A 57,671-nucleotide genomic window follows, 5' to 3' on the forward strand; every position below is an offset into this window, starting at 1 on the left:
GATTATTGCTGTGTGAAAACCTAAGAGTTAATGAAAAGACCTCACAGTAAGCCTCGGCCGACTGTGAGGTCTGATCTAATATTCTAACGATCTAATTAATCGAACATTCTAGGAATCCAACAATCTGGTAAACCCTATACGTGTTTTCCTTTTTCCCAGCCGTGTTTGCCAAGATATTGCTCTCCAGATTCGATAGCACCTTCTTCTACAGTAGTTCCCATAGAATCATTCCATCGGTTTAAGTATCCAAATAAAGAAATTACACCTAGCATTTCTACGATCTCACCTTCGTCCCAATATTTATAAAGTTCCGTTTTGATAGCTTCATCTACATTATTAGGAACTAAAGATGCGGCAAGCGAAAAATCAAGTGCTGCTCGCTCAGCACCACTAAACGCAGGATGTGTTTTGTACTCCCAGATATTATCTAGTTGCTCTTGTTCTGCACCATATCTTTCTGCAGCACGTATTGCGTGTGCTTGACAATATCTACAACCCGTAGCATTACTACTTACCCAGGCAATCATTCTTTTTAATGCTGAGGTTACACGACCTTCATTGGCCATAACAGCTTTGTTTAGGTTAATAAAAGCTTTAGAGATGGCAGGCCTTCTCTGCATAGTTAGAACAGAATTAGGACAGAATCCCAAGGTCTCATTAAAGAATTCAGCCAATTCTTTGGTTTCTAAATCGTGATCAGCGGATAAAGGTGTTACTAATGGCATATGTATGTGTAATTTTTTGAGTTAATTTTAAAACTTTAGCGTAGCAAAATACAAAATATGTTTTTGGTTTTAGCGGGATTAAAAACTAATTTCTGACTGGGGAATTTGGATACAAGATTTGATGTTCTCTTGTGCTGTTTCAGAAAATAAATTCCTATCCAATACGATATGTGTAAGATGCTCTAATTTGTATAGTGAGGAAGGCAATGTTTGAAGTTGATTATAATTAATATCTAATTTTTCTAAAGATTCCAGAGAATCCATATTTTCTGGTAGTTCTTTTAGTTGATTGCCTCCTAGATGAAGTGTTTTTAGTTGATTAAATTTTTTGGAGACACGAAAACTTCTTAATTTATTATTGCTAAGATCTAAACGAGTGATATTTGATAATTGATAAAAACTGTCTGGTAATTCATTTAATCTGTTTTGAGATAGATTTAGAATCTTTAAACTTTTAAGATTTCCAAAAGAAGATGGAAGCTCTGAAATGTTACTATTTAAAAGATATAAGTATTTTAATTGCTTTAAACTGCCAATAGATTCAGGTATTGACGTTAGTTGATTCCACTCTATATTAAGTTCTTCTAGATTATAAAGATGTCCAATAGATATTGGTAAGGTTTCTAGGTTATTTTTACTTAAGTCTAATATTTTTAGTTGATTAAGTGAACTAATCTGTTTTGATATTTGGGTAATTTTGTTGTTTGATAAATCAAGTCGAGTTAGTTGTTTAAGATGATAAATAATTGCTGGAATTTCTTGTAATTGACCATTAGAAATTTTTAGCCATTGCAATTGTTTTAGATTTTTTAAAGAAGTCGGTAAAGAACTGCTTTTTTTACGAAAGATTAGAAGTTGCTGCAAATTGTGTAATTCACCAATCGATTCTTTCATTACCGCATTATTATCTAACACCAACCTATAAACATTATTTTTATTTTCAAGTGCGTTATCAATTGAATGATATGTAACAGTTTGTTCTGGAATAAATGATATGAAGCAGGTAGATATTATTTTTTTAGCTTCTTCTTTTTTGTCATTAGACAAGGGATTATTGTAAATAATCATTTCTTCAAGTGCAGACAGGTCTGAAAAGGATTCAGGAATACCTAAAAGCTTATTGTCAGAAACATCAAACAACTGTAGACGTTTTAATTTGCTTATTGCCTTAGGCAGTTTGGTTAATTTGTTTTTAGATAGATTAAGATTGGTTAAGGTACTCAGCGCCCCTATTTCATCTGGTAATAATTCTAATTGATTTTTTGATATATTTAATTCTTGTAAATCATAAAGTGTTTCTATAGATTTAGGGATAGATGTCAATTGGTTGTCTGATAGATCAATCGAATGTAATTTTTTTAAAGACCCTATTGATTCTGGAATGTTTCGTATGTTATTTCCAATAATGACAAGAGCTTTTAGTTCACTAAGAACACCTAAAAATTCAGGAATTTCCTCAAGTTCTTGATTTATAACACTAAGCATTTCCAGTTTTCTAAGTTTTGAAAGTGACTCAGGTAATTTTTTTAGTGTACCCTTTTGAAATCCCAGATGGTCTGAAGAAATTCTTAAGTTTCTAAGATTTTTTAATTCGCCAATAGATTCTGGCAATAAGCTTGCACCTTGAGCACTTATCTGTAAAAATTGTACATCTTCTTTATGAGCAAGTGCTTCTTCTAAAGAAGTGTAAATTTTAGGAGGTATATGTGGATTTGGAAAAAAATTATTTTCTTGTGCATTCATAATTGCTAGACCGATTATTAAAAATAATATAACAACGTTTTTTTTCATTTTACTTAATCCTTTTAGAGAATAGGATTGATCATCTTTTTCCAAAAATATAGAAATTCGTATTCATTAAATACCCTGATTGCAGTGAAAAGTATACAATTATTCTATAGAACTTTTATAAATAATCTAAACTCATCCTTACTTTTTGTACTTTGGATTTTTTAAATAATTTCGGAACTAGAATACCAATGAGATGGACCCTAAAACCAAAACTTGACACTACAATCATCAACAATTTAGCAAAAGCTCTAAATGTAGATACGATAATTGCTTCTTTATTGGTCCAAAGAGGAATTGAAACTTATGATCAAGCCAAAAAGTTTTTTAGACCTTCATTAGAAGATCTTCATGATCCTTTTTTAATGAAAGATATGGATAAAGCCGTTTCGAGGATTGATAAAGCTATATCTGATCATGAGAATATCATGGTATATGGAGATTATGATGTAGATGGAACTACCTCTGTAGCGTTAATGTCTTCATATTTAGAAACTATATCATCGCAGGTTACTACGTATATCCCAGATCGTTATGCAGAAGGGTATGGCGTTTCTTATCAAGGCATTGACTACGCTTCTGATAATGATATTTCGTTGATTATAGCATTAGATTGTGGAATCAAAGCTGTAGAAAAAGTGGCATATGCAAAATCCAAAGGGATTGATTTTATTATTTGTGATCATCACCGACCAGGGGATACAATCCCAGATGGAGCTGCAGTATTAGATCCCAAAAGAGAAGATTGTGAATACCCTTACAAAGAACTATGTGGTTGCGGAGTAGGTTTTAAGTTGATTCAAGCTATAGCCATTAAAAATGGTCAAACTATAGATGATTTACTACTATATTTAGACTTGGTAGCTACTGCTATTGGAGCTGATATTGTTCCGATCACGGGAGAAAATAGGGTGCTGGCATATTTTGGTTTACAAGTCATTAATCAAAGTCCAAGAACAGGTTTTAAGGCAATGCTTTCGCAAGTTAAAAAGGAAGTTTTAACGATTACGGACTTAGTTTTTATATTGGCTCCCAGAATTAATGCTGCTGGAAGAATGAAACACGGATTGCACGCTGTGAATCTCCTTAAGGAAGAAGATCCTGAAATTGCTTTGCGATATGCGGCAGAAATAGAAACGTATAATAGTGATCGGAAAGATGCAGATAGAACTATCACTGAAGAAGCTTTAGCACAAATAATCCAAAACTCAGAAGAAGATAGATGTACTACCGTAGTATATGATGAGAATTGGCATAAAGGTGTAATAGGAATTGTTGCGTCCAGACTTACGGAAACTTATTATCGTCCAACGTTGGTTTTTACTAAAAGCGGAGAGAAACTCGCAGCTTCTGCAAGATCTGTTAAAGGGTTTGATGTATACAATGCTTTGGATGCTTGCTCAGAATATATAGAACAGTTTGGAGGTCATAAATACGCCGCTGGATTAACACTTATAGAAGAACAATACGAAGGATTCAAACAAAAATTTGAGCAGGTGGTATCAACTACTATTGATAAAAAATTATTGACTCCTGAAATTCAGATAGACCATATGATGGAATTCGATCAGATTTCTCCGAAATTTTTTAGGATTCTAAAGCAATTCGCACCATTTGGTCCTGGAAATATGACACCAGTTTTTATGACTGAAAATGTAAAAGATACAGGATATGCTAAATGTGTCGGAGCTGATGAGAAACATTTAAAGTGCAAAGTACAGAAAAACGGATTAGCCATTGGAGCTATTGGTTTTAATCTTGGGCCCAAACAGGATCTAATAACTAGATCACAAAGCTTCAAGGTTGCTTATACAGTTGATGAGAATGAATGGAATGGAACTGTATCGTTACAATTGAAACTTAAAGATATAATTTAAATTATTTTTATTTAGATTAATTATAAATAATTTAATATTTTTGAATCAAACATGATTCAGGATGAATGCTATTGATAAAATTTACAGTAACAAAGTTGGTATTTCTTTTTTTTGGAAAAAACAACAGTCTACCAGTTCACCAAAAGTTCAATTGGTATTTAGGGATATTGGGTTTTTACTTACGCTAAATGAGTTAAAGGATTTTTCGGATGCCTGCAGAATTACAGAGCAATCACAGTGTTGCGATCAATGTATGAATCATCAGAACTGTAGGTCTTTATTACTTAGAACACCATCTGAAAAAATTGACTTAGCCGTAAGTAAAAATGAACTAGAACAAGTACATGAACTAATTAATGGCACTATTTTTAGAGTAGAATTACAACATTGGGTATCAAGCGCAGGTCTGAATTAAAATGTTTTATCTAAGAAAATCCAGAATTTTATAAGAGATTTCTTCAGCTTTTGTCTCTTGGATGAAATGTTTTTCATCGATAAAATGGATATCTGCTTCATCTATCTTGAGTGCATTCGCTACTTTAGTTTGTTGTGGAGTCCACTGAAGCATGGTGTCGTGAATTCCCCATATTACTGCCACAGGAATATCAATACTTTCAAATACTAAGGAGTAGTCAGGAAAATAATTACAGGTTCTAGTGAAGAAATAGTACATTCCGTCTGTTTTTCCTTCTAACAAGGGAGTTTTATACCCTTGTACATCTATTTCGTTTAATGTATTTTCCTTTAAACCTTCTTTAAATAATGATTTTAGCAATGTATTGGTCGTTACTCCGTTGCGATATGACCACATAGCAGCTTTGGCAGCCGGACCAGGACTAAATCGTATCGGAGGATAAAAACCTTCTTCGTATAAGAGCGTGTTTAATACAATTAATTCTTCGATTCTTTTTGGAGCTTGATTAAAAAGTTCCCAGGTCCATACACCACCTACATCGTGCATTACATGGGACCAATACTCAATGCCTAATCCATCCATAAGGGCAATAAGCCTTTTTGCGTGTTCTTTTTCACTATAGATTTTATATCCTTCAGGAGAATCGCTGGAGCCATACCCTAACATATCTGGAACAATAACGCGATATCCTCCTGCAACTAACGGATCAATCATTTTACGATATAACCATCCAGAAGTAGGAACTCCATGAAGTAATACAATCACAGGACCATTTCCTTTATCAATATATTTTATAATTCCATCTTTACTAGGAAAAGATCGCTGTTCCGCTCTAAATTCTTCATAGGTCATTTGACCTTTTCGGATTTTGGTATTTTGATATGGTTTGCATCCAAAAGCGATTACTACGATTAGAAGTAATAAAGAAAGTTTCTTCATTTAGAATGATAATTTGTGAGGCAGCAATTTACTTAAAATCATTTTTTTATACTATCACATTTAACAAATTTATACTACTTCTTTTTTAAGGATGAGTTAATTCCAGAAACATGATCCAGTTTTTTAAACGTCTTTTAAAATATATTTTCTATTGTTATCTCGTTCCCGTTGAAACTAAAATGGTCTCCAATTGTTTTTCCTAGTAACAATTTCCCAATAGGAGTGTTGGTAGCTATTGCAAAATAGGTATGATTATCAATAATGATTTTCCCTACAGAAATACTTAAATAATAATTTCCGGTAGAGGTTTCTATGATACTTCCTAGTCGTATGATCTCTGAAGAAGAGTGTACATCAATTTTAGCCAAAACTTCTTGTAATTTCTGCACTTGAGCTAATTGCGCACCTGCTTTTTCTCTTTCTAATTGGAGCATAGCTCTCCCGGTTTCATGTTTATCACCTGCTGTACTTTTTGTTTCGGAGGTCAGGGATTCTTGTATATTGGCAATCCTATCCTGAATTCGATCAAGACGCTCTTTTACAAATTGCTCACAATGATCGTAAAGTTTTTCTTTTGTTTTTTTCAAAAAAATGAATTTAAATTTCAATATAGAATAACCTCGATGATTGTACAAATATTATTGTAGTGTAGCATATTTAAAAAAAGAGAAGCAGCCATAATTAGACTGCTTCTCTACCGTATAAAAAATAATTCAAACTAAATTCTGGGCAAAAAAATTGGTACGTTAGCTTCCAGATGGCCTATATTATTAAATTTAAAATCTATGATTCTACAATTTTCGGCAACCAGCGCAATTTCATCAATTAGAATTCTGGGGTCATCTTTAAAATAAATTTGAGTTTCTAATGTTCTATATCCCTTTGCAGAAATTCTATAATGAAAATGCCTTGCTCTATATCCATAAACTCCAGGACGGATGGTTTTTATTTTATAAATTCCAGATTCATTTGCAGTAATACATCCTGATAATGTGGTTTGTGAAGGGAAATAAAAACTCCCTTCGTTATGATAAGCACCGGCATCATCTGCGTGCCAAATTTCAATTTTTGCATTTGGTACTGGTTCTTTGTCTTTAGTATATATTTTTCCTGAAATAAAAGTTGGAATTCCTGGTAGATTTTTAGTGTTTAGATTTATTACCTGAGCAGTATTGTAATAATTGGTTGTTTGTTTATCGATTTGATTTCCCAAATAATAAGGAATAATAAGGCTGTTTTTTATTCCATTAGATTGTTGTGTTAAGGTATTATTGTTCAAATCATTTTCCATAATAAAGAATTTTAGGGACTTTATTATAGAACAGATGATTAAGGTTTTACCCTACCTATTAAAAATAATCTTTTGAGATTACGCTATTTTGAAAAAGAAAGGGAGCCATAATTATGCATTTGTTGTATGATCCAATTTTTTCTTTTTTGAACATACTTTGACGGCGGGTCGGCTAAATATTTTCTAGGATTAGGAAGAATAGCAGCTATTGCAGCGGCTTCATCAGAGTTTAAATCTTTTGAAGATTTATTAAACCAGAATTTAGCTGCAGCTTCAGCACCGAATATTTCATCTCCCATTTCTATACTATTCAGATATATTTCTAAGATACGCTCTTTGCTCCAAAAGGTTTCGATTAAAAAAGTAAAATAACTTTCTAATCCTTTGCGGATCCAACTGCGTTGTGGCCACAAGAAAACATTTTTAGCAGTTTGTTGTGAGATGGTACTAGCACCTCGTAATCGTTTGCCTGCTTTATGAGCAGAAATTGCTTTTTGGATTGCTTCAGTATCAAAACCATTATGTTCTATAAATCGTTGATCTTCGCTACAGATAACAGCAAGTTGTAAGCTCTTAGAAATATCTTTTAATGAAACCCACTGATGTTTTATTGAAGTCTTGTTTTCGGACTGAAAATGTCGAATACTCATTAGTGGAGTTCCTGGAACATCAATCCATTTATATACAAGTACCCATAGTATACTAAGAATAAAGAATACTAAAAAACCTTTAAATATAAAACGAAAGATCTTTTTCATTGCTAATTAGTAAAGTAACCGTCTATAAAAGATCAGCTAATTCCGTGCCAACAAGACTTCCAATGGCTACACCCATTCCTCCAAGTCTTACTCCACAGAAGATATTATTAGAAATTTGGTTGACTATGGTTTTTTTTTGATTTCCGACACCCATAATTCCACTCCAACGATGTTCAATTTCGAAGTTTTTATCAGGTAAAATTATCGTTTGTAATAGCTCCTCTAATTTTTGTTGTATTAATGGGGTTTCTGCTAACTCTGTAGTTTCTTCTGTTTTAAAATCCAGATTCCTTCCTCCACCAAAGAGGATTCGATTATCAATATTTCTAAAGTAATAATATCCTCTATCCAGATGAAAAGTTCCTTTGATATGTAAATCCTGAATAGGTTTAGTGATCAGGACCTGTGCTCTAGCTGGTTTAACCTCTTTAAGACTTAATAATTGAGAGGCAAAACCATTTGTTGCTATTAATACCTTGTTTGATGATAACGTAAAATGATCCGTTTTTATTTCTACAGAATCATTGGTGTCGTTTACAGCTTCTACGCGGCAATTATTAAGTATTCTTATATCGTAAGTTTGGGCTTTGCGTAGTAAAGCATCCATCATCTTGCCAGTATTAATTTGTCCTTCGAACTTATTTACAATATACTGGGGTTGAATATTTTTAAAATTGAAAATATTATCTTTTGGTAAAAAGACATCATCATTAAAAATAGGTTTTAAGAATGAGTTGATATCTTCAATTTTCGAAAGGCAAGTTTCGTATAAATTATAATCACTTTTTGTAAAAAGTTCATAACCTCCATTATGGATATAATCAATAATGGAGTCTCCTAGATTTTTACGTAACAGCTGTAGTCCTTTGTATCTTTTTTGTACAAGTTGCAATACCTCTTCTTCAGAATGTGTATTAAGGTCATCAAGAATCTCTGATAAACTGCCGAAACAAGCAAAACCAGCATTTTTAGTGCTGGCACCATTTGGTAGAATTCCTCTTTCCAACACTAGGATTTTAGCTTTAGGAAATTTTTCTCTTAAGCGAATCGCGCTATTAAGTCCTACGATTCCACTACCTATGATTGTAAAATCAATATTAGATAACCAGGTTTTATGTTCCCAATAGCTGAAAGGCATATTTTAAATTCATAAAAAAAGCCTCATTGCTGAGGCTTAAATGTTGATTAGTCGTCTTTTGGTTCTTCCATTTCAAAATCCTCCATAAATTTGGTGGTATAGTTTCCGGAAACATAATCCGGATGATCCATCAATTGTCTATGGAATGGAACAGTAGTTTTTATTCCTTCTACTACAAATTCATCAAGAGCTCTTTTCATTTTATTAATTGCCTCCTCACGAGTCTGTGCGGTAGTAATTAATTTAGCAATCATAGAGTCATAATTAGGAGGAATCGTGTATCCACTGTATACATGAGTGTCAATACGAACTCCGTGACCTCCAGGAAGGTGTAAATTAGTTATTTTACCAGGAGAAGGACGGAAATCCTTATAGGGATCTTCTGCGTTTATTCTACACTCTATAGAGTGTAATTGCGGATAATAATTTTTACCAGAAATTGGCACTCCAGCTGCTACTAATATTTGTTCTCTGATTAAATCATAATCTACCACTTGTTCAGTTATGGGATGTTCTACCTGAATACGAGTATTCATCTCCATAAAGTAGAAATTACGATGTTTATCTACCAAGAATTCTACAGTTCCAGCTCCTTCATATTTAATATATTCTGCCGCTTTTACTGCTGCTTTTCCCATTTCATCTCTTAATTCATCAGTCATGAATGGAGAAGGAGTTTCTTCAGTAAGTTTTTGATGTCTTCGTTGTACGGAGCAATCTCTTTCTGATAAGTGACATGCTCTACCGTTGCTATCTCCTACAACTTGGATTTCGATATGACGAGGTTCTTCGATCAGTTTCTCCATGTACATATCATCATTACCAAAGGCTGCTTTACTTTCTTGTCTTGCAGATTCCCAGGCATTTTGTAGGTCTTCTTCTTTCCAAACAGCACGCATACCTTTACCACCACCACCTGCACTAGCCTTAAGCATTACAGGATAGCCAGTTTCTTTAGCTACTTTTATACAGGTTTTGAAATCAGGAATTACACCCTCACTTCCTGGTACACAAGGCACTCCGGCTTCGATCATAGTTGATTTAGCAGAAGCTTTGTCTCCCATTCTGTCAATCATCTCGGCACTAGCACCAATAAACTTTATTTCGTGCTCTTCACAAATTTTAGAGAATTTGGCGTTTTCTGATAAGAATCCATATCCTGGGTGAATGGCATCTGCATTTGTGATTTCTGCAGCTGCTATAATGTTAGACATTTTAAGGTATGATTCGCTACTAGGTGCTGGTCCGATACAAACAGCTTCATCAGCAAAACGAACATGTAAACTTTCTGCATCAGCAGTAGAATATACTGCTACAGATTTAATACCCATTTCTTTACAGGTTCTGATTACACGCATTGCAATCTCACCTCTATTGGCAATTAGAATTTTTTTAAACATAACGTTCTAAATTTAAAAATCTCAAATTCCATGTTCCAAATTCCACATATTATTGGATTTTGGGATTTGTCAATTGGAATTTTAAAATTGGGTTATGATGGGTCTACTAAAAATAATGGTTGATCAAATTCTACAGGAGAATTGTCATCCGCTAAAATTTTAACGATTTTACCGGAAACTTCACTTTCAATTTCATTGAAAAGCTTCATTGCTTCAATAATACAAAGTACGTCTCCTTCTTTTATAGTATCTCCTACTTCTACAAAAGTTGGTTTGTCTGGAGATGGTTTTCTATAAAGTGTTCCTATGATAGGAGATTTTATAGTAATGTATTTAGAATTGTCTTCTTCACTACTCGGAGTTGCAGCTTCAGTAGCTACTGGAGTAGGAGTTTGTACTTGTGCTACTGGTTGGGTAGGCGGCACCGCATTACCAACTGGTATTTGCTGTACAATTGTTGTTTCTTTGTTTTCTTCTGAAGTTGTTCTGATAGTAATTTTTACATCTTCCATCTCTAACTTCACTTCGCTAGCCCCAGATTTGGCAACGAATTTGATTAAATTCTGAATTTCTTTTAAATCCATAATGTTGGGTATTGTGTGTTTTAGTTGTTTAGGAATTGTAGGCCCATTTTAAGAAAATTGAACCCCAAGTAAAGCCTCCACCAAATGAGGCAAATACTATATTATCTCCTTTTTTGAGTTGTTTTTCGTAATCGCTTAATAATAATGGTAATGTTGCTGAGGTTGTATTACCATATCTATGAATATTCATAAGAACTTTGTCTTGATCCAGATTCATTCTGTTCGCAGTAGCATCAATAATACGTTTATTAGCTTGATGTGCAACAAGCCAATCTACATCTTCTCCGCTAATATTATTACGTTCCATGATTTTAGTACTTGCATCTGCCATATTAGAAACGGCATATTTAAATACTGATTTCCCATCCTGTTGAACAAAATGTTGTCTATTTGCTACGGTTTCTTCTGAAGGTGGTAAGATAGATCCACCTGCTTCAATTTTTAAGAATTCGCGTCCTACACCATCGGTACGTAAATATTCGTCTTGAAGTCCTAATCCTTCGTCATTAGGTTCGAAAAGTACTGCTCCACCACCATCACCAAAAATAATGCAGGTAGTACGATCAGTATAATCGATAATTGATGACATTTTATCTGCTCCAATCAGTAAGATCTTCTTATATCTTCCAGCTTCGATATAACTGGCTGCGGTAGACATTCCATATAAAAAACTAGAACAGGCTGCTTGTAAATCATAAGAAAATGCATTGACTGCTCCGATTTCTGAAGCGGCATATGCTGCGGTTGCAGCTACAGGAAGATCAGGTGTAGCAGTTGCAAATATTACCATATCAATCTCTTTGGGATCGAGATTCTTTTTAGCAATTAAATCTTCTGCTGCTTTTATACCTAAGAAAGAACTTCCTTTACCTTCTTCTTTTAGTAATCTACGTTCTTTAATACCTGTACGAGTGGTGATCCATTCATCGTTTGTATCGACCATGGTGGCTAATATATCATTAGATAACACATAGTCCGGCACATAAGCGCCTACAGCTGTGATAGCGGCTGTGATTTTACTCATATCTTGATTTTAGTTTCATCTGAATCTCTATTATATTCGTTTCAGATGGAATTCGCTAATAACTCCGCTGCGTGCCTGCATTACAGGAATTAGCATCAATAAATTACTTAGCTAATTTCAGAACTTTTTACATAATACTATGTAAAAAGTGGTCGAAAATACTAAATTACATGCAAATATGGCGCAAAATAACGGGATTTTGACACATATTCAACTAAAAACAAAAAAACTCTCACATTTGTGAGAGTTCTGTATAGAATTTTAACAGTATACTTATGCTACTTCTTCTTCAGTGTTGTCAATAATTACCTGACCACGGTAATATAATTTACCTTCGAACCAATGTGCTCTGTGGTATAAATGTGCTTCTCCTGTTGTAGGATCTGTAGCTATTTGTGGTACAGTAGCTTTATAATGTGTTCTTCTCTTATCTCTTCTTGTTTTGGAGATTTTTCTCTTAGGATGTGCCATTGTTAGCTATTATTTATCGTTTAATAAGTTTTTTAATTTATCCCAACGAGGATCAATTTCCTCGTTATTATTTTCTAATGTTTCCTCTTTCGGGCTCAATTCATCTAATTTTTCAAGTATATCAGATTCTAATGTTCCATCTTCGACACCAGGATGAACTCGTTTAGAAGGTACTCCCAAAACAATAAGTTCATATATGTATTGCTGAACGTTAATTTCATATTCTCCAAAAGGAATAATAAGAATTTCTTCGTTCTCATTGTTATACTCTTCTCCAAATTTAACTACTAAAAAGAATTCATTTTTAATAGGTAAATCAAAAGGTTCATTGGTGACATCACAATTGACATTTATCGTGCCATTAGCTACAAACCGAAGTTCTAACATGGTTGTTTTCTTGTTAAACTCCAGATCGACCTTTATTGCAGATGCATTAAATTCGTCATACTCAAAATGTTCGAAGAACGTATTGCCAATTTGATACTCAAACTTGTGTAATCCTTGCTTCAGTCCAACAAAAGGGATATTAAACTCTTTTAGTGGTTTCATTTCATCATCAGTTTCGAGTCTCTGCCAATTCGGCAAAGGCGGGTGCAAAGATAACAAAAAATCGTTATGAAAGCATTTTTGTAAATAAAATTATATCAGAAAGTTAGTATTTAGTTAGTGAGGCTTTCAGTAATTCAGTTAGTGAGGCTGCTTTTTTAGTTTTTCCTGAGGTTATTTTGAAATTCTTTTTTTTAACTTAATTCTTCTCTTTCTCCTTGTTTCCCTTAAATTGAGGTTTGCGAGGCTGTTTTTTTAATGGGTTTTTAGTAAGCTCATTATATTGCTGTCGATTTTTAAAAATCTTCAAAGCAGCAAATACTGCTTCTTTGAAAGATCCATTGTCTGCTTTGTTTTTTCCTGCAATTTCAAAAGCAGTTCCATGATCTGGAGATGTACGTACTTTGTTTAATCCTGCTGTATAATTAACTCCTTTTCCGAAGGATAATGTTTTAAAAGGAATCAGTCCTTGATCGTGATAGGAAGCTACAATTGCATCAAAAGCCTTATATCCATCAGAACCAAAAAAGCTATCCGCTGCATACGGTCCATATACTAATTTACCCGATTCATTTATTTTCTTGATAGTGGGTTTCAATACCTCTTCATCTTCCTTGCCAATCACACCATTGTCTCCACTATGAGGGTTGATACCTAAAACTGCTATTTTTGGCTTACTAATTCCAAAATCCTGCTTTAGTGCATTATAAATAGTATCTATTTTTTGTTCTATAAGTTCTGGAGTAATGGTATCTGCAATGTCTTTTACTGCCACATGATCTGTAAGTAACCCTACTTTTAATGTATCAGTAATCATAAACATCAAGCTATTTCCATCGAGTTCCTGATCTAAGTAATCTGTATGTCCTGGGAAATTAAAATCTTCGGATTGGATACTGTGTTTATTAATAGGTGCTGTTACCAGAACATCAATTTCTTCATTTTTTAACGCAATAGTAGCTGCTTTTAGTGATTTAATAGCATATGCCCCAATTGTTGAATCCTCTTGTCCGAAATTGATATCTACTCCTTCTTTCCATACATTCAGCACATTTATTTTACCATCCTGAATCTGAGAAGTTTTATCAATACCATGAAGATTTGTATTAATATTGTACTGTTTTTTAAGAAAAGAAAGAATCTTTACAGACGCAAAAATTACGGGAGTACAAAAATCCAACATGCGTGGATCTTCGAAAGTTTTAAGCGCTACTTCACTTCCGATACCATTTAGGTCTCCAATAGATATGCCTAATCTTATTTTTTCTTCTTTCTTCATTATAACCTACTTTATAAGTATTTTTGAAATCTAAAAATTGATCACAAATTTTAAGGTCACAAATTTAACTAAATAATTCGCATTTATGTTTACAGGAATCATCGAAGAATTGGGAATAGTAACTAATCTAAAAACAAATCGGGAAAATCTTGATATTACTGTTCGTGCGAATTTCACATCTGAGTTGAAAATTGATCAAAGTGTTGCACATAATGGAGTTTGTCTTACAGTGGTTTCAATTGAAGATAATACCTATACCGTTACCGCAATAAAAGAGACATTAGATAAAACAAATCTGAATAACCTAGAAGAAGGACAAGTTGTTAATTTAGAGCGAGGAATGAAATTGGGCGCTCGTTTGGATGGTCATATTGTACAGGGTCATGTAGATCAAACAGCTAGTTGTATCAGTATTAAAGAAGCGGATGGGAGTTGGTATTTTACATTTCAATATGATCCTTCTTTAAGTAATATTACTATAGAAAAAGGTTCTGTTACAGTTAATGGGGTAAGTCTAACAGTCGTGAATTCTAAAAAAAATGAATTCAGCGTAGCGATAATTCCTTTTACATATGAACACACCAATTTTAATACCTTCGAGGTAGGTACCACAGTAAATCTAGAGTTTGATGTTATTGGTAAATATGTAAAAAGAATTACAGAATTAGGATAGATTGCCCAAAACTACTTTCTTAACTAGCTAAAATTGTATCTATTTTTTCGACTTCATTAAATCGAAATAATGAAAAAGTTTCTTCGTCTATTTTTAAAATTACGCCACCTAAATCTTTAACATCTGCGCAAGACTTAAAATCTAATACTTTGCCAAAGTGTTGGCTTTTAGTATCAATTACTTTATACTGCATAATTACAAGTTTTGATTTGTATTCCCTTTATCATTACTGATGTTCTTTCCCCAAAAAACATACCAGAATGTAGTGATCTCAGAAAGTAAATTTAGTAGGAGAGATCCTATTTAAAAAATTATTTTATTAAGTTTTATTAACAATTTACACTTAACAATCTGGTTTTCAGTTATAATCTGTTTGTAAATGGTAGCTGTATATCAGGTTCAATCTGATTTAGATTAAGGAATTAGAATGTGTAATTATTCTTAATATTTCAAAAATTGTATAACATGTTCTTGTTTAATGACTTCTAAAAAAGGCAAGTGGTTTTTCTTCTTTTGGATTTATTGGTTGTCTATTAAAATAGGTGTAAAGTTTACCTTCAATATTATTATTTTTATTTGAAAGACTGAGGTATAATAAACCGTAGGATGTTGCTAACGTATAATCATCGTTACTTCCTAGATAAAAAACAGGGTTAGATTTTAAAAAACTTTCATCAGTTGTTTCTAATAATCCCCGAGTTTCATTAAACAAGAAGGTTCCTTTAAATTCTTTTGGACCTTCTTTCGAATTGAAAATCAACTCAATCTTTTGATTTTTTAGGTTCATAGGAGGCATATCTTTGTTATTTTTTCTAATAACCTGAGCAAATATATGTGCAGTTTCTTCAATTAGTACTTGACAACTGGTATTAACCATTAAAGCAATATTTAGATTTTCTTCGGGGAAATATACAATTACTGTTCTGGCACCTAACCAATTTCCTGCGTGTTCTATAACTTTATTTCCAAAAGGGTCTATAGATGAACGCCATGCGATCCCAACATTGGTCTTTTTGCCATTTGTTAAATGATGACTTTTAAACATTTCGGTAACTACAGACTGTGAAATAAAATTATTTGTGTAGGCATTCATCATTTTTACTAAATCTGTTGGTGTGCTTCTTAAGCTTGCACCGGGGATTTTATAACTTCCATTGGTAATTTTCTCATTACGTAGTTGATTATTTTTCACATAGTATAATTGCGCATCTTTTTTAGAAAGTACTCTTATGTCTTCAGCTTTGGTGTTAGACATTTCCAAAGCTTCAAATATATCTTCTTGCATATACTCTAAATAGCTTTTTCCTGATGCGCCTTCAATAACTGCTGCCAATAAATTAAAGGCATGTGTAGAATATTTATAATCTGTATCTGGTTTAAAAAGAAGGGGTGCGTTCATTAATTCGACAGTTTCTCGAATGGTAGCGTAGTGTTTCTTTTTATAGCGATTTCCTTTTGGGCGATGCTCTAATCCCGCAGTATGTCCAGCTAGCTGACGTGTGGTTAAATTGGCATATGGTTCCCTGATATACGGGACATACTTTTTTATGGGAACATCAAAATCTAACAATCCTTCAGAAGCCAAACGGCCAAGTGCCGTTGCTGTAATAACTTTAGCGACTGAGGCCGTTCGTATTCGTATGTCTGACTTCATTTCGATTTGCTCTTCTATATTAGCGTAGCCAAAACCATTTGAATATATAACGCTTCCATCTTTACTTATAGCGATTGAAAGTCCAGCAGTTTTGGTTTGTGCTAAAAAAGCTTTTGCTAAAGTTTCAATTTTAGAACTTACCGAATTTGAGAGCTTGCTACTGTTGTTTTGAGCTTGTGCTGTAAAAGTTAAAAATAGCAGTAGGAAAAAGGATATATGTTTTGTTTTCATTACTCTACAATTATTGATTTATCGTATTGCTCCTTTATTTAATAAATAATTGATGACTTCTTGATGGTTTCCTCTTCTAGCCATTTTTAAAGCACTTCTTTTTTCTGAAAGTAAGGAGTAACTGTCTCTTACGGATTTGTTTATATCTGCTCCATGATTTACTAAAAATTTCACGATTTCTAAATGTCCATTCCAGGCAGCTCCAATAAGAGGTGTTTCATCTCCAGAAACAAAAGCATTTACGTTAGCGCCTTTGCTTACTAAGAACTTCACTATTTCTAAATGCCCTCTTTTTGATGCGGCAATTAATGGATTGCCATCACCATCACTTTTTTTATTTACGTTAGCTCCAAGTCCAACAATAGCTTTTACCATTTCGAGATTCCCTCTGGATGCCGCTTGTATTAAAGCGGTTCCATCACCAATAGTTTCTCTATCAATATCACCATTGGAGGCAAGTAATAGTTTTAGGATTTCAATATTCCCAGAAGCTCCTGCTAATTGTATAGGATTACCATCTCCAGTGACTTCTAAGTTAGGTTTAGCGCCTTCTTTTAAAAAGAGTTTTACAATTTTTATATTGTTTCCTTTTACTGCAGAAATTAATGGAGTTCCATCTCCATCTACTTTTTGGTTTATATCAGCTCCTTTGGAAATCAAATATTTTGAGAATTCGAAATGACCGTTTTGGGCAGCAATCATTAATGCACTCGCATCATTTTTATATCTATACGAGATTTTAGCTCCAGATTGAAATAATAATTTTCCGATTGTTAGATTTCCGTTTAAAGATGCCATTCCCAGAGGAGTTCGAGGCTGAATCATTCCTTCATATATGCAATTAGGGCTTACTGTTTTTAAAAGCTGTTCGACCTTGCTTTCATCATTGTTTTGAACCGCTCGTAGTAAATCCTCGCAGGTTTGAGATTTTGCAGTTAAAAGATTAATAAATAAGACGATCAAAAATGTAAGTAAAGTTCTCATAAGTATTCGTTTTTTGAATTTGATTTATCTCAAAAGTATTGCTTAGATCCCTACATAAAATATTAAATAGACCAACGTAGGTTTTCTACAAATAGAAGCTTAATAAGATAGGATAGTCATATTCATCCTATCTTATTAAGCTTCTGTAGGTAGTTATCAGGTGTTAAGAGGTTTGTGGTTCATCGCATAGCATTAATATGTACTTTTATGTCTTATGAAAAACAACAATTCGTTTTTGGATAGTATTCTTCAGAATAGGGTCCTTTCACATGTTCTTTTTTGGTGTTCTTTTTTAGTGATATTTACGATATTAGGTGTTTTGGATTCGGGAACTTTTAAGCCTAATGCTTTAACGAATTTGGCAATGCTACCCTCTCAAATAGCAGCTGCCTATTTGCTGAATTATTACCAGTTACCAAAACTACTTTTAAGAAAGCGCTATTTTTTGTTTTTGATATCCCTGGTTTTAAGCGTATACTTTCTTTCGGCTTTTGCCAGATTTAATGTAGTTCATATTGTAGAGCCATTTTTTAGAGAAAATTTTGAACAAGAAACCATTAAAGAAATATTATTAGATTTTATCTATATATTTTCGGTATACTGTCCGGCGGTATATACGTATGCGCTTATTATGTTAGCGGTTAAAGCTATTAAAACACGATTTGAAGAGAAGCATCAGATAGAAATATTACAGAAAGAAAAAGCCACCAGTGAATTGAAATTTTTAAAGGCTCAGATTCAACCTCACTTTTTGTTTAATACACTGAATAATTTATATGCATTAACACTAGCAAAATCTGACTTAGCGCCAAAGGTTGTTTTGAAATTATCAGAATTGCTTGATTTTATTTTATATCAGAGTGACCAGGCATATATTCCAATAGAAAAAGAAATAGAATTGATACAGGGGTTTATAGATCTTGAATCCTTGCGTTATGGTAATGCATTGGATGTTACCTTTAAAAAGGAAGTGAAAAATTTGAACAGCCCAATAGCACCTTTAGTCTTATTACCACTTATAGAGAATGCATTTAAACATGGGGTAAGTAGTGATCCTAAGAATGCTAAAATATATATTGATTTATTGGTTTCAGATAATGCAATAAAGTTTAAAGTATTTAACACAAAACGAAATGATTCTGTAAAACAAGTAACAAATAAGAAATCAGGAATTGGCACTAGTAATCTTAAACGTCAATTAGAGATTAATTACCCTAATGCGTATAGATTAGAAATAGATGAGCAACGAGATAGCTATTTTGTTGAATTATTAATAGATTTGAGTTAGATCATGAAAATAAGATGTATAGCTATTGATGATGAACCTCTTGCTCTCGAAGTAATACAAGCGCATGTAAAGCAAATTCCAGATGCAGAACTTGTGGCAAGTTATACCGATCCTATTGAAGCCTTTGAGCAACTTAAAGATTCGATAGTTGACCTTGTTTTTCTTGATATCGAAATGCCTTTGCTATCTGGGTTAGATTTTGTAAAAACACTTAAAAATCCACCAAAAATTATTTTCACAACTGCTTATCGTAATTATGCGATCGAAAGTTATGAGCTGGATGTAGTAGATTATCTATTGAAGCCAATTTCTTTTACTCGTTTTTTTAAAGCTATTAATAAATATAAAACATTAGTAAATACGGTAGTTACGGTACAAGAAGTTAGGGAAACTACAATTACTAATGATCATCTATATGTAAATGCTAATAAGAAGTTTGTCAAAATTAATTTTGATGAAATACTTTATATAGAAAGTATTAAAGATTATGTTAGAATCCATTTGAAAAATACTTCTGTTATGACCAAAGATTCTATTACTAATTTTAAACTTAAATTACCTGATAGTTTTTTAAGAATACACCGTTCGTTTATTGTGAACACATCCAAAATAACAGCCTTTACAAAGGTTGATGTAGAAATTGATGATAAAGAAATTCCTATAGGAGCTAGTTATAAAGAAGATGTTATGAGTTTTCTTTCGAGTAACTAATAACTCTGTATTAAATAAAAAAAGCCTTAGTTTTCACTAAGGCTTTTCGGTGGTCCCACTTGGGCTCGAACCAAGGACCCCCTGATTATGAGTCAGGTGCTCTAACCAGCTGAGCTATGGGACCTAAAACGGAGGGCAAATTTAAGTAATTGCTTCAAACGTGCCAAACATTTTTAAGATTTAATTTATCTCCTGACAAAGCTCTACTAAAACACCATTAGTAGTTTTAGGATGTACAAAGGCAACTAGCTTATTATCAGCTCCTTTTTTTGGAGTTTTGTTGATCAATTGAAAACCTTCTTTTTCTAATCTTTTCAATTCTTGCTCAATATTATCTACATCAAAAGCAATATGATGGATGCCTTCGCCTTTTTTAGAAATAAATTTTCCTATAGGACCATCTTCTTTAGTGCTAGCAACAAGCTCGATTTTATTCTCTCCTACTTTAAAAAATGAAGTAATTACTGCTTCGCTTTCTACAATTTCCTGCTTGTATGGAGCAACACCTAGTAGTTGCTCATATAACGTATTAGCCTGATCAATATCTTTTACAGCAATTCCGATGTGTTCAATTTTATTAATATGATTCATCTGTTTATTTTATCTTTTTTATTGTCAGATGTAATTTGCCATTAATCCTTTAGGAAGGTATAAACCTAATGTTATGACTTATTTCATGAGATCTTATTGTTAGTAAGAGGTAAAAGTACAAAATAGGGATAAGTATAGGATTTTATAACAAAAGAAATTAATACATCGCATAATTACCTATTTTTGTACCCATGGAAACAAACAGACAGAAAAAAATAGGTGGAGTATTACAGCGGGATGTTGCTGATGTGATACAACACGCATTACGTGAAGCGGGAGTACAAGGGATTTTGGTTTCTGTAACAAAGGTAAGTGTGACAACAGATTTATCTATTGCGAAAGTATATATGAGTGTTTTTCCTCATAATGAAGGAGAAAAAGTGCTGACAGAAGTAAATGCGGTAAAGTCACAGATTAAACATCAGGTGGCTCAACGCACTAAAAACCAGCTTCGGCGTATGCCAGAATTATCTTATTTTATAGATGATTCTTTAGAATATATAGATAACATAGATAAGGCGATAAAAGGGAAAGAAAATCCATTAGAAAATCCTGATTTATTACCGCGTCGCAAGAAGAAGTAACTTTTTATAGTGTTTGAAAAATAATTAAGAGGTAATAATCCTTTATTCTTTTATCTTTATTCAAAAAAATTAAATTTATTTAGATTCGTATTTAACGATTTGAAATTTTCCTACTACATCGCTAAGCGTTATTTATTTTCTCCAGGTAGCAGTAATGCAATCAACATTATTACGGGTATTGCAGCAGCGGGAGTAGTAATTGGTGCGATGGCATTATTTCTTGTTTTATGTGGTTTTGCTGGGTTAAAGGATTTTAGTTTGCAGTTTTCTTCCTATTTTGATCCAGATCTTAAGATTTTTCCGGTAAGCGGAAAAACATTTACTTTAACAGATGATCAAAAAGAAAAACTAACTAATTTAGAAGGAGTTGTTAGCTTTTCTGAAATTATAGAAGAACGAGTATTCCTCGGGTTTAAAGACAAACAAAAAACAGGTTTTATAAAAGGAGTTGATGCTAATTATAAAAATGTAATTCAAACTGATAGCATTGTGTTTGCCGGAGAATGGTTGACAGGTAATGATGCACAAGTGGTTGCCGGATACGGTATTAGCAGAGAATTGGGGATGGGTGTAGAACAGATATATACCAATTTCTTAAACATATACGTTCCTAAACCTGGAAAAGGAATTCCTAAGGATCCATCTAAAGCTTTTAGAAAAAAAGCCGTTGTTAACACCGGAATTTATACCGTAAATGAAGACCTCGATAAAAAGTATGTTTTTTCTACTATAGGATTGGCTAGAGGTTTATTAAAATTACCTGATAATGCTATAACGAATATAGAACTTAAAGTATCTCCTGATGTGGGCGAAGGTGCTATTAAAGAGCAATTACAAATTCTTTTTGAGGATAAAGTGATTATAAAAAACAGAATACAGCTTAATGACACCCTATATAAAATGCTCAATACTGAAAATCTGGCATCATATCTGGTGATTACGTTGATCGCCATCATTGCATTATTTAATGTTGCCGGAGCAATTATTATGATGATCATTGATAAAAAGAATAATATCAAAACATTGTACAACTTAGGAGCTGCACTACCAAAAATTAGAAAAATATTTTTGTTTCAAGGATCGTTAATGACCATTTTAGGAGCGTTATTAGGACTTTTTTTAGGTTTTATACTAATTGTATGTCAACAGCAATTCGGGTTGCTTATGATCACACCTTCTTTACCTTATCCTACCAAGATTACTGTAGCCAGTTTTATCATAGTATTTTTAACAATTACGGTAATTGGAATTGTAGCATCATTACTGGCATCTAGTAGGATTAATCAAAAATTAGTTGGTTTTTAATCAAAGTAGGATTACACAAACTCAAATCCACTAAACTTTTCCTGAATCTCATCGAAAGCAGCAAATACATCTACAGAATGATCACTGGTAACCATTTTCATGCGGTATTCTTTAAAGTGTGGAATCCCTTTAAAGTAGTTGGTGTAATGTCTTCGGGTTTCAAAAACACCCAATTTTTCTCCTTTCCAATCAATCGCCATTTCCAGATGTCTGCGTGCAGCAATTACTCTTTCTTCTATGGTTGGAGGAGGTAGATGTTCTCCAGTTTCAAAAAAGTGTTTTACTTCTTTAAAAAACCATGGATATCCAATACTGGCACGGCCAATCATAGCACCATCCAGTCCATATTGATCACGCATTTCCATAGCGCGTTCAGGACTATCTACATCACCATTACCAAAAACAGGAATGTGCATTCTAGGATTGTTCTTAACCTCTGCAATAGGTTTCCAATCGGCATTTCCTTTATACATCTGTGCTCGTGTTCTACCGTGAATAGCAATAGCTTTTGCTCCCACATCTTGTATCCTTTCGGCAACTTCTACAATTTTTATGGAGTCGTGATCCCAACCTAATCTGGTTTTAACGGTTACTGGCAACTTCGTATGTTCTACCATAGCTTTGGTAAGAGAAACCATTAAACCTATATCCTTAAGAATACCCGCTCCAGCACCTTTGCTTACTACTTTTTTAACCGGACAACCAAAATTTATATCTATAATATCGGGTCCAGATGCTTCTACAATCTCTACAGATTTAAGCATAGAATCTAGGTTCGCTCCAAAAATCTGGATTCCTACCGGACGCTCCTTTTCATAAATATCTAACTTCATCACACTTTTTGCCGCATCCCGAATCAACCCTTCACTGGATATAAATTCTGTATATACAACATCAGCTCCTTGTTCTTTGCACAATGCACGAAAAGGTGGATCACTCACATCTTCCATAGGTGCTAATAGTAATGGAAATTCTCCTACATCTATGTCTCCAATCTTTGCCACAATCTCTCTCTTTGTTAGATTATTTATTATTTAAATATGAAGCAAAAGTACGAATTATAAGGAATCTTCACGTTCTAAAGCTAGATAGGTCTAAAAATGATTAGATAGATGATATAAACCTTTTAAAATCGATTATATTTGCAAGTCATTACAGTAGTGGAAACTGCGTGAGGGATTGTAGAGGAAATCCCGCAGCCTGACGAAGGAAGTGCGAAGAATTGAAACGAAAAGCCCGACCCGCCTAAGGTGGGTCACGCCCCAAAAACTAATTGAAGAGATAGCATGAAAAATATAAGAAACTTTTGCATTATTGCGCATATTGATCACGGTAAGAGTACATTGGCGGATAGGCTTTTGGATTTCACAGGATCTGTTACAGCTCGTGAAGCTCAGGCACAATTATTAGATAGTATGGATCTGGAGCGGGAGCGTGGGATTACCATTAAGAGTCACGCAATCCAGATGGAGTATACGTATAAAGGCGAAGAATATATCCTTAATCTTATTGATACGCCAGGACACGTAGATTTCTCTTATGAAGTTTCTCGTTCTATTGCTGCTTGCGAAGGTGCTTTGCTGATCGTTGATGCTGCTCAAAGTATTCAGGCGCAGACAATCTCTAACTTATATTTAGCTTTAGAAAATGATCTGGAGATTATTCCGGTATTAAATAAAGTGGATTTGCCAAGTGCAAATCCCGAAGAAGTAACTGACGATATTGTAGATTTGTTAGGGTGTGATCCTGAAGAGGTAATTCCTGCCAGTGCCAAAACAGGTATTGGGATTGAAGAAATTCTTGCTGCTATTATAGAGAGAATTCCTCCTCCAGAAGGGAATCCGGATGAACCATTACAAGCTCTAATTTTTGATTCGGTTTATAATTCTTTTAGAGGTGTAGAAACCTATTTTAAAGTTGTGAATGGTGAAATCAAAAAAGGTCAGCAGATTAAGTTTGTGGCAACTGGAAAAGACTATTCTGCCGATGAGGTAGGAACATTAAAATTGAATCAAGTTGTTAAAAAATCTATCAAAACGGGAGATGTTGGGTATTTAATTACAGGTATTAAAGATGCTCGTGAAGTAAAAGTAGGAGATACTATTACGGATGCAAAAACACCTACCCAAAATGCTATTGCAGGTTTTGAAGATGTAAAACCTATGGTTTTTGCGGGGATTTATCCAGTAGATACTGAGGATTATGAAGAACTTAGAGCTTCTATGGAAAAACTACAACTTAATGATGCTTCATTGGTATTCGTACCAGAGAGTTCCGCGGCTCTAGGATTTGGTTTTCGATGTGGTTTCTTGGGAATGTTACATATGGAAATCATCCAGGAACGACTGGAGCGTGAGTTTAATATGACAGTGATTACTACAGTACCTAATGTATCATATCATGCATTTACCAACAAAAATCCAGATGATATTATCATTGTTAATAATCCAACTGATTTACCAGACCCTTCTTCTATGAATCGTGTAGAAGAACCTTATATAAAAGCTTCAATAATAACAAAATCAGATTTTGTAGGATCTGTAATGTCGCTGTGTATTGAGAAACGTGGTGAGATTACCAATCAGACTTACTTGACAACTGAACGTGTAGAACTTACCTTTGATATGCCACTGGCAGAGATTGTTTTTGATTTTTATGATCGACTTAAAACAGTGTCCAAAGGATATGCTTCATTTGATTATGTACCTATTGGGATGCGTGAATCAAAACTGGTAAAAGTAGATATGTTGCTTAATGGTAATATAGTAGATGCATTATCTGCACTGTTACATAAGGATAACGCTTATGGTATTGGTAAAAAAATCTGTGAAAAATTAAAAGAGTTAATTCCACGTCAGCAATTCGATATTCCGATCCAGGCTGCCATTGGAGCAAAGTTTATCGCTCGAGAAACTGTAAAAGCATTACGTAAGGATGTTACTGCCAAATGTTATGGTGGTGATATTTCACGTAAGCGTAAATTACTGGAAAAGCAGAAAAAGGGTAAAAAACGAATGCGTCAGGTTGGTAATGTAGAAATCCCTCAGGAAGCTTTTATGGCAGTACTAAAGCTGAATGATTAATCCAAGACTCTACAATCGTTAAGACGTAGTTAAGTTTTTGGTTAAGTGTTAGTTAGTTTCTTATATTTAGGTAATTATATATCAGTTAAATTCCCTAACTATGAGAAAACTCATTATCTTACTTTTATTAGTACCTTTTCTATCAATTTCTCAAAATATTAAGGGAGTTGTATTAGATACACAAAATGGAAAAGCTTTAGGCGGTGTAAACGTCTATGTGAAAAATCAGAAAAGAGGTACGGTCACTAATGTTAAAGGTAAGTTTACTTTACCATTTACCGATGTGAATAAGGATACTATTTATTTTTCTTATCTAGGTTATAAAACAAAAGAAGTTCCATACTCTGATATCAATAAAAAGAGATTAACGGTTTATCTTACACCAAACCCTGAAGAGCTTAGCAAGGTTGAAATTTATGCAGATAGGAAGTTAAAACCAGTGGTGAAGTTTGAAGCTCTTTCTGATATGAAAGAAACTCTTTATGCATTTGGTTCTGTCTTGGTTGATAATAAAATTTATGTTCAAGGAGGTGATTTTTCTTCAAATGTAAAGTCTCAAATCCAAGCAATAGATGTTGATCCTAGTTTGACACATCCAACTACTCCTTTTTCAGAGTTTTTAAGAAAATCTTTTTTCCGAAGTAGAAACTGGCAAGGTTATAAGGGAGACCTTATGATTTATGATATCGATTCTGATACTTGGAATACATCTCGCATAGATTTTAGAAAAAGGGCGTATCATAATATTCATTTTTATAACAATAAAATATATGCATTAGGAGGAAAGCAATTATCAGTTGGCAGAAAGTATGAATATCTTGATTCTAAAATTGAAGTTTTTGATCTTAATGATAACAAAGTTTCTGTAGATCATACCAATCCCCATGAAGCAGCTGATTTCGCTTCTTTTTTATATGATAGTCGTCTAATTGTTATGGGAGGGTCTGTTAAAATTAAGAGAAATGGGAAGAAGATATATTCGGATAAAATTCATACTTATAATTTGAATACTGGACTCTGGTATGAATTAGGTAATATTCCTTTCTTAAATGAAATACGTGGAGCACTGGTAAATGATAAAATATTTACGATTGAAATTTCTGATGATAATATGCCCGCGAAGTTACACACGTTCAATCTGACTAATGGTAAATGGAAAAATATAGGAATTTTATCAAAGAATATTAAGAACCCTGCTATTGCAAGTATGGATCACATGATTTACTTTTTTGAAGATGGTAAGCTCTATACGTTAGATACTAATACTAATACTTTTAATGAGTATTTAATTAACTTGTATTTACAAGGTTCTGAGATGTATTGTTATAAAGATAAACTTTTAATATTAGGAGGGTATGAAGAAAGCAGAATCTCTAAAATGCCTTCTTCTGGATTGTTTAGTATTGATTTAAATCAAATTGATAAAACAAGAATCAATTTGTATAGTCAACTATAATTTTTTTAAGAAAAAACCTACAAAACAAAATAAAAAACAAGTTAAAATACATTTTTTAAAGACAAAACGTATCTGTTAGCTATATTTTTTTATATTTGCACCATAAAGAAACAACTATAACATCATTAGCTATGCAGAATTTTTTTACAAAGCAACCGATATACGTTTACTTTTTTATTATTTCTATTGTATTGGCCTGCATTTCATAATAATTACAGATTCAATTCTGTAAATAGCTGCTTCATAGTACAAAACTTCTGAATTAAATAAGGTTTGTTTTTTTTGCTTCGATCATCTTAGCTAACATATATTCTACACCATTTTCATCATTACTTTTAGTACTATAATTTGCTGCTGCTTTGACATTAGGATGGGCATTTTGCATAGCAAAACTGTATGTTGCCTGTGACATCATCTCCAGATCATTGTTATAATCCCCAAAAACCATTGTTTCTTCGGTAGAGATATTTAGACTTTTCTGAAGATTATGAAGTGCGTGACCTTTATTGGCATTGTTGTGGGATAAATCCAACCAGACTTTACCAGAAACTTTTACTTTTAATCTATTTTCTAAATGTTTTAGCGCTGGATATAAATATTTTTCGGAGCCTTTCTCATTGCATATAGCAATTTTTAGATATTGGTCATCTATTACCTGTGATAAATCTTTGACCACTTCGTACCTGCCATAGAATTCATCTAGCATATTTTCGAATTCTTTGCCATAATCTTCTATATATGCCTTTTTACGACCACATAATATTACCTGCGAGCCTTTTAAATCTTTAGTGATTTCTAATAATTCCAAATAGGTTTGACGATCAATTTCTGTAGTTTGTAATTCTTCGTCTTTATGCATGGTTAACGCTCCATTTTCCGCAATAACAATCATATCATCTTTAATAGCGTCTAGTTTGTGTACAATACTATAATATTGTCTTCCACTGGCAGCTACGAAGGTAACCCCTAAATTCTTTAGTTCATCAAATAAATAAAAGAAGGATTGACTTACTTCTCCTTTAGAATTAAGAAGGGTGCCATCCATATCGGTAGCTACAAGTTTTATTTGGGATAAATCCATATGATCAAAAATTTAAACAGTAAAGGTATTGGAGTTAAAAAGAATACAGTCTATTATTAATATAAAATTTGTATTAAATTGCTTTTAGAATTTTATAAAAATGAAATTTTTCCAAAAAGAAATAAAACTTCAACCTTATTCCAGAGGTTTCCATTTGATTACAGATAAGGTGCTTTCTGAAGTTTCAGAGATTAGTCAGATTGAGATCGGACAACTACAAGTGTTTATTAAGCATACTTCTGCTAGTCTAACCATTAACGAAAATGCAGATCCAACTGTGAGACAGGATTTCGAAAGTCATATAAATAGCATGGTTCCTGAAAATGCACCATATTATGTACATACTTATGAAGGTCCCGATGATATGCCTGCGCATATTAAAGCTTCGTTAATGGGTACTTCTGTTCAAATACCGATTACCCATGGAAAACTTAATCTAGGAATTTGGCAAGGGATTTATCTATGTGAACATAGAAATTATGGAGGTTCTAGAAAACTCGTATTAACAGCTTTTGGTTCTTAAAACCAGTTTGCCCAAGGGATTCTTGATAACATTAATAACCAGGCTATTGTATAAAAAATTGCCAACATTTTAAACTTTGGAGTTGAGGTTAGCTTCTTTTTATGCTTAGAATATCCAACAGTAATAAAAACTACAGTTAAGATCATTACAGTAGGATGTTCTACATTATACAATCTTAATAAAGGATCTTTCATGATTTCACCTACTCCAATACCTTCAGTAAACCAAACAATAGTAGGGGAAACAAAGAATATAATAATTCCTATTAAGAGCTGAAGATGTGTAACAATTAAACAGAAAAGTGATATTCTGAAATCTTTAGGAGCATACTCTTTTTTAGTAAAAAAACCGATTAATGCATTGATCGTTGCGAGGGTTACAATAAGAACAACTAGATATGCCCAATAAGAGTGAACGATTTGTATAGCTTCGTACATAATAATGTGTTTAGTTTATCCAAAGGTAAACATAATGTATAAAAAAACCTCGCTCAATTTGAGCGAGGTTTTTTATTTTGAAAATGTGTTTTATTAAAACTTATAACTTAAACTAGCATTCCAAGTTCTTCCAATTCCTAAGAAATAACCGAAAGAGTCTAATTGATTAATGTAAGAAGAATTAAATAAATTCTTTACATTTCCTCTAAATGTAAGTTTGTCGTCACCAAAGTAAAACTTATAAGTAAGACCTATATCTACAAGGTCATATGATGGTAGTCTTGGTGCTTGGAAAACCTCTCCATCAATTGAAGCTTGTACAACATCTTCTGGATCAACAAAACCATAAAGATCAGCATATATATTATAATCAGCATCTATAGATAGGTTATCGAAGATGTCAAAATATCCACTTAATCCAAATGATGTCTGAGGAGCGTTACCAACTTTAGTTCCTGTTAATTCGATTTCTCCTGTTTCAATAATAGTTGCAGTATCATTGTTCGCAAGTGTAAAAGGAGAGTTTCCTTCGAATTTCCAGTTACCGATTGAACCATATCCTTTTAATCTCCATTTCCCACCATCTGGACGGTATTCGAAATCGAATTCTACACCTTGGTGAATTTGCCCAACACTTGTCAATCTATAAGTACTAAAATCACCATTAGCTAGTTCTGGACCTGCAGTACTTAGGAAACGATTCGCCCATTCAGTTCTGTATACGTCAACATTTAATGCAAAGTTGCTACCTCTATAACGATATCCTGCTTCGAATCCAGTAATCTCTTCATTATCAACTTCCGGATCTACTAGTTCGTTAGAATTTCTGATGTCTACAAATACATTATCTAAGAATGGTTGACGAGAGAAAAACCCTGCATTACCATATATCGAGTGCTGTTCAGTAAGATTGTAAGAAGCTCCTCCTTTTAAGTTGTATCCAACTTTGTTTAGTTTTTCAGAGTCACCTAAACCTTCACCTCGTCCAATAAAGCGACCTTCTCTTTGGTAAGATTGAGTAGATACTGCTGCTTGAGCGAATATAGAAAACTTATCAGTAGCATATTCTGCCTGACCAAATCCTCCTAAATAATTGATATTCTCAGAATAATCGAATTGTGTACGATTTGCCTCATCAGCAAAATCAAAAAGAGCTGACCAAGGATCTGCTGCATACTCTTCAGTAAATACATAATCGTCAGGTCTATCAGTTCTAAAGTTGTCTAAGAAACCACTAAGTCCTAATAAATCATTTACTTGTCTAAAGTGATCACCTCTATATAATCTTCCATCAAACCCAACGTTGAATGTCCAGTTTTCTTCTAATTCAATATTTAAATTAGAAAGTAATCCATACCAGTTATGATTATTAACAGAAGATCTTCGGATATAAGAATCTCCAAAGTTTCCAAATCCATTTGCATCCGCACTAGCGATATTATTTTCGACAATTCGATCAAAATCGATATTATCGTTATCATTGTCATTAACACGTACTCGACCTCTACCTAGGCCTCCAGTTCCACCTCCACGTCCCCATGAAGCATAAAGAACTGTAGATAAATCTAAAGCATCGTTAATATCGAAATCCCAGTTAAGATTGGCAACAGGTTTATGATAATAATTTCTTCTTTCTGTAAAACGCTCACCATTTAAGAAACCAGAGTTTCTATTGTGCTTTTCACCAAATTCTTCAAATACTTCTAAGTCTTGAGAGAAATTTTGCTCGTGCCATTGTGGAGCACCAGTTATCAATAGGTTAAATATATTTCTGTCATTAGGTTTATACCCTACAGAGAATAGATAATTTTGTCCTCCACCAGCAGTACCTTCTGAGTATTTTCTATGCGCTTGCCAGTGATCAACCAAAACTGAAAATGCCCATCCACTGTCATTCAGACCAGAGTTATAGCTAACTGTCGCTTTTCCATAACTATCATTACCACCTAATAATCTAACAAATCCACCTTGTTTCTGATCTGTAGTTTTAGAAATAATATTGATAGTACCACCCACAGATGAGATTGCTAATTTAGAAGAACCTAAACCACGCTGTACTTGTACTGCATTAGCGACATCAGACATCCCTGCCCAGTTTGACCAGAAAACTCTTCCATCTTCTGGGCTATTGATAGGTTGACCATTTAGTAATACTGCAGTATTTGTATTATCAAAACCTCTTAAGAAAATTTGACTATCACCAAATCCTCCTGCTTGATTAGATACGTATACCGAAGGAGTATTTTTGATAGTTTCTGTAAATTCTACATTACCCGCAGCTTTTAACTGAATATCTTCTCCTTTAATAGTAGATACTGCGATAGGAGTTTTTCTGTCCTCTGCTAAATCTACAACTCCCGTACCTACAATTACAATCTCTTCTAAAGAATTGTCTAATGCTAGCGTAATAATTCCTAAATCAACATCTCCATTGGTTACGTCATATGGAATATTTTTTGATCCAAAACCAACGTAAGAAATGTTTACTATTCCTTTTTGATTAGTAACTTTTAATGAGAACTTTCCATCAAAATCAGATGAAGTTCCATTATTAGTTCTTACTTCCAAAATATTTGCTCCAGGAAGTGGAGCATTCGATTCAGCATCATATACTGTTCCCGTTACTGTTCCTTGTGCAAACGTTCCTGAGACCGTTGCCAAAAGAATTACAATAAATAAAAATGTAATTTTTTTCATTATAATGAATTGAATTAATTGTTTGGCGCAAAAAAACAAATCTTTCCGCAATCTAAGATTATCTTAATGTTAAAATTTTTCACATAAAATTTTAACGGTTTTAAGGTAATCTTATTTTGTATTTAATTGATTTATAACAAATTGAAAATATTCAAAAGTTATTAACCAAAAAAAATCTAACTCAAATACTTTTTTAACAGTGTTTTTGTTGACGAATCATGGTCAGAAATCTGCGAATTATCGATTTCATTTAAAATTTTTGTAGCTAATTGCTTACCTAATTCTACACCCCATTGATCATAACTAAATATATTCCAGATGACCCCTTGAACAAAAATTCTTTGCTCATACATAGATACCAATGCTCCTAAATTTTTAGGAGTTAATTTGTTAATAAGTAAAGTAGTAGTTGGTTTATTACCCGTAAAGATTTTGAAAGGTATCAACTGTTTTAGTTTGTCTTCAGGAAGATTTTTGGATTTTAATTCTTCCAGCACTTCAGCTTCAGTTTTTCCGTTCATTAAGGCTTCAGTCTGTGCAAAGAAATTAGCCATTAATTTATCCTGATGATCTTTGTCTCCAAATAAGGAATGTTTAAAACCTATGAATTCTGCCGGAATAAGTTTTGTGCCTTGATGAATTAACTGAAAGAATGCATGCTGAGCATTTGTTCCCGGTTCTCCCCAGATAATAGTTCCTGTTTGATAATCAATAGGATTTCCATTACGATCCACACTTTTACCATTACTTTCCATGATGCCTTGCTGCAGATATGCTGGTAATCTATGAAGGTATTGAGAATATGGAATGATAGCTTCACTTTCAGCATCAAAGAAATTGTTATACCATACACTAAGCAATCCTAAAATAACAGGTATATTCTCTTCAAAACTAGCAGTCTTAAAATGTTCATCCATTTCATAAGCACCTTCTAATAAAGATTCAAAGTTTTTATAACCTACAGATAAGCTTATGGATAGTCCAACGGCGCTCCAAAGTGAAAAACGACCTCCAACCCAATCCCATAATGGGAAAATATTAGATGAATCAATACCAAATTTCGTTACATTGGGAATATTACTGGATACAGCAACAAAGTGTTTACCCACTGCTTCTAGAGAAGCCTGTTTGGTAAACCAAGTTCTGGCAGTAGTTGCATTAGATAATGTTTCTTGTGTAGAGAAAGTTTTTGAAACCACTACAAATAAGGTAGTTTCTGGATCAAGACCTTTTAAGTTTTGATGTACATGATCACCATCGACATTGGATATAAAATGAACATTTAAGTGGTTTTTATAATGTTCTAAAGACTCTGTGATCATAGCTGGTCCAAGATCAGAACCACCAATACCAATATTTACAATATCGGTGAAAGGTTTATTTGTATAGCCTTTTAATTCGCCTGATATCACCTTATCACAAAATGCTTCTATTTTGTTTTTTACAGCAGATACCTCAGGGACTACATTTTTTCCGTCTACATGAACTGTATTACTTGATGAGGTTCTAAGAGCTGTGTGCAATACTGCTCTTTCTTCTGTTTCGTTTATAATTTCACCTTCAAAATAACTTTGTATTGCTTTATCCAGTTGTACCTCTTTGGCCAGGTCTATTAAAAGTTTTTTGGTTGTTTCATCAATTCTATTTTTAGAATAATCTACATAAAAATCGTTCCAATCGATAGAAAGTATTTCTGCTCGATCGGGAGACTTTGCAAAAAGGTCTTTTAAATGAGAGTCTTTTATATTCTCAAAATGGTTTTGTAAAGCTTCCCAAGCTTTTGTGGTGGTGGGATTAATAGTTGGTAATGCCATTGGGTTATAAAATTTCTTGTTTTGGTTTGAATATAATACTGTCTAACTTTGTTTTCATAGGTTCTATATGCTTAAAATAAGCAGGTCTTAAACTATCATTTAGAGGCTTTGAGGCAGGCAAATCTTCTCTGAACGGATCTACTTCTTTACCATTTTTCCAGAAACGATAACATACATGAGGTCCGCTGGTATTTCCTGTCATCCCGATGTATCCAATAACATCTCCTTGTCTGACATATTCACCAACCTTTACTGCTCTTCTACTCATATGAAGGTATTGAGTGTCGTAAGTGGCATTGTGTCTAATTTTTACATATTTTCCGTTTCCACCTCTACGTTCTGATTTAGTAACGGTACCATCTGCAGTTGCTAATATGGGGGTTCCAACTGGAGCTGCAAAATCTGTTCCCCGATGTGGTCTTATTTTATTTCCATAATATCGTATTCTTCGCTTAAGATTATATCTCGAAGAAATTCTACTAAACTGAACAGGAGCTCTTAGAAAAGCTCTACGTAAATTGTTTGCGTCTTGATCAAAATAATCGGATGTACCATTAATAGTATCATCTTCGAATTTAAACGCATATATAGGTTTGCTTCGATGTTCAAAATACGAAGCTTTGATTTCGCCAATTCCTGCTGGTATGGTATCGTTTATGTACTTCTCTGTGTAAATAACTTTAAATTGATCTCCAGCCTGAAGTCTTGTAAAATCTATGGTCCAGGCATAAATATCTGCCATTTTATAGGCAACAAGAAAACTAAGATTCATATCATCAAACGTCTGGGATAGATTACTTTCTATGGTTCCAGAAGCTATTCTTTCTACTATTTTTACTGGTTTTGCACTTTTTCTGGCAATAATACTATCTCTAAAGTCTACAACTGTATAGTCGATAAGTCCATTTTGATAAACAAAAATCTGCGCTTGTTCTGTAGTGTCTTTGGACTTAAGAAGAGTATATGCTTTTCCTGCCATAATCCTGGCAACGTTAAAGGTGTCTTTGATTTTATTCGAAATTTCAAAAACTTTAGCCCTGGAAATACCGTGACTATCTAATATAGCTCCAAAACTATCACCTGGACGTACGGTGTCTCTAACTACCTTGAAGTTGTTAAGATTGAATCCAAATTCCTTAACAGTAGGTGGTTCTTTTATTTCTTCAATTACCTTAGGGGGAACTACTTCTACTTCTTTTTTTTCTTGCTGACATGAAATCAATACTACTGCTAAAAGTAGTATGTAACCTAAATTCTTCAACTGACTCTATTTTGTGGTATTAAATTGATGGGTAACCCATTGTTGTCCCCAATTTTCTTTTTCTTCTGCGCTCCAAAGATCAGGAAAAAATATAATCCTTTGAAAACTAGGGGGTAAAAACTTTTTCCAGTTGGTTCCTCCGGTGGCCAATACTTGACCCTTATCTCTATTGAGATACCTGTAGGCGGCACCCATATGCATTAATAACCAATTAATATTCACATTGGTGTCAAAAGTACGTAATGCATTAATAAGCTGCACATTATTTTGTTCTTTTTCTGGAAGTTCCAGATATCTGTGATAAATTGTACTTTGTTTTACCTGATGAGCAATACGCATCATTCTTGGTGTATAACGATATTCGAATTGTTTTAGTGTTAATGTTTTTTCACCAGTCTTGATATCAGTTGCACCGGATTTCCAATATAAGTGTTCGTATACTTCTTCTAATGGGTCTTCTTCAGAAAATTGACTTCTTTCTTTGCTGTTTACCAGGTTTGTTAAAGGAGTAGCATATATCTCTATCAATCTAAATTGTACTGATTGAAATCCACTAGCTGGTAATAATGACATTCTGTATTTTAGAAACTGCTCCGGATCCATTCCTTTGATCATAACATCAAAGGAGTCTATCAATACCCTAAAATATCTATTGATCCGGTCTAGTTTTTTTGTAAAGAACTCTGCAGTCTGTAATTTATCATCAATGATCTGTTTTAGCTCATGAATAATTAGCTTAAAATAAAGCTCCGTAATCTGATGATACATAATAAAAATTTCCTCATCAGGGAAATGTGTTCTTGGGATTTGTAGACTAAGTAAGGTGTCTAGATGTATATAATCCCAATAAGTTAGGTATCGGTCGTGTAGTAAACCATCTAGATAGGATCCCAGGTCTTGACCAGAATTTTTAAACTTTTTTTCGAGTTGCCTAATTTTTTCGGCAATCTCAGGTTTTATGGATTCGTCCATTAATCTATTACAATTTTAAGAGGATGTTTAAGTCCTTTATAGGCTATTAAATCGGCATTAATAGATCCTACAAGAATATCAGCTTTTATTCTAATAGGCATTCGATTATCATCATCACTTACCCAAACTGTCAAACTTTCCTCTTCTTTAAATACTCGTTCTGCTTGTACTATTGGGCGAAATTTTAAACAACGTATTTTATTACCATTCATTTTAACGGTTTCTCTTCCCAAAAAGCGTAATTTAAATAGATAATTCTCATTATCAAAAAACATGTTGACTAATTGCTCATCCCCCTCTTTTAGCGAAGATACATCAATATTATTTCTTAAATAATAAAATGAAGACATCATATCCTGGATGTTATCCTTGACAGTAAATGTTTCCTTTTTGTTGTATTTTTTATTGAATACTAAAGCTTTTTTGTTTTCATGATCAAAATTAATCTCAATATCTTTAGTGTGTCCTCCTTCATTAATCTTACGAATAAAACGATAAGGTTTGACTTCGTTTTTATCGACATATGTTTCGTAATAGTCCTCTACCTTAAAAAACATGCTAAGAACTCCTGAAGATTTCCCTGTACCCACAATATGATGTACAGGCATTCCGTTGAGTGTTTCATTCTTAACCTCTAAGGTAGCATAACTAGCTGTAAAAATTCCATAACGAATTTTGAATTTAAACCATTCTCCACTATTAAAAGAACTATGACTGTCTTGAGCAATGGTAGTAGTTGTAATAAAGATTAAGAATAAAAGAATATATCTTTTCATAACTGTTTTGGGTGTTGTTTTGTTTAACGGAAACACTTTCGTTAGCAATATTTACAATATCCATTCCAAAAATACTATATAATATAAACAGATAAAAATCAACAGTATTACTAAATTTTAAAAAAAGTAATAAAAAAAGAGAGCCACCACAGCTCTCTTTTACTTTTATTAACCAACTAAAAACTTAAATTATGAGAATAATTATTGTTTTTGGTATAAGCAGTAACCACTCCGCTTATAATACAAACATCCGCTTTTTTTGCATAATTATCAAACGAAAACGTTTTTTTATTATGATATTTAACAAAAATTTAGGCAGAAACAAATAATTTTTCAATAATCTCAATTTATTAACATATGTTGCTTTAATTTTTCAAGGCATTTATGTTATAAAGTTCCTCTTTGTTCTTGTTCTCTTTCTATTGCTTCGAAAAGTGCTTTAAAATTACCTTTCCCAAAAGATTGCGCGCCTTTTCTTTGTATTATTTCGAAAAACATAGTTGGACGATCTAAAATAGGTTTGGTAAAAATTTGTAAAAGATATCCTTCGTCATCACGGTCAATCAGAATTCCAAGCTCTTTTAAAGGTTCGAGATCTTCATCAATTTCTCCAACTCTATCTAATACAGTTTCGTAGTAGCTAGCAGGAACCGTTAGAAACTCTACTCCACGATTCTGAAGTGCTGTAACTGTTTCTATAATATTATCGGTAGCTAGTGCCATATGTTGTACACCTGCACCGTTATAAAAATCAATATATTCTTCGATCTGAGATTTTTTTCTTCCTTCAGCAGGTTCATTTATAGGAAATTTTATTCTACCATTACCGTTACTCATCACTTTACTCATTAATGCGGTATATTCTGTAGAAATATCCTTGTCATCAAAAGATACCAGTTGTGCAAAGCCCATGACCTTAGCATAAAATTCACACCACTTGTTCATTTCATTCCAGCCGACATTTCCAACCATGTGGTCAATATATTTTAACCCGGTAGATGCTGTTTTGTAGGGTTTGTTCCAAGGCATGTAACCAGGTAAGAATACTCCGTTATAATCTTTTCTTTCTACAAATACATGAACAGTTTCTCCGTAGGTATGTATACCAGAGAAAACAACTTTACCATCTTTATCTTCTTGTGTAGTTGGTTTCATATAAGACTCTGCACCACGCTTGGTAGTCTCTTCATAACTTTTTGTTGCATCATCTACCCAAAGGGCAACTACTTTTACACCGTCACCGTGTGCATTAATATGTTCATTGATTTCACCATCTGGTTGTAGAGGAGAAGTAAGAACCAACGTAATTTTATCTTGTCGTAACACATAAGAAACTCGATCCTTAAGACCCGTCTCTAATCCGGCATATGCAATGGGCTGGAATCCCCAAGCTGTTTGATAATAATAAGCAGCTTGTTTGGCATTACCTACATAGAGTTCTACATAATCAGTTCCTAAAAGTGGCAAGAAATCTTCTGCTTCTGGAATTATTTTTTCTAAATTCTGAGAGGTTATATTTGTTGACATAATATTTTAATTTGTTAATGTAAAAATTAGATAATAGATTCATTCTTCAATAAAATCTTCAAGATTTTCCGAATGAAACTTACCACATTGCTCTTAGATGAGCTGATATATCTTTTCTGTAATTTAACATTGATTCATATTTCTATATTATTAATCTAACCAAGATTTATGATACTCTTCGTCCGCTATTTTCATCGCTTCTTTGGTTACCATAAGCGGTTTAAAAGTGTCTACCATTACAGCTAGTTCATCTGTTTTGGTTTTACCAATGCTTCTTTCTACTGCACCTGGATGAGGTCCATGTGGAATCCCAGCTGGATGTAGAGAGATGTGACCTGCATCAATATCGTTTCTGCTCATAAAATCACCATCTACATAATACAGAACTTCATCACTATCGATATTACTATGATTGTAAGGTGCAGGAATACTCTCAGGGTGATAATCATATAATCTTGGGACAAATGAACATACTACAAATGCATCCGTTTCAAAAGTTTGATGCACTGGAGGAGGTTGATGTATTCTTCCTGTAATTGGTTCAAAATCATGAATAGAGAATGCATATGGAAAACTATATCCGTCATAACCTACTACATCAAAAGGATGTGTTGCATAGATCATATCAAAGATCTCATCTTGCTTTTTTACTTTAATTAAGAAATCTCCTTTTTCATCATTATTTTCTAACTCATAAGGCGCTCTTAGATCTCGTTCGCAAAAAGGTGAATGTTCCAGTAATTGTCCAAACCAGTTTCTATATCTTTTAGGTGTATAAATAGGTCTTCTGGATTCTACAATAAATAAACGATTATCGGTTGTGTCAAAATCCAATTTATAGATGGTACCTCTTGGAATTAAAATATAGTCTCCATATTTAAAATCCAAATTTCCCAAGTGGCTTCTGAATTTACCACTTCCGCGATGTACGAAAATTAATTCGTCTGCGTCAGTGTTTTTATAAAAGTAATCAGAAGTGGATTCCTGAGGAGCCGATAAAATAATACTTACATCACTATTGGTTAGTACATTTTTTCTACTCTGTAAATAATCTTTTTCTGGCGCTACTTTGAAACCATGAAGGCGATAGGATTTAATATTATTATTAATTGCAATTTCGGGAGCTACACTGTAGCTTCCTTTAATTTCTTTTACTTGAGTGGGACGATGGATGTGATATGAATTAGTAGACATCCCATCAAAACCAATAGTTCCGAATAATTGTTCGTAATATAGATTTCCGTCAGGTTTTCTGAATATCGTATGACGCTTAGGAGGTATTTTACCTAAAGAATGATAAAAAGGCATGATTTTTAAAGATTATGGTGTTAACTATTAGGTTTGAAAAAAAGTAATGAAATAGTAAACCCCTACCTTATTCCGGATTTCGCTTGATAAGGTAGTGTAGTAGCAATAATAAATTCTGCCAATACAAGCTCATAGTAACACAAATATCGGAAATATTTCGATCTTTTTGATAGTAAAACTTTTTAAAACCAAAAACCAACACTAAAAAACCATTCTCCTTCCTTTTGTTCTGGAGAATATGAATATTTTACTTGTATCGGGCCGGCAAAAGTTTCTAAACCATATCCCAAGGCATACCCAGAATATTCTGGGGATTCCAGCCATCCACCATTTTCGAATAATCTGTTGCCAACATTAGCATAGTTAGCCGCTAGATTGATGTGATTTTTTGGAAATATTTCATAATCTAAAGTAATAGCAGCTTTTGCAAAACTATCTCCTACAATACTTAAAAAATCATATCCATAAAAAGGAATGTTGTTATTGATCATTTTTGCACCAAAACCGCCGACAAAAAAATTAAGACTTCTTACATTCTGTTCTTCCCATCGGTTTCCTGCACTTAACCCCAGGTTTACTGAAGTTTTGTCAAAAATCTTAAAAGCATATCCAAAATCGGCCTTTGCAATAACAAAATTGCTATTTTCACTATTTGGGTTATCATCAAATAAATAATAATTAACATTTCCATCAAAGAAAAATCCGGAAGATGGGAAATATTTATTGTTATAACTATCAAATTTTAAATATGAAAAAGCACTCCAGTAATTACTATTATCAAAAACAACTCTGGGTAATTGATCTTCATCTTCTCCTATAGTTTCAGAAATAAGCCTGAATCTTCTATATTCTGCTCCGAGACCTAAAGAGAAGGTTTGATTCAATAAAGTTTCTAAATAGAACTGAGTCTTAAAATCTAAATAATCCAAATTAATCTTGTTGACTTCTATGTCAGGTAAACTAAAGTCTTCTCTCACCAGTTCATATTGTACATTTCTATTGAAACGATTAAGGCTGTTTTTTAAACCAATACTCCAATAAAAACCTTTGTCTATATAATAGTCAAGATTGTATCTGATATTGTCTCCTAATGCCACATCGAACGATAGAACATCATTATTAAAAAGAAAGCTTTTTTTAGTGAAATTAACCAATGCCGCGGTTTTATATAAATCATCATAATGAAGTGCCATACGCAATAACATTGTATTTTCTGACTCTTTAACGTTAAGAACCAGTTCTTTTCCAGATTCTTTATCTATTAACCGATGACTTACCCTATCAAAATTGCCGGTAGCAGATAAGTTATTAATTCCTTCATAGAGTTTTTTATAGGTAGTAGTTTTAGGATTTTTTAGTTTTAGCTTTAGTTTTCCTTTGATATAAGATCTTGTATATCTCTGATTTCCAGAAATAACTAAGCTATTGATAAGAAGTGTATCAGAGTTTTTAGGAATTTTAACGAGCGATTTTGAAGTTTTCTGACGTCTTTTTATTGCTCTCAATTTCTCATAATTAGCGAATGCTGCTTTTTCACCATTAGCAATAATTTTATCGGCTTGATCAAAAGATATTAATGAAAATTCCGAAATAGATGGTTTTATGTAAACATCAGTTTCTGGCATTTTGGTTTTCATAGCTTTAATCGTCCTGAAATTACTTATCTGTAACATGATGTTAGTTACAGAATTTAATTGATCTCTTGGCATTAAGCTATCTTGCACATCGATTCCGATTACTATTTCTGCTCCTTTTTTACGTATTTCCTCTATTGGATAATTGTTAGCAACACCTCCATCAGTCATTAGAATACCGTCTAATTCTATTGGACTAAAAATAGAAGGTAATGCACCACTTGCTGAGACGGCTTCAGGCAAGTATCCTTTATCTAATAAAATTTGTTCTCCAGTTGCTATATTGGTAGACATGCAGAAGAAAGGTATAGGAAGCTTGCTGAAATCATCAACTTCGTGTACATGTGAGGTTAATCGTGCAAATTCATTAAAAAAATTCTGTCCCTTAGATAGTCCTTGTGGGAGTCCTATTTTGAAATCATCAAAAGGAAGTGTAAGTGCATATTTTTCGGAATCTTCACGTTCATAAAAAGTTTTAGCTTTTCTTGGTAAATCATCCTGTATGAGTACATCAAAATCTACAGCCCTGAAAATAGAATCTAGTTCTTTTGCGGTATATCCTGATGCGTATAACGAGCCTACAATGGCTCCCATACTTGTTCCTCCTATATAATCTATCCTAATTCCAGCTTCTTCTATAATTTTTAGAGCGCCAATATGTGCCAATCCTTTAGCTCCACCACCACTTAGAACTAGCCCAACTTTAACATCTTGATCTTCTGAATTGCTTGGAGTTTCTAAGATATCCTTATCCTGAGAGAATAAGGTTTTGGACGCAAAAAGTACCACTAATACTAACAGTGTATTTAGAACTTTATTTGAGGTAGATTGCATAAGAAATTTATTCTTTTTTAGAAAGATAGTAATTATACACTTTGGTTGCGCGCGAATCTCCAACTACTTCAGTAAGTTCTTTTTTGGTTGCTTCACTAATTCGTTTTACCGACCTAAAATGTTTCAATAATTCTACCACTGTTTTTTCTCCTATTCCAGGAATTGTATCCAGCTCTGTGTCCAGAGCAGCTTTACTTCTTTTTTGTCTATGAAAAGTAATGCCAAAACGATGCGCTTCGTTTCTAAGATGTTGTATTACTTTTAGCGATTCTGATTTTTTATCTAAATATAGGGGTATTGAATCTCCAGGATAGTAGATTTCTTCTAATCTTTTAGCGATTCCTATAATAGTTATTTTTCCACGTAGATTAAGATCTTCTAAAGCTTTTAATCCAGAAGAAAGCTGACCTTTTCCACCATCTACAATTACCAATTGTGGTAATGGTTGTTCTTCATCCAATAATCGTTTATATCTGCGGTATACAACTTCTTCCATGGAGGCAAAGTCGTTTGCCCCTTCTACAGTTTTAATGTTGAATTTTCTATATTCTTTTTTACTTGGTTTACCATTTTTAAAAACCACGCAAGCTGCCACCGGATTAGTTCCTTGTATGTTAGAGTTGTCAAAGCACTCTATATGTATGGGCTCTTCTGGCAATCGCAGATCTTTTTTCATCTGAGCCATTAACCTCTTAATGTGTCTATCGGGGTCTATAATCTTAATCTGCTTAAATCGTTCCTGACGGAAGTATTTCGCATTTCGTAACGATAAGTCTACGATTTTCTTTTTATCTCCTAGTTGTGGAATTGTAATTTTTAAGTCTTCACCGACATCCACCTTAATCGGAACAAATATTTCTTTGGAGCTAGAACCGAATCGTTGTCGTAATTCTATAATTGCCAACTCTAATAATTCTTTATCTGTTTCCTCTAATTTCTTTTTAATTTCTGTGGTGTGTGATCGTATAATGGAACCATAAGAAAGCTGAAGAAAATTCACATAGCCATAAGATTCGTCTGAGATTATAGAGAAAACATCTACATTACTGATTTTAGGATTAACTACGGTAGATTTAGCCTGGTATTTCTCAAGAACTTCAATTTTTTCTTTTATTCGTTGTGCATCCTCAAACTCCATTTTTTCGGCATGATCTGCCATTTGTTTTCGAAATCTATTAAGGGAATCTTTAAAATTACCCTTCACTATTTGACGAATTGCTTCTATGTTTTGGCGATATTCTTCTTCTTCTTGATATCCTTCGCATCCTCCTTTACAATTGCCCAAATGATACTCAAGACACACCTTGTACTTTCCACTTTCTATTTTTTGTTGTGATAAATCATAATTACATGTTCTTAATTGGTATAAACCTTTAATAAGATCCAGCAGTGTATTTACCGTTTTGAAATTGGTATAAGGTCCAAAATATTCCGAACCATCTTTTATAAGATTTCGGGTAGGAAAAACCCTTGGAAAACGTTCTTTTTTTATACAAATCCAAGGATATGTTTTATCATCCTTAAGCATTACATTAAAACGAGGTTGATGCTTCTTTATAAGATTATTTTCCAGAAGTAATGCATCAGTTTCTGTTTCTACAACAATATGCTTTATAGTACTGATTTTTTTAACCAGTACTTTGGTTTTATAATTATCGTGACTTTTTGTAAAATAAGAGGTAACTCTTTTTTTAAGGTTTTTGGCTTTACCTACATAGAGTAGCTTGTCGTCTTTATCATAATATTGATAGACTCCAGGACCTGTTGGTAATGTTTTAAGTTGTATATCTAATGAGGGTTTCTGCATAATCTAAGTGTAAATTTAGTGCTTTACGTGAATTATTAAATACACTTAACTTGAATATTATGTTAAAAACAGAAAATGAATTTAACTATTAAAAAGTATTATAGTATAGAATGCATCGGGTTTTTTATTACTTTAGTAGTTATATTTTTAAAGATATTTTTTTGAAAGATCAAAAAAAAATAATTGGTAGAACTGACAAGGTGGATTTTCCACTTTTAGACTTACAGGGTATTGATGCAAAAGTCGATACAGGAGCTTATACTTCTTCAATACATTGTAAAGAAATAAAAGAGGTAGGTCAGATTTTAGAATGTCGATTTCTTGATCCTACTCATCTTGAATATAATGGTAAAAAATTCACTTTTAAAAACTACGATATTACTGCGGTTAAAAGCAGCAATGGCAAAGTAGAAGTTAGATACGCCATTAGAACAACAATTACTTTATTTAATCAAACTCACCCAATAACACTTACACTATCTTCTCGTGATGATATGCGCTTCCCTGTATTGATTGGTCGTAAGTTTCTAAGCGGAAAATTTTTAGTAGACCCTCAACTAGAAGATCAGTCGTATAATTTGAAATCCTAATGAACATAAAAATACTATCTCGCAGTGCGAGTTTATATTCTACAAACGCATTAGTTCAAGCAGCAATAAAACGTAATCATAATGTACAAGTGATAGATCCATTAAACTGTGATATTGTTATTGAAAAGAAAAAACCAGAAATTTTTTATAAAGGAAAAAAACTAGATCACGTTGATGCAGTGATTCCTAGAATTGGATCTTCGATTACATTTTATGGGACAGCAGTGGTAAGACAGTTTGAGATGATGAATGTTTTTACTACCATTCAATCTCAGGCACTTGTTAATTCTAGAGATAAGTTAAGAAGTCTTCAGATTTTGTCAAAAGCAGGGTTAGGATTGCCCAAAACAGTATTTACCAATTATTCAAAGGATGTCTCTGAAGTGATTTCACATGTTGACGGGGCTCCACTTATCATAAAATTACTAGAAGGTACACAAGGGTTAGGTGTGGTTTTAGCCGAGACCAAGACTGCTGCGGAGTCGGTATTGGAGGCTTTTAATGGATTACAAGCCAGAGTAATCGTTCAGGAATATGTAAAAGAAGCCAAAGGTGCTGATATTAGAGCTTTAGTGGTGGATGGTCAGGTTGTTGGAGCTATGAAAAGACAGGGTAAAGAAGGCGAGTTTCGGTCTAATTTACATAGAGGAGGTAGTGCGCAGATTATTGAATTATCTGAGGAAGAAGAAAATGCGGCGATAAAAGCTGCTAAATCCTTAAAATTAGGAGTAGCAGGAGTAGACATGCTACAAAGTGAAAGAGGACCACTTATTCTAGAAGTGAATTCATCTCCCGGTTTAGAAGGGATTCAGACAGCAACAGGAAAAGATATAGCAAAAACTATTATTCGGTATATCGAAAGAAGTGTGTAAAATTATATGATAAGAGAAAAAGAGAAAGATTTACTAAGTATTCTTGGAGAAGAGATTCCGCTAGGAACTAGTAAAACAATCAATTTTAATATTGCCAAATTGTATACTTCTACAAAAGTAGAAATTCCTATTATTATTGAACGATCCAAACAGCCTGGACCTACAGTATTAATTACAGCTGGAATTCACGGAGACGAAATTAATGGAGTAGAAGTGGTTCGTCAGATTATTTCAAAAAAAATTAATAAACCCGCTAAAGGAACAATTATCTGTATTCCTGTACTTAATGTATTTGGATTCTTGAGTATGAACCGATTTTTTCCTGATGGGAGAGATTTAAATAGGGTCTTCCCCGGAACCAAGAATGGTTCATTGGCTAGTCGATTTGCTCATCAGTTTGTTACTGAGATCTTACCAGTAGCAGATTTTTGTTTGGATTTTCATACTGGCGGAGCAAGTAGGTTTAATGCGCCTCATATTAGAGTCGATCCAGAGAATGAAAAACTTGTAGCTTTGGCTAAAGTATTTAACACATCATTTATTCTCTTGTCTAAAAAATTGGATGGATCATTTCGTGCAGCTTGTGCTAAAAAAGGAGTAGATATTTTGTTATTTGAAGGTGGAAAATCTCAGAACAGTAACAGAGATATTGCGGTAGAAGGTGTGTTGGGAACCATGAGGATATTGAATCATATGGAAATGCTGAAACCAGTGTTTACTGTACCAAGCAAAACAGAAAGTAGTATTGTTATTAAAAAAAGCTCCTGGATGCGAGCCAAATACAGTGGTCTATTACATATCAAAATTCCAATTGGGAAATACGTAGAGAAAGGTGAGATTCTTGCTACAATTACAGATCCTTATGGAAAAATGAGGCATGTTGTAAAAGCGACAAATACAGGATATATTATTAATGTGAATGAGGCTCCGATTGTGTATAAAGGAGATGCAATTTTTAGAATTACCACGCAACTAGGATCATAAAAGATGAATAAAAAAGAGCTTAGAAATAAGTATAAAGAAATGCGGTCCCGTTTTAGTGAAGAGGAGATTGATGATTTAAGCATGGATATTGCAAACAATTTATTGAAGATGTCAATCTGGGAGCAATCTTTTTATCATATTTTTTTATCGATCCAAAACAAAAAAGAAATTAATACGGAATTTATGCTTCATATTCTTCAAGGGAAGGATAAAAACATAGTGGTGTCTAAAAGTAATTTCGGAGATAACACTTTAGAGCATATATTACTAACGGATGGAACTATACTTAAGTTAAATTCCTGGGGTATTCCTGAACCCACAGATGGTATTCCAATTCCCGAATCTAAGATCGAGGTGGTGTTTGTTCCTTTATTAGCTTTTGATCAAAAAGGAAATCGTGTAGGTTATGGTAAAGGTTTTTATGATAAGTTTTTGGCTAAATGTAATCCGAAGACAATTAAAATTGGATTTTCTTTTTTTCCTCCAGAAAAAGATATCAAAGGAGTTTTACCAACTGATATTCGTCTTGATTATTGTGTAACACCGTTAAATGTATACACTTTTAACTAATTGCAGACAATTTTTATTAGTAAGCTCAGTTATACCGTCTTAAGATTTTAATTTTTACCCCACCATGCCCCATAATACAAAGAGTGTTTGCATCATCGATGATGACAATATGTACATTAATTTAGTTAGTAAAATTATAGAGCTAAAAAAATTATCAGAGAAAGTTATCGTATTTAATAACGGTAAAGAAGCGTTAGACTTTTTTATTAAATCTATAGAAAACACAGAGGAGAACATTGTTCCTCAAGTTATATTTCTTGACCTCAATATGCCCATTATGGATGGTTGGGGATTTCTAGAGGAATTCACAAAAATCAAGGATAAAATTAGCAAAAAAATAGATTTATATGTAGTAAGTTCTTCTATCGATTCTAGAGATATTGATAGAGCAAAATCTATCAAAGTAGTGTCTGATTATCTAACCAAACCGATTCATCTTGACGATTTTGAAAAGATTCTAGTCTAAAACTTCTGCTATTTCTTCTTTCTTAGGAAAGGCTCTTTTGTTAAAAACTAATAGTAAGAATACACCAATACTAATAGCAGAATCTGCAACATTAAATACAGGATCAAAGAAGGAGAAATGTTTTCCGCCCCAGAATGGAATCCATTCTGGTAAAATATCATCATAAAAAGTAAATTGGATCATATCCACAACCTTGCCATAAAAAACACTTTCATATCCACCACCTTCTGGCAGAAATTCAGCTATTTGAGTCATTGTACTTGCATTAAAAATAACACCATAAAATATTGAGTCTATAATATTTCCAAAAGCTCCTGCAAAAATTAAAGCAATACAAAATGTTAGTATTCTGGAACTGTTTTTACGAACAGAATCATATAACCAATATCCAATACCGGTAATCGCTACCAATCTAAATAATGTAAGTACTAGTTTTCCATAATTTCCAGGGAGTTCAAATCCCCAAGCCATTCCTTTGTTTTCTACAAATACAATTCGAAACCAACTAAAAACTGGTACTTCTTCGTGAAGTGTGAAGCTAGTTTTAATATATATTTTGGAAATCTGATCTATTAGCAGAACTAAGATTATAACTAAAATAGACTTCTTCAAGGACATAAATTTCTCTTATTTCATACAGTGACGGACAAAAATAGTGTTTTATTTTGTTTTGTAAACACTAATATTTCCTGTTATGGATTTTAATTCGATCTGATGTTGTCCTAAAATTTTTTCTACAGAAAGAATTCCAGATTTTGTCACAGAATTAATCGTTGCATTTTTAGTATAGACTATAATGTCTCCGTCCAAGGTATTAATCGTCGCGTTACCAATAAAATTATGCAATAAACAATCACCGGAGTTAAGTTCTACGAACAATGACTTCATTTTAGCATCTAGCTTCAGAGAAGCAATACGCGATGTAAGTGTTACTTTAAGATATTGAGGGAGTTGTATTTTTACCTTTAATACAATTACTTTATGAGCACTTAACTTATCATTATAGTTTTCTGAAAACGGTTGGATATCATCAAAAATTGTAAGAGTGTCATCTTTGCGTTTAGCATTAATTAATATATTATTTTGATACTCTCCTTCAGAGATAGCGCTGATTATGATTTTGTTTTCTGAGGTGTTTGTAATTTCTATCTGAAATGTGTTATCCAAAACCATCAAAACTTCGGTAAGATCGGTGGCACCAATACTTTTGTTAAAAGTAGATTGTGATTGAAGGAGTGCTGATAGCAATAGAAAAATAAATAAGGAAAAAAGCTTCTTCATATTTTCGAAGGTAACTTTTTTCCTTATTTTAATGTACATCGATGGTCTTAGAATTTTATTGATGAATTGTATTAATGTAAGTGTGATGTAAGATTTTAGTTATAAAAAGCCGTCAAATTGAGTGATTTTTCATAGTGAAACGGAGAAAAATTAGCCCGCCTGCCTCTGGAGGGTATCGAAATTAGGCTTTTGCTTGAAAATTTACTTGTCTTCGATAGTTCTGCTGAGCCTGTCGAAGTACAATCCCCTAAGGCGGATCACTCTGACCGACGTAAATTTTCTTATGTCGAACTCAAATTATATTATTGTTTCCTCAAAAAGATATTCCCGCTAACTGTCTTAAGATGTAAGTTACTCTTAACATTACCGAAGCTTCCTGTTACTTTGCTGCCAACCATTCTATTTTTTCCTTGATCAAATTCCATTTCTTTGTCAGAATAGATCAAGCCAGTAACAGTTTCTGCTAATAACTTTGATTGAGCAATATTAATATCTATATCACCACTAATAGTCTTTAGAGTTAATTCTCCACCATACTTTTTAATATCTATGTTTCCACTTATGATATCTATTTCTAGTTCTCCTTGGTAATTTTCTGAAGCTACGTTACCAGATATGCTTTTTACTCGTAGTTTTGTGTTTTTAGGAAGATATAGCGTATAGTTAGCGTCTATATCCATATTGTTGCAAGGTCCCCAATTGTTTTTGCGGTTAGATCCTTTTTCTTTTTTCCATTTATCAAATAAATCTCCATAACTAGATTCTATATCCAAAACAGAATCAGCGTTATCTATTTTTAGATCAAAATAATCGTCAAATTCTCCATCATTGATACTTACTTCGGCTTTAAGATAGACATCACTCTTGTCCCAGGTTTTGATGACAATATCTTCGGCAAATTTGAACTCTATATTAATTCGATCAGCAGAAGTACTGATTTCTTTTTCTATTACTTTTTGTGCGTTTAGCTGAAATGCTATACAACAGCATGCGATTAGGTTTACTAAAATTTTCATAATTTTTTGTTTTTAATCCACCTTAGGCGGACAGATTGATGAATGACCTCTTTATTGTTTTCTTAGATAAATATTACCTGTTGATGATCTTAAGCTAATTTCTACTCCACCGTTATTTAGTTCTGTTTTTATCGTTCTTTTACCACTAACTAATTTCATATTGTTGTCTGGAACAGGAAATTTAATATCAAAATCTGTAAAGATTTCTCCCATAGTCGTTTTTAGTTCTAGGTTTGCCGGCGTGTTAGATGGAAGACTAACGTCTATAGCTCCTGTGGCGGAAACCAATGAAATCGGAGAATTTTGGCTTACTTTATCAAATACAATGTTGATTTCTCCGGTTGCTGTTTTAGCTACAATAGGACCTGTAACATCTCTAAATGTCATGTTACCTACATTAGTGGTGGCTTCTATTTCTGAAGAAAACCCTTCTGCAACGATTTTTCCAAGATTGCTTTTTTCTATTTTAATATTAACATTTTTTGGAAGGAAAATTTCTAAGGTTCCTGTGTAAGCACTTTTTAGATTTCTGATGATCAGTGTCCCTCCTTCCTTTTGAATGTATACACCATACCCGGTGTTATCACTTCCTCCTGCATATACAGCCTTTAATCCTTTTGCTTTTTCAGGCATCTTACGTCCATCTCCAATAATCAACAATTCATTTTTGCCATGTGATTTTAATATTACCCCTGATGCAGAACCAATAACTGCGTTTTTAACTCCTTGTAAGGATTGCGTATAGTTTTCTTGTGCTCGTACTTGACCTATACTTATAAATAGTACTATGGCGATTGCTATATTTTTCATCTGTTCTTTTTTCATGATTTTTGATTGAAATTTTAAATTAAATTGGGTAGACCAATAGCAACTTGATCTTTAACATAACTAGGTGTTTCTTCATTCTGAAGTAACTTTTCCATAGAAGGAACTGCGCGTTTTTCCTGTATAGAAACTAATATTTGAATTAATTCAATTTGCATGCCTGGATCCTGTTCTGTTTCCAGTGCATTTATTAATGCTTTACGTACCATTTCTGAGTCCGAAAACTTAGTAAGTGCTTCTGCTGCAGCTAATCGCACATTGATATGATCATCATAAAACATTTTATTAATTAAAGCTTTTAATATCTCATTTCCGGGCTTTTCAAATGCTTCTGCATAGTTTACTGCCTGTAGACGTTTGCTTGCAGATTCATTTTCAATAAGAGAAATAGTTACTTCTTGCTTTAATTGTACTTTTTCTTTTTCTAAAATTGCCATTTCCTGAGAAAAGGATGCATTGTTTTCTTGTTTTCCATAGAGATACGCAGAAACAATTAAGGCAATTGTAGCAGCTATCTGTAATGCTGTTTTCCAAGAATTTTTAGAGTTTTTACGAAGTGAAACTATTTTAGAATCACTTAATATTTCTTTTTCCTTTTGAAGCATTTCCTTAAAATTCACTTTCATACTAGCATCAGGTAATTCCTCAGTATCATTTGTTATTCCATCAAAAATCATCCGTAACTCTTCTAATGATTCCTGGCAACTAGCACATGTGATAAGATGAGCTGCAATAACTTGATGCGTATTCTGATCTACACTACCATCCAGGTATTCGATAAGTTGTTCTTGTATTTGATTACAGTTCATGGTGCTATATATTTTGTAGGTAATGATCTTTTAGTTTATGAATTGCTCGATGTACTTTGGTTTTTACAGCTCCTGCTGTTGACCCTGTTATCTCTGCAATCTCTTGATATTTTATACCTTGGTATCTGTTCATAATTACCAGTTCTCTATCGCTGTGGTTTAATTTTTCTAATGCTTTATTTAATTGCTCTTTAACTTCTCCTTTTTCCATACCGTTAGTTTCTTCTCGTTCTATTTTATATTCGATTTCATCCAATCGTTGCTCTTTATTTTTCTGACGTTGATAATGATCAGAAAAGATATTTCTGGCAATGGTATAGATCCACGACGAAAACTTACCTTTCTTATATGACTTTCTATATTTTATGGCTTTATAAAAAACCTCTTGAGTAATATCCTGACTGATATCCCGATCTCTCGTCATTTTTAGCAAAAAATTAAATATTCTAATATGGTATCGGTCAAAAAGGATACTCATCATATCTAAGTTTCCATTAGATACCAGAATCATTAATTCTTCGTCAGTTAAATTTTTCAAGATGTTACTCTTTTTGGTTAGCCTTTATATGTATTACTTTGCTTTTTTGAAAAGGTTACATTAGGAAATAAAAAAAAGTGCTTTCCAAATCTGGAAAGCACTTTAAATTTACAATATTTTGCGGTTTGTTAGCTCTGCATATTCTTAGCTTCTATACTAAGTGTTGCATGCGGAACAAGCTTTAATCGTTCAGGATTAATAAGTTTTCCTGTCACACGACAGATACCATATGTTTTATTTTCTATTCGTAACAATGCATTTTTTAGATCACGTACGAATTTCTCTTGCCTAATTGCTAATTGTGTATTTGCTTCTTTAGACATTGTTTCGCTTCCTTCTTCGAAAGCTTTAAATGTTGGCGAAGTATCATCTGTACCATTATTACCATCATTTTTGTAAGCGCTCTGAAGTAATTCTAAATCTTTTTGCGCTTTTTCCATTTTTTCAACGATAATTTCCTTGAACATCGCTAAATCGGCATCACTATACCTTACTTTTACATCTGCTGCCATACTCTTATTGTTTTTTTATTACCAATTGGGTTGCAATGTCGTCAAACGCAATTTCTGTACCATTTATTACATCTGTTGCAAATTCAATTGTATCGGTTAAGGTTTCATTCTTGATATATACTTCATTAGTTGCTACAGCTTCTTGAATAGATTTGTTTTCCTTTATTACAATTCCTATACGATCAGTCACCTCGAATCCACTATCCTTACGAATATTTTGAATTCTATTTACAAGCTCTCTTGCGATCCCTTCTTTTTTGAGCTCTGGAGTTATGGTTATATCCAATGCTACAGTAAGTGAACCTGAGTTTGCAACTAACCAACCCTCAATATCCTGAGAACTAATTTCTACATCGTCGGTTCCTAATGTAATAATTTTATTATTAATTTCTATATCAAAACTTCCAGTTTGTTCAAGAATTTTGATAGTTTCTTGATCAAAAGATTGTATCTTACTGGCAATCAATTTCATGTCTTTCCCAAAACGAGGGCCTAAATTTTTGAAATTTGGCTTTATTTGTTTCACCAATATACCCGAAGCATCATCTAACAACTCTATTTCCTTAACATTTACTTCACTTTTTATTAAATCAGCAATGTCATTTATCTCAGCTTTATCAACTTCGTTTAATACAGGAATCATTATTCTTTGTAATGGTTGACGTACTTTAATTTTTTCTTTTTGACGTAAAGAAAGAACTAAAGAGCATACAGATTGTGCTTTCTGCATCTTATGTTCTAAAGCTTTGTCTACAAAAGAGTTATCATATTCTGGGAAATGAGCAAGATGAACACTTTCAAAAGCTTTTTGACCCGAATTAGAGACAAGATCCTTATACAATCGATCCATAAAAAATGGTGCAACTGGTGCTCCCAGTTTTGCCACTGTAAGCATACAGGTATATAAAGTCTGATATGCAGAGATTTTGTCCTTTTGGTAATCTCCTTTCCAATATCTTCTTCTACTTAGACGAACGAACCAGTTACTTAAGTTTTCCTGAACAAAATCAGAAATAGCTCTTGTAGCTTTTGTAGGTTCGTATTCGTTATAATATTCATCTACACTTTGGATTAACGTATGCAATTCACTTAAGATCCATCGATCAATCTCTGGTCGCTCGGCTAATGGAATATGAGCTTCGGCATAGGTGAAATTATCAATATTCGCATACAGCGTAAAAAACGAATAGGTGTTGTATAAAGTACCAAAAAATTTACGACGTACTTCTGCGATTCCTTCAAGGTCAAATTTTAAGTTGTCCCAAGGGTTGGCATTGCTTATCATATACCATCTTGTAGCATCTGGACCATATGTTTTAAGTGTGTCAAAAGGATCCGCAGCATTGCCTAATCGTTTAGACATTTTCTGGCCATTCTTATCTAATACTAAACCGTTAGATACTACGTTTTTATATGCAACATCATCAAAAATCATTGTTCCGATGGCGTGGAGTGTATAGAACCACCCACGTGTCTGATCTACTCCTTCTGCAATGAAATCTGCTTTTCTTTCTCCAGATTCTACTTTTTCTTTATTTTCAAAAGGATAATGCCATTGTGCATAAGGCATAGATCCTGAATCAAACCATACATCAATCAAATCACTTTCACGTTTCATTGGCTTTCCTGATGGAGAAACCAAGGTAATTTTATCTACTACATTTTTATGAAGATCTATTTTGTCATAGTTCTCTTCACTCATATCCCCAACGATAAAATCTGCGAAAATATCGGCTTCCAGAACCCCAGCATCAACCGCTTTTTGCATTTCAGCTTTTAGTTCTTCTACAGAACCGATCATTATTTCTTCTTTACCATCTTCTGTTCTCCAGATTGGTAATGGAATCCCCCAGAAACGTGATCTCGATAAGTTCCAGTCATTGGCATTAGCTAACCAATTTCCGAAACGACCTTCTCCAGTGGCTTTTGGTTTCCAGTTGATACCTAGATTCAATTCATGCATGCGATCCTTAAAATCGGTCACTTTTATAAACCAGGAATCTAATGGGTAATATAAAATAGGTTTATCTGTACGCCAGCAGTTAGGGTAACTGTGTACATATTTCTCAACCTTAAAGGCTTTGTTCTCTATTTTTAACTTGATAGCAATTTCTACATCTATAGATTTCTCTGGAGCTTCGCCATCATTGTAATATTCATTTTTTACATATTTCCCACCGAATTCACCTACATGTTTTGTGAATTTACCTTGTAGATCAACCAACGGAACAAGGTTATCATTATCGTCTTTTACAAGTAGTGGTGGAACTTCAGGAGTTGCTTGTTTAGCAACCAGAGCATCATCTGCACCAAATGTCGGAGCGGTATGAACGATACCTGTACCATCCTCTGTAGTTACAAAATCACCAGAAATTACTCTAAACGCATTTTCTGGATTGTTGTAAGGTGTAGCATAATTCAATAATTGCTCATATCGGATCTCTACAAGATCAGCTCCTTTGAATTCTTTTAATAAGAAATAAGGGATTTTTTTATCTCCTTCTTTAAAAGCATTTACATCTTCTTCGCTTTCTGCTAAGATAAATTTTCCGCCAAACTGTTTTCCAACTAGATTTTTAGCCAGAATCACATTAATCGGTTCGAACGTATACTGATTGAAAGTTTTTATAACTACATAATCAATCTTGGGTCCAACGGTTAATGCGGTATTCGATGGTAATGTCCATGGAGTAGTTGTCCAAGCTAAGAAATAAATATCACCAACCACATCTGTTAAGAATGAAGGTAGTGTTTCTTTTTTAGCTTTAAATTGAGCAACAACTGTAGTGTCTGTAACATCTTGATACGTTCCTGGTTGATTAAGTTCGTGTGAACTTAATCCAGTTCCCGCTTTAGGAGAATAGGGTTGTATCGTATATCCTTTGTATAATAATCCTTTCTTATAGATTTCAGCAAGTAACCACCATACCGTTTCCATATACTTGGGCTTATAGGTGATATAGGGATCTTCCATATCTACCCAGTAGCCAATTTTTTCGGTAAGGTCATTCCAGATATCTGTATAACGCATTACCGCTTTTTTACAAGCTTCGTTATATTCTTCAATGGTGATTTTTTTACCGATATCTTCTTTGGTGATACCTAATTCTTTTTCGACACCCAATTCTACAGGAAGTCCATGCGTATCCCAACCCGCTTTACGCTTAACCTGATATCCTTTTTGAGTTTTATAACGACAAAAAATATCTTTAATCGCACGAGCCATTACGTGGTGAATTCCTGGTAATCCATTTGCAGATGGTGGTCCTTCAAAAAAGATAAAAGGAGTTGCATCTTCTCGCTCAGAAATACTCTTCTCGAAAATATTATTCTGTTGCCAGAATTCTAGTATATCATCTGCCACTTTAGGCAAGTCAAGTCCTTTATACTCAGGAAACTTCGTGCTCATTTGATCGTTCTTTCTATTAAGTCTGCGAAAATAAGGATTTTCTGGAAAAAAGAAGCGCGAAATAAGCCTGCGATATGAAATAATTCATATAGATGTATTGTTTTTTAACACCACCTTTACTATTTATTAAAAAAGCAGGATGTATTTGTGATCTTTTTAGTCTTTTAAAAATCTATAACAATTCCAATACTAGGTATAATTTGACCGGTTTCTGTTTCTATCTCGGTTAAACTTCTAGGTTCTATAATCGCTCCACTTGTATCGCGAGTAAGTCCAAATTGAGTAGGTTGTGGAGCTTGCTGACCTAATATGTTTTGTGCTTCTATAAATACATTTAGAGATAAATTTTTAAAATTCCATTTTTTATCAATTCGTAAATCAAGTTGACTAAAAACATCTAACTTTTCTTCACCTAACCGATCATAGTCTAATATAACTTCTGGATAATTGGCAAGTGTGGCATCTTGGTCTGTGGGTACAAAAGGAGTTTTACCTGCAAAACGATATCTGGCACTTATTTCCCAATTTCGTTTTAGTTTATATCCTCCGGTAAATGAAACTAGATGACGACTGTCCCATACTGAGGGAAGATATGTATCTCGGTCAAAACCAGTAAATTCGCTATGAAACCAGGTATATGCAAAAATTCCGTAAAAATTGTTAGAAAGCTTTTGCTGAAATTGAAGTTCTGCCCCATAGCTTCTTCCCCTACCAACTGTGGCAACATCCTCACTTCCTAATATTTCGAAATCTGCTCCTTTGTTAGCAAGTGACACCCCATCTAAAACAGAAACTGGATAATCATCATAACGTTTGTAAAATCCTTCTAGAGAGATACTTGAGGAAGGACTAAAATCGTGTTGCAGTCCTAAAACGTAATGATTACTTACTGTATATTCTACATCTTGATTTATAAGTGTATTATCATTGTTTCTAAAGCCTAAGATGGTATATGGAGGTATTTTATAGTATCTTCCTAAAGAACCATTTAGTCTCCAATTTTCTTTAAATTGGTATGAAAAAGAGAATCGGGGAGAGAATGTGGAGAGTAAATTATCCTCTTCTGTAAAACTATCATCATCCATTCTAAAACCAAACGATAGATCTAACTTATCATTAAAAAATGATTTCGTCATATTTGCAAATAGACCATATTTAAAGAAGTCAATCTCTGTATTAAAAATATTATTATCTGTTAGATTTATTGTTTCGTTACTATAATCAGAATATTGTGCGTTAAATCCTGTGGTTAATTTCCAATCACCAAAAAACTTCGTTAATTGATACCTAAGTTTCGTTTCAGATTCGGTGGCATCGTTGCTGAAAATTACGCCAGTTTCGTTTTCAGGATCTTCATATCGGGTAAACTTATTGATTAATGTATTATTACTTAGGGTAGTTTCCATAAAACCAGAACCATCTTTAAATCTATTTTTCCAGGATACCCCAATGGCATTAGTGCGTTGGTCAATAAATGGAGCTTGCTCTAATTGAGCTTGTTGTTCGGCATCAAAATCCTCAGGTGATTCTACAGAGAAGTCATCAATTGATCCTAAACCAATAAGACTGATATCATTGTACTCATTGATCTTATGGTTTATTTTATATTGATAATCCCAATAATTAGGTCTAAAAGGAAGTCCGATCACTTCGAATAAAAATTGAAGATAACTTCGTCTCGCAGATACTAAAAATGTGGTTTTTGATTCTTCATTGTTCTTTCCTTTAAAAAGAGGTCCTTCTAATGTTAGTGCTGCTTCACTAGCACTTATTCTAAAATTACCACTAAAACCTTTGTTGTTTCCTTTGCGTTGACTGAATTGTAATACACCAGAAAGCGGGTTGTCATACTGGGCACCAAAGGCAGAAGTAGACAAGGTGACATTGTCTATAAAAGATACATTGATAAGGCCCACTGGACCTCCAGAGCTTCCTTGTGTGCTAAAATGGTTAATATTTGGTACTTCCATTCCGTCTAGATAGTAAACAGTTTCATTTGGAGCACCACCACGAATTATCAAATCATTACGAAAACCACCAATGGAAGGAGAAACACCTGGAAGTGTTTGAGCAACTTGCACTACATCATTATTACTTCCTGGATATGTGGCGATTTCGACTGCCGAGAGCGTTTGAATGGAAAGTGGTGTTTCTTTTGGTCGACTAATTCTATTTACGTTACTAATTACAACTTCATCTAAAGATTCTGCAGCCTCCTTTAAAACAAAGTTATAAGCAGGAGTTCCTTTTGATTTAACAATGATATTAAATTTTGTTTGCGTTTGAAAACCAATATAACTGGCGGTCAGATTATAGGAACCAGGAACAATGTT

Annotated in this window: 54 protein-coding genes and 1 tRNA gene (2 of these 55 running past the window's edge); 16 read left to right on the plus strand and 39 right to left on the minus strand. The window is 33.4% G+C overall.

Annotation, left to right across the window (positions count from 1 at the left end; genetic code table 11):
* On the plus strand, nt 1–16 hold the 3' end of the coding sequence (locus tag Q0829_RS22600; RefSeq protein ID WP_298547213.1) for a response regulator transcription factor. The gene continues 638 nt to the left of window position 1, outside the view; the window shows 16 of its 654 coding nt (coding positions 639–654); its start codon lies off the left edge, out of view; its stop codon occupies nt 14–16.
* A 118-nt stretch (nt 17–134) separates the two neighbouring features.
* Here the strand turns inward: Q0829_RS22600 and Q0829_RS22605 are convergent, their stop codons facing one another.
* Both Q0829_RS22605 and Q0829_RS22610 read right to left on the minus strand, forming a co-directional pair.
* Nucleotides 135–725, minus strand: a complete 591-nt coding sequence (locus Q0829_RS22605) for a carboxymuconolactone decarboxylase family protein (protein WP_298547214.1) — start codon at nt 723–725, stop codon at nt 135–137.
* 78 nt (nt 726–803) lie between these two features.
* Nucleotides 804–2,561, minus strand: coding sequence for a hypothetical protein (locus Q0829_RS22610; protein WP_298547215.1), 1,758 nt, complete (start codon nt 2,559–2,561; stop codon nt 804–806).
* Nucleotides 2,562–2,704: 143 nt separating this feature from the next.
* Here Q0829_RS22610 and recJ point away from each other — a divergent pair, with 143 nt between their 5' ends.
* On the plus strand, nt 2,705–4,390 hold the full coding sequence (gene recJ / locus Q0829_RS22615) for a single-stranded-DNA-specific exonuclease RecJ (RefSeq protein ID WP_298547217.1): 1,686 nt from the start codon (nt 2,705–2,707) through the stop codon (nt 4,388–4,390).
* 61 nt (nt 4,391–4,451) lie between these two features.
* Nucleotides 4,452–4,805: a hypothetical protein gene (locus Q0829_RS22620; RefSeq protein WP_298547219.1), complete on the plus strand. Its 354-nt coding sequence runs from the start codon at nt 4,452–4,454 to the stop codon at nt 4,803–4,805.
* 6 nt (nt 4,806–4,811) lie between these two features.
* Here Q0829_RS22620 and Q0829_RS22625 read toward each other — a convergent pair whose 3' ends face one another.
* From Q0829_RS22625 to pdxA, 11 genes are all read right to left on the minus strand, one after another.
* Nucleotides 4,812–5,744 carry an alpha/beta hydrolase gene (locus Q0829_RS22625; protein WP_298547220.1) on the minus strand — a complete coding sequence of 311 codons (933 nt, stop codon included), beginning with the start codon at nt 5,742–5,744 and terminating at the stop codon, nt 4,812–4,814.
* 134 nt (nt 5,745–5,878) lie between these two features.
* Nucleotides 5,879–6,331, minus strand: a complete 453-nt coding sequence (locus tag Q0829_RS22630) for a 3-oxoacyl-ACP synthase (protein ID WP_298547221.1) — start codon at nt 6,329–6,331, stop codon at nt 5,879–5,881.
* Between the two features lie 131 nt (nt 6,332–6,462).
* Nucleotides 6,463–7,035, minus strand: coding sequence for a hypothetical protein (locus tag Q0829_RS22635; RefSeq protein ID WP_298547222.1), 573 nt, complete (start codon nt 7,033–7,035; stop codon nt 6,463–6,465).
* A gap of 83 nt (nt 7,036–7,118) precedes the next feature.
* Nucleotides 7,119–7,793, minus strand: a complete 675-nt coding sequence (mtgA, locus tag Q0829_RS22640) for a monofunctional biosynthetic peptidoglycan transglycosylase (protein ID WP_298547224.1) — start codon at nt 7,791–7,793, stop codon at nt 7,119–7,121.
* A gap of 22 nt (nt 7,794–7,815) precedes the next feature.
* The gene (locus tag Q0829_RS22645) at nt 7,816–8,931 is read right to left on the minus strand and encodes an FAD-dependent oxidoreductase (RefSeq protein WP_298547225.1); all 1,116 of its coding nucleotides are present in this window, start codon (nt 8,929–8,931) and stop codon (nt 7,816–7,818) included.
* A 47-nt stretch (nt 8,932–8,978) separates the two neighbouring features.
* Nucleotides 8,979–10,331, minus strand: a complete 1,353-nt coding sequence (accC, locus tag Q0829_RS22650; protein ID WP_298547228.1) for an acetyl-CoA carboxylase biotin carboxylase subunit — start codon at nt 10,329–10,331, stop codon at nt 8,979–8,981.
* A 92-nt stretch (nt 10,332–10,423) separates the two neighbouring features.
* On the minus strand, nt 10,424–10,915 hold the full coding sequence (gene accB / locus Q0829_RS22655; RefSeq protein WP_298547229.1) for an acetyl-CoA carboxylase biotin carboxyl carrier protein: 492 nt from the start codon (nt 10,913–10,915) through the stop codon (nt 10,424–10,426).
* Nucleotides 10,916–10,943: 28 nt separating this feature from the next.
* Nucleotides 10,944–11,939, minus strand: coding sequence for a beta-ketoacyl-ACP synthase III (locus Q0829_RS22660; RefSeq protein ID WP_298547231.1), 996 nt, complete (start codon nt 11,937–11,939; stop codon nt 10,944–10,946).
* Nucleotides 11,940–12,212: 273 nt separating this feature from the next.
* Entirely contained in the window at nt 12,213–12,410 is a 198-nt protein-coding gene (gene rpmF / locus Q0829_RS22665; protein WP_027394691.1) for a 50S ribosomal protein L32, read from the minus strand.
* Nucleotides 12,411–12,419: 9 nt separating this feature from the next.
* Nucleotides 12,420–12,959, minus strand: a complete 540-nt coding sequence (locus tag Q0829_RS22670) for a DUF177 domain-containing protein (RefSeq protein WP_298547232.1) — start codon at nt 12,957–12,959, stop codon at nt 12,420–12,422.
* A 196-nt stretch (nt 12,960–13,155) separates the two neighbouring features.
* Nucleotides 13,156–14,235: a 4-hydroxythreonine-4-phosphate dehydrogenase PdxA gene (gene pdxA, locus Q0829_RS22675; RefSeq protein WP_298547233.1), complete on the minus strand. Its 1,080-nt coding sequence runs from the start codon at nt 14,233–14,235 to the stop codon at nt 13,156–13,158.
* A gap of 85 nt (nt 14,236–14,320) precedes the next feature.
* Here pdxA and Q0829_RS22680 point away from each other — a divergent pair, with 85 nt between their 5' ends.
* Nucleotides 14,321–14,908, plus strand: coding sequence for a riboflavin synthase (locus Q0829_RS22680; protein ID WP_298547235.1), 588 nt, complete (start codon nt 14,321–14,323; stop codon nt 14,906–14,908).
* A 19-nt stretch (nt 14,909–14,927) separates the two neighbouring features.
* On the opposite strand, the gene Q0829_RS22685 is transcribed toward Q0829_RS22680, so the two are convergent.
* From Q0829_RS22685 to Q0829_RS22695, 3 genes are all read right to left on the minus strand, one after another.
* Nucleotides 14,928–15,101, minus strand: a complete 174-nt coding sequence (locus Q0829_RS22685; RefSeq protein WP_155839739.1) for a hypothetical protein — start codon at nt 15,099–15,101, stop codon at nt 14,928–14,930.
* Between the two features lie 282 nt (nt 15,102–15,383).
* Nucleotides 15,384–16,793, minus strand: coding sequence for a serine hydrolase domain-containing protein (locus Q0829_RS22690; RefSeq protein ID WP_298547236.1), 1,410 nt, complete (start codon nt 16,791–16,793; stop codon nt 15,384–15,386).
* A gap of 18 nt (nt 16,794–16,811) precedes the next feature.
* On the minus strand, nt 16,812–17,777 hold the full coding sequence (locus Q0829_RS22695; RefSeq protein WP_298547237.1) for an ankyrin repeat domain-containing protein: 966 nt from the start codon (nt 17,775–17,777) through the stop codon (nt 16,812–16,814).
* Between the two features lie 214 nt (nt 17,778–17,991).
* Here Q0829_RS22695 and Q0829_RS22700 point away from each other — a divergent pair, with 214 nt between their 5' ends.
* Nucleotides 17,992–19,065 carry a histidine kinase gene (locus Q0829_RS22700; protein ID WP_298547239.1) on the plus strand — a complete coding sequence of 358 codons (1,074 nt, stop codon included), beginning with the start codon at nt 17,992–17,994 and terminating at the stop codon, nt 19,063–19,065.
* A 3-nt stretch (nt 19,066–19,068) separates the two neighbouring features.
* Nucleotides 19,069–19,776 carry a LytTR family DNA-binding domain-containing protein gene (locus Q0829_RS22705; RefSeq protein WP_298547240.1) on the plus strand — a complete coding sequence of 236 codons (708 nt, stop codon included), beginning with the start codon at nt 19,069–19,071 and terminating at the stop codon, nt 19,774–19,776.
* A gap of 50 nt (nt 19,777–19,826) precedes the next feature.
* On the opposite strand, the gene Q0829_RS22710 is transcribed toward Q0829_RS22705, so the two are convergent.
* Both Q0829_RS22710 and mce read right to left on the minus strand, forming a co-directional pair.
* A tRNA-Ile gene (locus Q0829_RS22710) sits at nt 19,827–19,900 on the minus strand.
* Nucleotides 19,901–19,956: 56 nt separating this feature from the next.
* Nucleotides 19,957–20,358 (minus strand): methylmalonyl-CoA epimerase, encoded by a 402-nt coding sequence (gene mce, locus Q0829_RS22715; protein WP_298547450.1) that lies wholly within the window; start codon nt 20,356–20,358, stop codon nt 19,957–19,959.
* Nucleotides 20,359–20,558: 200 nt separating this feature from the next.
* Here mce and rbfA point away from each other — a divergent pair, with 200 nt between their 5' ends.
* A complete protein-coding gene (rbfA, locus tag Q0829_RS22720; RefSeq protein WP_118459875.1) occupies nt 20,559–20,951 on the plus strand; it encodes a 30S ribosome-binding factor RbfA in 393 nt (130 codons plus the stop codon).
* Between the two features lie 99 nt (nt 20,952–21,050).
* Nucleotides 21,051–22,256 carry an FtsX-like permease family protein gene (locus Q0829_RS22725; RefSeq protein ID WP_298547242.1) on the plus strand — a complete coding sequence of 402 codons (1,206 nt, stop codon included), beginning with the start codon at nt 21,051–21,053 and terminating at the stop codon, nt 22,254–22,256.
* Nucleotides 22,257–22,267: 11 nt separating this feature from the next.
* Here the strand turns inward: Q0829_RS22725 and dusB are convergent, their stop codons facing one another.
* A complete protein-coding gene (dusB, locus tag Q0829_RS22730; protein ID WP_298547244.1) occupies nt 22,268–23,260 on the minus strand; it encodes a tRNA dihydrouridine synthase DusB in 993 nt (330 codons plus the stop codon).
* 282 nt (nt 23,261–23,542) lie between these two features.
* On the opposite strand from dusB, the gene lepA reads away from it, so the two are divergent.
* Both lepA and Q0829_RS22740 read left to right on the plus strand, forming a co-directional pair.
* Nucleotides 23,543–25,339 (plus strand): translation elongation factor 4, encoded by a 1,797-nt coding sequence (gene lepA / locus Q0829_RS22735; protein ID WP_298547245.1) that lies wholly within the window; start codon nt 23,543–23,545, stop codon nt 25,337–25,339.
* Nucleotides 25,340–25,439: 100 nt separating this feature from the next.
* A complete protein-coding gene (locus tag Q0829_RS22740) occupies nt 25,440–26,795 on the plus strand; it encodes a carboxypeptidase-like regulatory domain-containing protein (protein ID WP_298547246.1) in 1,356 nt (451 codons plus the stop codon).
* Between the two features lie 262 nt (nt 26,796–27,057).
* On the opposite strand, the gene Q0829_RS22745 is transcribed toward Q0829_RS22740, so the two are convergent.
* Nucleotides 27,058–27,876: an HAD family hydrolase gene (locus tag Q0829_RS22745; RefSeq protein ID WP_298547248.1), complete on the minus strand. Its 819-nt coding sequence runs from the start codon at nt 27,874–27,876 to the stop codon at nt 27,058–27,060.
* A 100-nt stretch (nt 27,877–27,976) separates the two neighbouring features.
* Between Q0829_RS22745 and Q0829_RS22750 the strand changes: the two genes are divergently transcribed.
* The gene (locus Q0829_RS22750) at nt 27,977–28,399 is read left to right on the plus strand and encodes a secondary thiamine-phosphate synthase enzyme YjbQ (protein ID WP_298547249.1); all 423 of its coding nucleotides are present in this window, start codon (nt 27,977–27,979) and stop codon (nt 28,397–28,399) included.
* Here the strand turns inward: Q0829_RS22750 and Q0829_RS22755 are convergent.
* The 10 genes from Q0829_RS22755 to uvrC all read right to left on the minus strand — a co-directional run bounded on the left by Q0829_RS22755 (nt 28,396) and on the right by uvrC (nt 43,466).
* Complete coding sequence (locus tag Q0829_RS22755) at nt 28,396–28,836, minus strand: hypothetical protein (RefSeq protein WP_298547250.1); 441 nt, start codon at nt 28,834–28,836, stop codon at nt 28,396–28,398. The two genes, Q0829_RS22750 and Q0829_RS22755, sit on opposite strands and share 4 nt — an antisense overlap.
* 93 nt (nt 28,837–28,929) lie before the next feature.
* Nucleotides 28,930–31,533: a TonB-dependent receptor gene (locus Q0829_RS22760; protein WP_298547251.1), complete on the minus strand. Its 2,604-nt coding sequence runs from the start codon at nt 31,531–31,533 to the stop codon at nt 28,930–28,932.
* Nucleotides 31,534–31,709: 176 nt separating this feature from the next.
* On the minus strand, nt 31,710–33,347 hold the full coding sequence (gene pgi, locus Q0829_RS22765; protein ID WP_298547253.1) for a glucose-6-phosphate isomerase: 1,638 nt from the start codon (nt 33,345–33,347) through the stop codon (nt 31,710–31,712).
* 4 nt (nt 33,348–33,351) lie between these two features.
* Complete coding sequence (locus Q0829_RS22770; protein ID WP_298547254.1) at nt 33,352–34,608, minus strand: peptidoglycan DD-metalloendopeptidase family protein; 1,257 nt, start codon at nt 34,606–34,608, stop codon at nt 33,352–33,354.
* Between the two features lie 6 nt (nt 34,609–34,614).
* On the minus strand, nt 34,615–35,580 hold the full coding sequence (locus Q0829_RS22775; RefSeq protein ID WP_298547255.1) for a tryptophan 2,3-dioxygenase family protein: 966 nt from the start codon (nt 35,578–35,580) through the stop codon (nt 34,615–34,617).
* Entirely contained in the window at nt 35,580–36,356 is a 777-nt protein-coding gene (locus Q0829_RS22780) for a DUF3108 domain-containing protein (RefSeq protein WP_298547256.1), read from the minus strand. Before Q0829_RS22780 ends, Q0829_RS22775 begins: the two co-directional genes overlap by 1 nt.
* Nucleotides 36,357–36,743: 387 nt before the next feature.
* The gene (hppD, locus tag Q0829_RS22785; RefSeq protein WP_298547257.1) at nt 36,744–37,883 is read right to left on the minus strand and encodes a 4-hydroxyphenylpyruvate dioxygenase; all 1,140 of its coding nucleotides are present in this window, start codon (nt 37,881–37,883) and stop codon (nt 36,744–36,746) included.
* A 150-nt stretch (nt 37,884–38,033) separates the two neighbouring features.
* Entirely contained in the window at nt 38,034–39,191 is a 1,158-nt protein-coding gene (locus Q0829_RS22790; protein ID WP_298547259.1) for a homogentisate 1,2-dioxygenase, read from the minus strand.
* A 182-nt stretch (nt 39,192–39,373) separates the two neighbouring features.
* Nucleotides 39,374–41,659 (minus strand): patatin-like phospholipase family protein, encoded by a 2,286-nt coding sequence (locus Q0829_RS22795; protein WP_298547260.1) that lies wholly within the window; start codon nt 41,657–41,659, stop codon nt 39,374–39,376.
* Between the two features lie 7 nt (nt 41,660–41,666).
* Nucleotides 41,667–43,466, minus strand: a complete 1,800-nt coding sequence (gene uvrC / locus Q0829_RS22800; RefSeq protein ID WP_298547261.1) for an excinuclease ABC subunit UvrC — start codon at nt 43,464–43,466, stop codon at nt 41,667–41,669.
* Nucleotides 43,467–43,666: 200 nt separating this feature from the next.
* Between uvrC and Q0829_RS22805 the strand changes: the two genes are divergently transcribed.
* The 5 genes from Q0829_RS22805 to Q0829_RS22825 all read left to right on the plus strand — a co-directional run bounded on the left by Q0829_RS22805 (nt 43,667) and on the right by Q0829_RS22825 (nt 46,948).
* Nucleotides 43,667–44,056 (plus strand): RimK/LysX family protein, encoded by a 390-nt coding sequence (locus Q0829_RS22805; RefSeq protein WP_298547264.1) that lies wholly within the window; start codon nt 43,667–43,669, stop codon nt 44,054–44,056.
* On the plus strand, nt 44,056–44,928 hold the full coding sequence (gene rimK / locus Q0829_RS22810) for a 30S ribosomal protein S6--L-glutamate ligase (protein ID WP_298547266.1): 873 nt from the start codon (nt 44,056–44,058) through the stop codon (nt 44,926–44,928). Before Q0829_RS22805 ends, rimK begins: the two co-directional genes overlap by 1 nt.
* Before the next feature lie 6 nt (nt 44,929–44,934).
* Nucleotides 44,935–45,912, plus strand: coding sequence for a succinylglutamate desuccinylase/aspartoacylase family protein (locus Q0829_RS22815; RefSeq protein WP_298547268.1), 978 nt, complete (start codon nt 44,935–44,937; stop codon nt 45,910–45,912).
* A 3-nt stretch (nt 45,913–45,915) separates the two neighbouring features.
* Entirely contained in the window at nt 45,916–46,482 is a 567-nt protein-coding gene (locus Q0829_RS22820; protein ID WP_298547270.1) for a 5-formyltetrahydrofolate cyclo-ligase, read from the plus strand.
* Nucleotides 46,483–46,546: 64 nt separating this feature from the next.
* Nucleotides 46,547–46,948, plus strand: coding sequence for a response regulator (locus Q0829_RS22825; RefSeq protein WP_298547272.1), 402 nt, complete (start codon nt 46,547–46,549; stop codon nt 46,946–46,948).
* Here the strand turns inward: Q0829_RS22825 and Q0829_RS22830 are convergent.
* From Q0829_RS22830 to Q0829_RS22870, 9 genes are all read right to left on the minus strand, one after another.
* Nucleotides 46,940–47,566 (minus strand): lipoprotein signal peptidase, encoded by a 627-nt coding sequence (locus Q0829_RS22830; protein WP_298547274.1) that lies wholly within the window; start codon nt 47,564–47,566, stop codon nt 46,940–46,942. The genes Q0829_RS22825 and Q0829_RS22830 overlap by 9 nt on opposite strands.
* A 42-nt stretch (nt 47,567–47,608) precedes the next feature.
* Nucleotides 47,609–48,229 carry a hypothetical protein gene (locus tag Q0829_RS22835; protein ID WP_298547275.1) on the minus strand — a complete coding sequence of 207 codons (621 nt, stop codon included), beginning with the start codon at nt 48,227–48,229 and terminating at the stop codon, nt 47,609–47,611.
* A 302-nt stretch (nt 48,230–48,531) separates the two neighbouring features.
* Entirely contained in the window at nt 48,532–49,245 is a 714-nt protein-coding gene (locus tag Q0829_RS22840; protein WP_298547278.1) for a DUF4097 family beta strand repeat-containing protein, read from the minus strand.
* A 51-nt stretch (nt 49,246–49,296) separates the two neighbouring features.
* Nucleotides 49,297–50,070, minus strand: coding sequence for a DUF4097 family beta strand repeat-containing protein (locus Q0829_RS22845; RefSeq protein WP_298547279.1), 774 nt, complete (start codon nt 50,068–50,070; stop codon nt 49,297–49,299).
* 17 nt (nt 50,071–50,087) lie between these two features.
* The gene (locus tag Q0829_RS22850; RefSeq protein ID WP_298547281.1) at nt 50,088–50,879 is read right to left on the minus strand and encodes a HEAT repeat domain-containing protein; all 792 of its coding nucleotides are present in this window, start codon (nt 50,877–50,879) and stop codon (nt 50,088–50,090) included.
* Nucleotides 50,880–50,883: 4 nt separating this feature from the next.
* The gene (locus tag Q0829_RS22855) at nt 50,884–51,417 is read right to left on the minus strand and encodes an RNA polymerase sigma factor (RefSeq protein WP_298547283.1); all 534 of its coding nucleotides are present in this window, start codon (nt 51,415–51,417) and stop codon (nt 50,884–50,886) included.
* A 128-nt stretch (nt 51,418–51,545) separates the two neighbouring features.
* On the minus strand, nt 51,546–51,929 hold the full coding sequence (locus Q0829_RS22860; protein ID WP_298319767.1) for a TraR/DksA C4-type zinc finger protein: 384 nt from the start codon (nt 51,927–51,929) through the stop codon (nt 51,546–51,548).
* 4 nt (nt 51,930–51,933) lie between these two features.
* Nucleotides 51,934–55,338, minus strand: coding sequence for an isoleucine--tRNA ligase (ileS, locus tag Q0829_RS22865; RefSeq protein WP_298547285.1), 3,405 nt, complete (start codon nt 55,336–55,338; stop codon nt 51,934–51,936).
* 164 nt (nt 55,339–55,502) lie between these two features.
* A protein-coding gene (locus Q0829_RS22870; protein ID WP_298547286.1) for a TonB-dependent receptor crosses the window boundary here: on the minus strand, nt 55,503–57,671 show its 3' portion. 189 nt of this gene lie beyond the right edge of the window; only the last 2,169 of its 2,358 coding nucleotides appear in the window; its start codon lies off the right edge, out of view — the gene reads right to left on this strand; the stop codon is at nt 55,503–55,505.

This window comes from uncultured Aquimarina sp., from assembly GCF_947492405.1.
Taxonomy (GTDB): Bacteria; Bacteroidota; Bacteroidia; order Flavobacteriales; family Flavobacteriaceae; genus Aquimarina.

Excerpts from the sequence above, each read along its gene's own strand:
- Q0829_RS22605 (WP_298547214.1), bottom strand. The coding sequence starts at position 725 with ATGCCATTAGTAACACCTTTATCCGCTGATCACGATTTAGAAACCAAA.
- recJ (WP_298547217.1), top strand. The coding sequence starts at position 2,705 with ATGAGATGGACCCTAAAACCAAAACTTGACACTACAATCATCAACAAT.
- Q0829_RS22620 (WP_298547219.1), top strand. The coding sequence starts at position 4,452 with ATGAATGCTATTGATAAAATTTACAGTAACAAAGTTGGTATTTCTTTT.
- Q0829_RS22625 (WP_298547220.1), bottom strand. The coding sequence starts at position 5,744 with ATGAAGAAACTTTCTTTATTACTTCTAATCGTAGTAATCGCTTTTGGA.
- Q0829_RS22635 (WP_298547222.1), bottom strand. The coding sequence starts at position 7,035 with ATGGAAAATGATTTGAACAATAATACCTTAACACAACAATCTAATGGA.
- mtgA (WP_298547224.1), bottom strand. The coding sequence starts at position 7,793 with ATGAAAAAGATCTTTCGTTTTATATTTAAAGGTTTTTTAGTATTCTTT.
- Q0829_RS22645 (WP_298547225.1), bottom strand. The coding sequence starts at position 8,931 with ATGCCTTTCAGCTATTGGGAACATAAAACCTGGTTATCTAATATTGAT.
- accC (WP_298547228.1), bottom strand. The coding sequence starts at position 10,331 with ATGTTTAAAAAAATTCTAATTGCCAATAGAGGTGAGATTGCAATGCGT.
- accB (WP_298547229.1), bottom strand. The coding sequence starts at position 10,915 with ATGGATTTAAAAGAAATTCAGAATTTAATCAAATTCGTTGCCAAATCT.
- Q0829_RS22660 (WP_298547231.1), bottom strand. The coding sequence starts at position 11,939 with ATGAGTAAAATCACAGCCGCTATCACAGCTGTAGGCGCTTATGTGCCG.
- rpmF (WP_027394691.1), bottom strand. The coding sequence starts at position 12,410 with ATGGCACATCCTAAGAGAAAAATCTCCAAAACAAGAAGAGATAAGAGA.
- Q0829_RS22670 (WP_298547232.1), bottom strand. The coding sequence starts at position 12,959 with ATGAAACCACTAAAAGAGTTTAATATCCCTTTTGTTGGACTGAAGCAA.
- pdxA (WP_298547233.1), bottom strand. The coding sequence starts at position 14,235 with ATGAAGAAAGAAGAAAAAATAAGATTAGGCATATCTATTGGAGACCTA.
- Q0829_RS22680 (WP_298547235.1), top strand. The coding sequence starts at position 14,321 with ATGTTTACAGGAATCATCGAAGAATTGGGAATAGTAACTAATCTAAAA.
- Q0829_RS22685 (WP_155839739.1), bottom strand. The coding sequence starts at position 15,101 with ATGCAGTATAAAGTAATTGATACTAAAAGCCAACACTTTGGCAAAGTA.
- Q0829_RS22690 (WP_298547236.1), bottom strand. The coding sequence starts at position 16,793 with ATGAAAACAAAACATATATCCTTTTTCCTACTGCTATTTTTAACTTTT.
- Q0829_RS22695 (WP_298547237.1), bottom strand. The coding sequence starts at position 17,777 with ATGAGAACTTTACTTACATTTTTGATCGTCTTATTTATTAATCTTTTA.
- Q0829_RS22700 (WP_298547239.1), top strand. The coding sequence starts at position 17,992 with ATGAAAAACAACAATTCGTTTTTGGATAGTATTCTTCAGAATAGGGTC.
- Q0829_RS22705 (WP_298547240.1), top strand. The coding sequence starts at position 19,069 with ATGAAAATAAGATGTATAGCTATTGATGATGAACCTCTTGCTCTCGAA.
- rbfA (WP_118459875.1), top strand. The coding sequence starts at position 20,559 with ATGGAAACAAACAGACAGAAAAAAATAGGTGGAGTATTACAGCGGGAT.
- lepA (WP_298547245.1), top strand. The coding sequence starts at position 23,543 with ATGAAAAATATAAGAAACTTTTGCATTATTGCGCATATTGATCACGGT.
- Q0829_RS22740 (WP_298547246.1), top strand. The coding sequence starts at position 25,440 with ATGAGAAAACTCATTATCTTACTTTTATTAGTACCTTTTCTATCAATT.
- Q0829_RS22745 (WP_298547248.1), bottom strand. The coding sequence starts at position 27,876 with ATGGATTTATCCCAAATAAAACTTGTAGCTACCGATATGGATGGCACC.
- Q0829_RS22750 (WP_298547249.1), top strand. The coding sequence starts at position 27,977 with ATGAAATTTTTCCAAAAAGAAATAAAACTTCAACCTTATTCCAGAGGT.
- Q0829_RS22755 (WP_298547250.1), bottom strand. The coding sequence starts at position 28,836 with ATGTACGAAGCTATACAAATCGTTCACTCTTATTGGGCATATCTAGTT.
- Q0829_RS22760 (WP_298547251.1), bottom strand. The coding sequence starts at position 31,533 with ATGAAAAAAATTACATTTTTATTTATTGTAATTCTTTTGGCAACGGTC.
- pgi (WP_298547253.1), bottom strand. The coding sequence starts at position 33,347 with ATGGCATTACCAACTATTAATCCCACCACCACAAAAGCTTGGGAAGCT.
- Q0829_RS22775 (WP_298547255.1), bottom strand. The coding sequence starts at position 35,580 with ATGGACGAATCCATAAAACCTGAGATTGCCGAAAAAATTAGGCAACTC.
- Q0829_RS22780 (WP_298547256.1), bottom strand. The coding sequence starts at position 36,356 with ATGAAAAGATATATTCTTTTATTCTTAATCTTTATTACAACTACTACC.
- hppD (WP_298547257.1), bottom strand. The coding sequence starts at position 37,883 with ATGTCAACAAATATAACCTCTCAGAATTTAGAAAAAATAATTCCAGAA.
- Q0829_RS22790 (WP_298547259.1), bottom strand. The coding sequence starts at position 39,191 with ATGCCTTTTTATCATTCTTTAGGTAAAATACCTCCTAAGCGTCATACG.
- Q0829_RS22795 (WP_298547260.1), bottom strand. The coding sequence starts at position 41,659 with ATGCAATCTACCTCAAATAAAGTTCTAAATACACTGTTAGTATTAGTG.
- uvrC (WP_298547261.1), bottom strand. The coding sequence starts at position 43,466 with ATGCAGAAACCCTCATTAGATATACAACTTAAAACATTACCAACAGGT.
- rimK (WP_298547266.1), top strand. The coding sequence starts at position 44,056 with ATGAACATAAAAATACTATCTCGCAGTGCGAGTTTATATTCTACAAAC.
- Q0829_RS22815 (WP_298547268.1), top strand. The coding sequence starts at position 44,935 with ATGATAAGAGAAAAAGAGAAAGATTTACTAAGTATTCTTGGAGAAGAG.
- Q0829_RS22820 (WP_298547270.1), top strand. The coding sequence starts at position 45,916 with ATGAATAAAAAAGAGCTTAGAAATAAGTATAAAGAAATGCGGTCCCGT.
- Q0829_RS22825 (WP_298547272.1), top strand. The coding sequence starts at position 46,547 with ATGCCCCATAATACAAAGAGTGTTTGCATCATCGATGATGACAATATG.
- Q0829_RS22830 (WP_298547274.1), bottom strand. The coding sequence starts at position 47,566 with ATGTCCTTGAAGAAGTCTATTTTAGTTATAATCTTAGTTCTGCTAATA.
- Q0829_RS22835 (WP_298547275.1), bottom strand. The coding sequence starts at position 48,229 with ATGAAGAAGCTTTTTTCCTTATTTATTTTTCTATTGCTATCAGCACTC.
- Q0829_RS22840 (WP_298547278.1), bottom strand. The coding sequence starts at position 49,245 with ATGAAAATTTTAGTAAACCTAATCGCATGCTGTTGTATAGCATTTCAG.
- Q0829_RS22845 (WP_298547279.1), bottom strand. The coding sequence starts at position 50,070 with ATGAAAAAAGAACAGATGAAAAATATAGCAATCGCCATAGTACTATTT.
- Q0829_RS22850 (WP_298547281.1), bottom strand. The coding sequence starts at position 50,879 with ATGAACTGTAATCAAATACAAGAACAACTTATCGAATACCTGGATGGT.
- Q0829_RS22860 (WP_298319767.1), bottom strand. The coding sequence starts at position 51,929 with ATGGCAGCAGATGTAAAAGTAAGGTATAGTGATGCCGATTTAGCGATG.
- ileS (WP_298547285.1), bottom strand. The coding sequence starts at position 55,338 with ATGAGCACGAAGTTTCCTGAGTATAAAGGACTTGACTTGCCTAAAGTG.